At 61.4% G+C, this 54,870-nt stretch carries 57 protein-coding genes and 6 pseudogenes (2 of these 63 cut by a window edge); 31 read left to right on the forward strand and 32 right to left on the reverse strand.

Going from position 1 to position 54,870, the window contains the following annotated elements; genetic code table 11:
* The 3 genes from WDX12_RS28225 to WDX12_RS28235 all read right to left on the reverse strand — a co-directional run.
* A protein-coding gene (locus WDX12_RS28225) for a hydantoinase/oxoprolinase N-terminal domain-containing protein (RefSeq protein WP_434722786.1) crosses the window boundary here: on the reverse strand, positions 1-1,075 show its 5' portion. It extends 944 nt beyond the left edge of the window; only the first 1,075 of its 2,019 coding nucleotides appear in the window; its start codon is at positions 1,073-1,075; its stop codon lies beyond the left edge, outside the window.
* Entirely contained in the window at positions 1,072-1,413 is a 342-nt protein-coding gene (gene fdxA, locus WDX12_RS28230; protein WP_434725720.1) for a ferredoxin FdxA, read from the reverse strand. The genes WDX12_RS28225 and fdxA overlap by 4 nt, the downstream gene beginning before the upstream one ends.
* Positions 1,414-1,842: 429 nt before the next feature.
* Complete coding sequence (locus WDX12_RS28235) at positions 1,843-2,532, reverse strand: CBS domain-containing protein (RefSeq protein WP_434722787.1); 690 nt, start codon at positions 2,530-2,532, stop codon at positions 1,843-1,845.
* Between the two features lie 378 nt (positions 2,533-2,910).
* Between WDX12_RS28235 and WDX12_RS28240 the strand changes: the two genes are divergently transcribed.
* From WDX12_RS28240 to WDX12_RS28255, 4 genes are all read left to right on the forward strand, one after another.
* Positions 2,911-3,210 carry an XRE family transcriptional regulator gene (locus tag WDX12_RS28240; protein ID WP_434722788.1) on the forward strand — a complete coding sequence of 100 codons (300 nt, stop codon included), beginning with the start codon at positions 2,911-2,913 and terminating at the stop codon, positions 3,208-3,210.
* 100 nt (positions 3,211-3,310) lie between these two features.
* A complete protein-coding gene (locus WDX12_RS28245; RefSeq protein WP_434722789.1) occupies positions 3,311-3,517 on the forward strand; it encodes a hypothetical protein in 207 nt (68 codons plus the stop codon).
* Between the two features lie 179 nt (positions 3,518-3,696).
* Positions 3,697-4,293, forward strand: a complete 597-nt coding sequence (rnk, locus tag WDX12_RS28250) for a nucleoside diphosphate kinase regulator (protein ID WP_434722790.1) — start codon at positions 3,697-3,699, stop codon at positions 4,291-4,293.
* 161 nt (positions 4,294-4,454) lie between these two features.
* Positions 4,455-5,018: a nucleoside-diphosphate kinase gene (locus WDX12_RS28255; protein ID WP_434722791.1), complete on the forward strand. Its 564-nt coding sequence runs from the start codon at positions 4,455-4,457 to the stop codon at positions 5,016-5,018.
* Here WDX12_RS28255 and WDX12_RS28260 read toward each other — a convergent pair.
* Positions 5,015-5,572, reverse strand: coding sequence for a DUF488 domain-containing protein (locus tag WDX12_RS28260; protein ID WP_434722792.1), 558 nt, complete (start codon positions 5,570-5,572; stop codon positions 5,015-5,017). The two genes, WDX12_RS28255 and WDX12_RS28260, sit on opposite strands and share 4 nt — an antisense overlap.
* 60 nt (positions 5,573-5,632) lie before the next feature.
* Positions 5,633-6,472 carry a LysR family transcriptional regulator gene (locus WDX12_RS28265; protein ID WP_434722793.1) on the reverse strand — a complete coding sequence of 280 codons (840 nt, stop codon included), beginning with the start codon at positions 6,470-6,472 and terminating at the stop codon, positions 5,633-5,635.
* Between the two features lie 119 nt (positions 6,473-6,591).
* Here WDX12_RS28265 and WDX12_RS28270 point away from each other — a divergent pair, with 119 nt between their 5' ends.
* The 3 genes from WDX12_RS28270 to WDX12_RS28280 all read left to right on the forward strand — a co-directional run bounded on the left by WDX12_RS28270 (position 6,592) and on the right by WDX12_RS28280 (position 9,612).
* Positions 6,592-7,251 carry a 5-formyltetrahydrofolate cyclo-ligase gene (locus tag WDX12_RS28270; protein ID WP_434725721.1) on the forward strand — a complete coding sequence of 220 codons (660 nt, stop codon included), beginning with the start codon at positions 6,592-6,594 and terminating at the stop codon, positions 7,249-7,251.
* Positions 7,252-7,351: 100 nt separating this feature from the next.
* Positions 7,352-8,947, forward strand: coding sequence for a cytochrome c oxidase subunit I (gene ctaD / locus WDX12_RS28275; protein WP_434722794.1), 1,596 nt, complete (start codon positions 7,352-7,354; stop codon positions 8,945-8,947).
* A gap of 35 nt (positions 8,948-8,982) precedes the next feature.
* The gene (locus WDX12_RS28280) at positions 8,983-9,612 is read left to right on the forward strand and encodes a Tim44/TimA family putative adaptor protein (protein WP_434722795.1); all 630 of its coding nucleotides are present in this window, start codon (positions 8,983-8,985) and stop codon (positions 9,610-9,612) included.
* 118 nt (positions 9,613-9,730) lie between these two features.
* Here the strand turns inward: WDX12_RS28280 and WDX12_RS28285 are convergent, their stop codons facing one another.
* The 9 genes from WDX12_RS28285 to WDX12_RS28325 all read right to left on the reverse strand — a co-directional run bounded on the left by WDX12_RS28285 (position 9,731) and on the right by WDX12_RS28325 (position 17,627).
* On the reverse strand, positions 9,731-10,552 hold the full coding sequence (locus WDX12_RS28285) for a universal stress protein (protein ID WP_434722796.1): 822 nt from the start codon (positions 10,550-10,552) through the stop codon (positions 9,731-9,733).
* A gap of 190 nt (positions 10,553-10,742) precedes the next feature.
* Positions 10,743-11,039: a hypothetical protein gene (locus WDX12_RS28290; RefSeq protein ID WP_434722797.1), complete on the reverse strand. Its 297-nt coding sequence runs from the start codon at positions 11,037-11,039 to the stop codon at positions 10,743-10,745.
* 81 nt (positions 11,040-11,120) lie between these two features.
* On the reverse strand, positions 11,121-12,650 hold the full coding sequence (locus WDX12_RS28295) for an FAD-dependent oxidoreductase (protein ID WP_434722798.1): 1,530 nt from the start codon (positions 12,648-12,650) through the stop codon (positions 11,121-11,123).
* A gap of 405 nt (positions 12,651-13,055) precedes the next feature.
* Complete coding sequence (gene fsa / locus WDX12_RS28300) at positions 13,056-13,712, reverse strand: fructose-6-phosphate aldolase (protein ID WP_434722799.1); 657 nt, start codon at positions 13,710-13,712, stop codon at positions 13,056-13,058.
* 144 nt (positions 13,713-13,856) lie between these two features.
* On the reverse strand, positions 13,857-14,228 hold the full coding sequence (locus WDX12_RS28305; protein ID WP_140680944.1) for a DUF488 domain-containing protein: 372 nt from the start codon (positions 14,226-14,228) through the stop codon (positions 13,857-13,859).
* Positions 14,225-14,434, reverse strand: coding sequence for a hypothetical protein (locus tag WDX12_RS28310; protein ID WP_434722800.1), 210 nt, complete (start codon positions 14,432-14,434; stop codon positions 14,225-14,227). Before WDX12_RS28310 ends, WDX12_RS28305 begins: the two co-directional genes overlap by 4 nt.
* Positions 14,435-14,471: 37 nt before the next feature.
* Positions 14,472-14,930 carry a c-type cytochrome gene (locus WDX12_RS28315; RefSeq protein WP_434722801.1) on the reverse strand — a complete coding sequence of 153 codons (459 nt, stop codon included), beginning with the start codon at positions 14,928-14,930 and terminating at the stop codon, positions 14,472-14,474.
* A gap of 54 nt (positions 14,931-14,984) precedes the next feature.
* The gene (locus WDX12_RS28320) at positions 14,985-16,754 is read right to left on the reverse strand and encodes a GMC family oxidoreductase (protein ID WP_434722802.1); all 1,770 of its coding nucleotides are present in this window, start codon (positions 16,752-16,754) and stop codon (positions 14,985-14,987) included.
* A gap of 27 nt (positions 16,755-16,781) precedes the next feature.
* Positions 16,782-17,627 (reverse strand): gluconate 2-dehydrogenase subunit 3 family protein, encoded by an 846-nt coding sequence (locus WDX12_RS28325; protein ID WP_434722803.1) that lies wholly within the window; start codon positions 17,625-17,627, stop codon positions 16,782-16,784.
* A 104-nt stretch (positions 17,628-17,731) separates the two neighbouring features.
* Here WDX12_RS28325 and WDX12_RS28330 point away from each other — a divergent pair, with 104 nt between their 5' ends.
* On the forward strand, positions 17,732-18,577 hold the full coding sequence (locus WDX12_RS28330; RefSeq protein WP_434722804.1) for a LysR family transcriptional regulator: 846 nt from the start codon (positions 17,732-17,734) through the stop codon (positions 18,575-18,577).
* 11 nt (positions 18,578-18,588) lie between these two features.
* On the opposite strand, the gene WDX12_RS28335 is transcribed toward WDX12_RS28330, so the two are convergent.
* The 3 genes from WDX12_RS28335 to WDX12_RS28345 form a co-directional block, all read right to left on the reverse strand.
* Complete coding sequence (locus tag WDX12_RS28335) at positions 18,589-19,410, reverse strand: sensor histidine kinase (RefSeq protein ID WP_434722805.1); 822 nt, start codon at positions 19,408-19,410, stop codon at positions 18,589-18,591.
* 113 nt (positions 19,411-19,523) lie between these two features.
* Entirely contained in the window at positions 19,524-20,045 is a 522-nt protein-coding gene (locus WDX12_RS28340; protein WP_434722806.1) for a plastocyanin/azurin family copper-binding protein, read from the reverse strand.
* Positions 20,042-20,455, reverse strand: coding sequence for a DUF5602 domain-containing protein (locus tag WDX12_RS28345; protein WP_434722807.1), 414 nt, complete (start codon positions 20,453-20,455; stop codon positions 20,042-20,044). Before WDX12_RS28345 ends, WDX12_RS28340 begins: the two co-directional genes overlap by 4 nt.
* A gap of 598 nt (positions 20,456-21,053) precedes the next feature.
* On the opposite strand from WDX12_RS28345, the gene WDX12_RS28350 reads away from it, so the two are divergent.
* The 4 genes and pseudogenes from WDX12_RS28350 to WDX12_RS28365 all read left to right on the forward strand — a co-directional run bounded on the left by WDX12_RS28350 (position 21,054) and on the right by WDX12_RS28365 (position 23,238).
* Positions 21,054-21,560: a PTS sugar transporter subunit IIA gene (locus tag WDX12_RS28350; RefSeq protein WP_434722808.1), complete on the forward strand. Its 507-nt coding sequence runs from the start codon at positions 21,054-21,056 to the stop codon at positions 21,558-21,560.
* 384 nt (positions 21,561-21,944) lie between these two features.
* Positions 21,945-22,409 carry a group III truncated hemoglobin gene (locus WDX12_RS28355; protein ID WP_434722809.1) on the forward strand — a complete coding sequence of 155 codons (465 nt, stop codon included), beginning with the start codon at positions 21,945-21,947 and terminating at the stop codon, positions 22,407-22,409.
* 60 nt (positions 22,410-22,469) lie between these two features.
* Positions 22,470-22,931, forward strand: a pseudogene (locus WDX12_RS28360) (RrF2 family transcriptional regulator).
* A 163-nt stretch (positions 22,932-23,094) separates the two neighbouring features.
* Positions 23,095-23,238 (forward strand): hypothetical protein, encoded by a 144-nt coding sequence (locus WDX12_RS28365; protein WP_434722810.1) that lies wholly within the window; start codon positions 23,095-23,097, stop codon positions 23,236-23,238.
* 312 nt (positions 23,239-23,550) lie between these two features.
* Here the strand turns inward: WDX12_RS28365 and WDX12_RS28370 are convergent, their stop codons facing one another.
* Both WDX12_RS28370 and WDX12_RS28375 read right to left on the reverse strand, forming a co-directional pair.
* On the reverse strand, positions 23,551-24,240 hold the full coding sequence (locus tag WDX12_RS28370; RefSeq protein WP_434722811.1) for a trimeric intracellular cation channel family protein: 690 nt from the start codon (positions 24,238-24,240) through the stop codon (positions 23,551-23,553).
* 135 nt (positions 24,241-24,375) lie between these two features.
* Positions 24,376-25,653, reverse strand: coding sequence for a M20 family metallopeptidase (locus WDX12_RS28375; protein ID WP_434722812.1), 1,278 nt, complete (start codon positions 25,651-25,653; stop codon positions 24,376-24,378).
* A 317-nt stretch (positions 25,654-25,970) separates the two neighbouring features.
* Here WDX12_RS28375 and WDX12_RS28380 point away from each other — a divergent pair, with 317 nt between their 5' ends.
* The 7 genes and pseudogenes from WDX12_RS28380 (at position 25,971) to mnhG (ending at position 33,053) form a co-directional block, all read left to right on the forward strand.
* Positions 25,971-26,891 carry a universal stress protein gene (locus WDX12_RS28380; protein WP_434722813.1) on the forward strand — a complete coding sequence of 307 codons (921 nt, stop codon included), beginning with the start codon at positions 25,971-25,973 and terminating at the stop codon, positions 26,889-26,891.
* Between the two features lie 117 nt (positions 26,892-27,008).
* Positions 27,009-29,932: pseudogene (locus WDX12_RS28385) on the forward strand (monovalent cation/H+ antiporter subunit A).
* Positions 29,923-30,264 (forward strand): Na+/H+ antiporter subunit C, encoded by a 342-nt coding sequence (locus tag WDX12_RS28390; RefSeq protein WP_434722814.1) that lies wholly within the window; start codon positions 29,923-29,925, stop codon positions 30,262-30,264. Before WDX12_RS28385 ends, WDX12_RS28390 begins: the two are co-directional and overlap by 10 nt.
* Complete coding sequence (locus tag WDX12_RS28395) at positions 30,264-31,898, forward strand: monovalent cation/H+ antiporter subunit D (RefSeq protein ID WP_434722815.1); 1,635 nt, start codon at positions 30,264-30,266, stop codon at positions 31,896-31,898. Before WDX12_RS28390 ends, WDX12_RS28395 begins: the two co-directional genes overlap by 1 nt.
* Positions 31,895-32,380 carry a Na+/H+ antiporter subunit E gene (locus WDX12_RS28400; protein ID WP_434722816.1) on the forward strand — a complete coding sequence of 162 codons (486 nt, stop codon included), beginning with the start codon at positions 31,895-31,897 and terminating at the stop codon, positions 32,378-32,380. Before WDX12_RS28395 ends, WDX12_RS28400 begins: the two co-directional genes overlap by 4 nt.
* Positions 32,377-32,658: a K+/H+ antiporter subunit F gene (locus WDX12_RS28405; RefSeq protein ID WP_434722817.1), complete on the forward strand. Its 282-nt coding sequence runs from the start codon at positions 32,377-32,379 to the stop codon at positions 32,656-32,658. Before WDX12_RS28400 ends, WDX12_RS28405 begins: the two co-directional genes overlap by 4 nt.
* Positions 32,655-33,053, forward strand: a complete 399-nt coding sequence (mnhG, locus tag WDX12_RS28410) for a monovalent cation/H(+) antiporter subunit G (protein ID WP_434722818.1) — start codon at positions 32,655-32,657, stop codon at positions 33,051-33,053. Before WDX12_RS28405 ends, mnhG begins: the two co-directional genes overlap by 4 nt.
* A 25-nt stretch (positions 33,054-33,078) precedes the next feature.
* On the opposite strand, the gene WDX12_RS28415 is transcribed toward mnhG, so the two are convergent.
* A complete protein-coding gene (locus tag WDX12_RS28415) occupies positions 33,079-33,204 on the reverse strand; it encodes a hypothetical protein (RefSeq protein WP_280177797.1) in 126 nt (41 codons plus the stop codon).
* A 736-nt stretch (positions 33,205-33,940) separates the two neighbouring features.
* Here WDX12_RS28415 and WDX12_RS28420 point away from each other — a divergent pair.
* The 4 genes and pseudogenes from WDX12_RS28420 to WDX12_RS28435 form a co-directional block, all read left to right on the forward strand.
* Positions 33,941-34,108, forward strand: coding sequence for a DUF1127 domain-containing protein (locus WDX12_RS28420; RefSeq protein ID WP_434725722.1), 168 nt, complete (start codon positions 33,941-33,943; stop codon positions 34,106-34,108).
* A 787-nt stretch (positions 34,109-34,895) separates the two neighbouring features.
* A pseudogene (locus tag WDX12_RS28425) lies at positions 34,896-35,725 on the forward strand (RNA ligase family protein).
* Positions 35,726-35,727: 2 nt separating this feature from the next.
* Positions 35,728-35,952: a hypothetical protein gene (locus WDX12_RS28430; RefSeq protein ID WP_434722819.1), complete on the forward strand. Its 225-nt coding sequence runs from the start codon at positions 35,728-35,730 to the stop codon at positions 35,950-35,952.
* 433 nt (positions 35,953-36,385) lie between these two features.
* Positions 36,386-38,049: pseudogene (locus tag WDX12_RS28435) on the forward strand (hydantoinase/oxoprolinase family protein); the annotation flags it as partial.
* Between the two features lie 156 nt (positions 38,050-38,205).
* Here WDX12_RS28435 and WDX12_RS28440 read toward each other — a convergent pair.
* Positions 38,206-38,778, reverse strand: a complete 573-nt coding sequence (locus WDX12_RS28440; RefSeq protein WP_434722820.1) for an NADPH-dependent FMN reductase — start codon at positions 38,776-38,778, stop codon at positions 38,206-38,208.
* A gap of 639 nt (positions 38,779-39,417) precedes the next feature.
* On the opposite strand from WDX12_RS28440, the gene WDX12_RS28445 reads away from it, so the two are divergent.
* Together WDX12_RS28445 and WDX12_RS28450 are read left to right on the forward strand one after the other, a co-directional pair.
* The gene (locus tag WDX12_RS28445) at positions 39,418-40,632 is read left to right on the forward strand and encodes a M24 family metallopeptidase (protein ID WP_434725723.1); all 1,215 of its coding nucleotides are present in this window, start codon (positions 39,418-39,420) and stop codon (positions 40,630-40,632) included.
* Between the two features lie 116 nt (positions 40,633-40,748).
* Positions 40,749-41,642, forward strand: coding sequence for a LysR family transcriptional regulator (locus WDX12_RS28450; protein ID WP_434722821.1), 894 nt, complete (start codon positions 40,749-40,751; stop codon positions 41,640-41,642).
* 2 nt (positions 41,643-41,644) lie between these two features.
* On the opposite strand, the gene WDX12_RS28455 is transcribed toward WDX12_RS28450, so the two are convergent.
* The 6 genes and pseudogenes from WDX12_RS28455 to WDX12_RS28480 form a co-directional block, all read right to left on the reverse strand.
* Positions 41,645-42,408, reverse strand: a protein-coding gene (locus WDX12_RS28455) for an IS5 family transposase (protein ID WP_434722822.1) whose coding sequence is annotated in 2 segments (ribosomal slippage) — positions 41,645-42,075 and positions 42,075-42,408 — 765 coding nt in all. Because the reading frame shifts where the segments join, the coding sequence is not laid out codon by codon here.
* A 68-nt stretch (positions 42,409-42,476) separates the two neighbouring features.
* Positions 42,477-43,286: an ABC transporter permease gene (locus WDX12_RS28460; RefSeq protein WP_434722823.1), complete on the reverse strand. Its 810-nt coding sequence runs from the start codon at positions 43,284-43,286 to the stop codon at positions 42,477-42,479.
* Between the two features lie 4 nt (positions 43,287-43,290).
* Positions 43,291-44,523 (reverse strand): ABC transporter permease, encoded by a 1,233-nt coding sequence (locus WDX12_RS28465; RefSeq protein ID WP_434722824.1) that lies wholly within the window; start codon positions 44,521-44,523, stop codon positions 43,291-43,293.
* A 3-nt stretch (positions 44,524-44,526) separates the two neighbouring features.
* Complete coding sequence (locus WDX12_RS28470; RefSeq protein WP_434722825.1) at positions 44,527-45,648, reverse strand: ABC transporter ATP-binding protein; 1,122 nt, start codon at positions 45,646-45,648, stop codon at positions 44,527-44,529.
* 25 nt (positions 45,649-45,673) lie between these two features.
* Positions 45,674-46,717 carry an ABC transporter substrate-binding protein gene (locus WDX12_RS28475; protein WP_434722826.1) on the reverse strand — a complete coding sequence of 348 codons (1,044 nt, stop codon included), beginning with the start codon at positions 46,715-46,717 and terminating at the stop codon, positions 45,674-45,676.
* A 448-nt stretch (positions 46,718-47,165) separates the two neighbouring features.
* A pseudogene (locus WDX12_RS28480) lies at positions 47,166-47,778 on the reverse strand (YitT family protein).
* A gap of 294 nt (positions 47,779-48,072) precedes the next feature.
* Here WDX12_RS28480 and WDX12_RS28485 point away from each other — a divergent pair.
* From WDX12_RS28485 to WDX12_RS28495, 3 genes and pseudogenes are all read left to right on the forward strand, one after another.
* A pseudogene (locus WDX12_RS28485) lies at positions 48,073-49,235 on the forward strand (cytochrome P450).
* 261 nt (positions 49,236-49,496) lie between these two features.
* Positions 49,497-50,192: an iron-sulfur cluster repair di-iron protein gene (gene ric / locus WDX12_RS28490; RefSeq protein WP_434722827.1), complete on the forward strand. Its 696-nt coding sequence runs from the start codon at positions 49,497-49,499 to the stop codon at positions 50,190-50,192.
* A gap of 449 nt (positions 50,193-50,641) precedes the next feature.
* Positions 50,642-51,118: an LEM-3-like GIY-YIG domain-containing protein gene (locus tag WDX12_RS28495; RefSeq protein WP_434722828.1), complete on the forward strand. Its 477-nt coding sequence runs from the start codon at positions 50,642-50,644 to the stop codon at positions 51,116-51,118.
* A gap of 495 nt (positions 51,119-51,613) precedes the next feature.
* Here the strand turns inward: WDX12_RS28495 and WDX12_RS28500 are convergent, their stop codons facing one another.
* The 5 genes from WDX12_RS28500 to WDX12_RS28520 form a co-directional block, all read right to left on the reverse strand.
* Positions 51,614-51,793 (reverse strand): hypothetical protein, encoded by a 180-nt coding sequence (locus WDX12_RS28500; RefSeq protein ID WP_434722829.1) that lies wholly within the window; start codon positions 51,791-51,793, stop codon positions 51,614-51,616.
* A gap of 373 nt (positions 51,794-52,166) precedes the next feature.
* Entirely contained in the window at positions 52,167-52,454 is a 288-nt protein-coding gene (locus WDX12_RS28505) for a DUF6522 family protein (protein WP_434722830.1), read from the reverse strand.
* A 289-nt stretch (positions 52,455-52,743) separates the two neighbouring features.
* Positions 52,744-52,998 (reverse strand): hypothetical protein, encoded by a 255-nt coding sequence (locus tag WDX12_RS28510; protein WP_434722831.1) that lies wholly within the window; start codon positions 52,996-52,998, stop codon positions 52,744-52,746.
* A 1-nt stretch (position 52,999) separates the two neighbouring features.
* On the reverse strand, positions 53,000-53,338 hold the full coding sequence (locus WDX12_RS28515) for a metal-sulfur cluster assembly factor (protein WP_434722832.1): 339 nt from the start codon (positions 53,336-53,338) through the stop codon (positions 53,000-53,002).
* A 63-nt stretch (positions 53,339-53,401) separates the two neighbouring features.
* Positions 53,402-53,659 (reverse strand): DUF2249 domain-containing protein, encoded by a 258-nt coding sequence (locus tag WDX12_RS28520; RefSeq protein ID WP_434722833.1) that lies wholly within the window; start codon positions 53,657-53,659, stop codon positions 53,402-53,404.
* Positions 53,660-53,900: 241 nt separating this feature from the next.
* On the opposite strand from WDX12_RS28520, the gene WDX12_RS28525 reads away from it, so the two are divergent.
* The 3 genes from WDX12_RS28525 to WDX12_RS28535 form a co-directional block, all read left to right on the forward strand.
* Complete coding sequence (locus WDX12_RS28525; protein ID WP_434722834.1) at positions 53,901-54,329, forward strand: RrF2 family transcriptional regulator; 429 nt, start codon at positions 53,901-53,903, stop codon at positions 54,327-54,329.
* 101 nt (positions 54,330-54,430) lie between these two features.
* The gene (locus WDX12_RS28530; protein ID WP_434722835.1) at positions 54,431-54,661 is read left to right on the forward strand and encodes a hypothetical protein; all 231 of its coding nucleotides are present in this window, start codon (positions 54,431-54,433) and stop codon (positions 54,659-54,661) included.
* Positions 54,655-54,870 carry the 5' portion of a hypothetical protein gene (locus tag WDX12_RS28535; RefSeq protein WP_434722836.1) on the forward strand. 21 nt of this gene lie beyond the right edge of the window, so the window shows 216 of its 237 coding nt (coding positions 1-216); the start codon lies at positions 54,655-54,657; its stop codon lies off the right edge, out of view. Before WDX12_RS28530 ends, WDX12_RS28535 begins: the two co-directional genes overlap by 7 nt.

Here is a 54,870-nt window from a genome sequence, read left to right on the forward strand (position 1 = left end):
GCTTGGCCACCGCATCGCCATGCTCCACGGCAGCCAGCGCCAGCGGCACGAGCCTGCGCGGCCCAAGCACGACCGCCGAAGTCAGCGACCGCTCGTGAAGCGAAACTTCCGAGTCTCCCCCGAGGCCGAAGGTACGCATCGCGACCGCCTCGACCATTGTGCGCTGGCCGCCAACCGTGGCGCCTTCGGGATCGAGCCGCAGGCGGCCACCTTCCAGAACGGCGATATCCGTGGTCGTGCCGCCGATGTCGGAAATCACCGCATCGTCGAGGTCCGTCAGATACCGGGCTCCTCCCAGGCTGGCAGCGGGTCCGGAGAGAATGGTTTCGATCGGCCGGGCAAGGGCAAATTTCGTGGTGACCAACGTGCCGTCGCCGCGCACCATCATCAGCGGCGCAGCGATGCCGCGCTTTTCGAGGAAGCCTTCGGTGGCATCGATAAGCCGGGCGATCATGGAGATGAGGCGCGCGTTGAGAAGCGTCGTCAGCGCGCGTCGCGGCCCGCCGAGCTTGGACGACAGCTCATGCGAGCAGGTTACCGGAAGTCCGCTACGCTCCTGGATGAGCTCGCGGGCCGCGATCTCGTGTTCGGGATTGCGAACCGCGAAATAGGACGCCACGGCGACGCCTGAAACGGTATCGGCAAGTACAGGCAGTTCCTGCGCCAGGGCGTCCAGCGCAACGGGGCGCGGATCGCCGTGGACGTCATGCCCGCCTGGGCAAAAGATAACCGGATCGGAACCCAATGCCTTCGCCAATCCGCTCCGCGCAAGATCGTCTTCGGCGAAACCGATCATCACCAGCGCGACCCGGCCGCCCTGTCCTTCGATCAGTGCGTTGGTGGCAAGCGTCGTCGACATCGACACCAGCTTGATCGCCGCGGGGGAAATGGCAGCTTCGCCAAGGACCGCATCGACGGCGCCGGCGATACCTTCGGCGAGGTCGTGCCGGGTCGTCAGCGACTTGGCCTTGGCGACGATGCCCGAGGCTTCGGACCACAGGACGGCATCGGTGTAGGTGCCACCCGTATCGATGCCAAGATATAACGGGAAGGCCTGTCCGATGGCTGCGTTCATCCCTCCCCCCGCCCCGGATTTGAGGAGAAGTATCGAGGAAACTTGTCCGTTTCGCCGTCGAAATCTTTTGCATCCGCAGGCGGATCGCGCTTGACCGTGACGTTCGGCCACACCGACGCGTACTCCTCGTTCAACAACAGCCAATCCTGAAGATCGGGCGCGGTGTCGGGAAAGATTGCGTTGGCGGGACACTCAGGCTCGTAGACGCCGCAATCGATGCATTCGTCGGGATGTATGACGAGCATGTTCTCGCCCTCGTAGAAACAGTCGACGGGGCAGACCTCTACGCAGTCCATGTATTTGCATTTGATGCAGTTGTCGGTGACTACGAACGTCATGCGGTGCCTGTCGGCCATCGCTGGTCTGGACGGTAAAACAAAGCAAGCTTGAGGCTTTCGGCGATACGAACGGCCTTGCGCCAGAACAGGCCGGCTGTCTCGGCATCCAGCACCTCGGCGCAACTTTCGCCGAACAAAACGAGCCCAGCGATCGAAAAGCTCGACCTCCAAGCCTTCGATGCGTTGGTGGATCACGACAGGTTGGCCCTTGTAGCGCCCCGTGGTCAGCATCACCGAAGACCAGAAGTCGTACATCTTCTGCAAATGCGGCCCCCATTCGTCCCGGATAACGCGCTCGAAAATCGGACCGAGATCAGGATCGGCGCGGACCTTGTCGTAGAATAGGTCCACGAGTTGATGTATCTGCTGCTCGGAAACCGAGGTGATGTCCTTGACACCGATGCTCACTGGTTCGATCCTCGCCCTGCCTCAAACCATCGCGTAGGCAATGTCGAGGGGAACGCGGTGATCATCCACAGCCCGAACTCCGGCCGTATTCTCGGCTAGAACCAGCGATGCCTTCCGTTCCTGTTCCGACAGATAGCCACCCCATAAGGTGACCACCCCATTTGTCACGCTCACGTCGGCTGCTCCGATCGACGGCCACGCTTCGGACCGCAGGGCGCCGACGATTTCGCGCCTGATGCTGGCATCGTCGTGGAACGAGACCGGGCGAGGCCGGCTTTGCCTGGCGGATGCCAACGCACGCACCAGGTCTGCCCGGGCGACAACCCCCACGGCGCGTTCGCCGCTGACGACGAAGACGCGCCGAGTGCGATTGCCTTCAAGCAGCGCCGCGATTTCGTCGATCGGGGTGCACGGTGAAACGGTGATCACCTGCCTGGTCATGACATCGGTCACATGGGCGGAGTGCGACTTCAAGTAGTCCGCCGCGAGCGCCGTGTTACGGCCGAAGAGATGGAACCACCAGGAACGCCGCGGCGCGGCCGTCCCTATTTCCGCCCTGTGGACCAAGTCCTCCTCGCCTACGGTGCCAAGCATTACGCCCCGGTCGATCACCGCGACCGCGCTCAAACCGCGCGTGACAAGAAGGTCGCACGCTTCGTCCAGTGTGCTGTCCGGCCCGACCGCCACGACCGGTGACCTCATGATATCCATTGCAACCAGCATCCGTGCTCTGTCGGGAGGCCGAACGCCAGGCCACGAAAGTACCTGGTGGCTGTTGCTTTTGGACCTATCCATGGTCTGCGCGCCTCATCGCGTCTTTGCCAAGACTTCGCACTTTCCCGATTTGAACCGTCGGCGCTGACCGCCAGGCCGTGGCGAAAGCTTCCTCTCTTAGTTTATGCAACTCAAACGAAATTTATTGCGGCTTTAACGCAACTTTCTTGCATCAAAATTTTGTTTCCCGAGGACTGGCATCGACCCTTCCCTTTTGCGGACTCGATATCCATTCTGAGGAGTTGAGCCGCAGCGTGAGAGCATGATGGTTTTCAGCGACGGTTCCCGAAAGCGTGTGGAACGGGGGATCTTACGATGATCACTGGTGCCCAATGCCGCGCCGCTCGCGCACTGGTCGAATGGACCCGTGAAAAGCTCGCCAGCAATTCGAGTGTGGATGCGTTGGTCATCGAAGAGTTCGAGCGGCGTATCACCCTTCCGGACCAGGAAATCTGCGACACGCTCCAGACCACGCTCGAACAGGCAGGCGCTGTTTTCATTGCCGAGAACGGCGGCGGTATCGGCGTTCGCCTGAAGCTCAACCGCTCGGAGGTCAAAAGGATCGGCATCCTGGAGAATGAGGGCGGTATCGTTGGAACGGATGCCGTTCCATAAAGCTCAGGCCTCGGAGGTCGATCAATTCACGATCCCAGCCGCTCGACGGACAATTTCAGAATCCCGCGGTTGCTGACCAGGTGCAAGCTAGGAGAGGGTCATGAAGGTTGCGTGGGGTGATCTCACTGAGGAAGAGCAGACAGCGCTTAAGCGCATGAATCGCGGACCCTACCCGGCTCTATCGAAAGCATTGGCCGAACGCCTCATCTTCCTCGGGCTGGCGGAAGAGAGACCTCACGGGACCGGAATAAACAGAACTGGAAGAGAACTGGTGATAGACACCTTGCTCGGCGCTCGCTTCGAATAGCTCAATGCTCGCTCTGCCGAGGTGGTTGCCTTGACTTCCGGGATTACTTCCCCAACTATGTGCTTATGGACGCCGCTGCTAAAATTCTTTGCGATTTTCTTTTCCGGGTTTGCCCCATCGCGGGATCTTAACCCCCGGCTCGGCCGCCATGTGCCCCGAGCCGAGGGGCATGACTTCCATTGACATGGGGTGATCGGCAGGGCCAGCGCGCCCTCGCGCATCGCCGCTTCAAGCAAAATAACTTCCCCGAATTGGCCAGCTTCGCCGGCTTGATGGCGGTTGGCCACCTAAAAATTATGAGAATTCAAATGCTGCACAACACAAAAACCCGGCGTAAGCCGGCCATCCGGATCTCGCAGTCCGACCATGCGCGTTTATCAGCGCTTGCGAGCACGTTTGCCGCACGAAGCCCGGAAGCGTCTGACGAACTCCTTGTCGAACTCGAGCGTGCGCGCGTCGTCGGCGATGGCTGGGTCTCATCTGGCACTGTCCGGATGGGCTCGACAGTGACGTTCAAGCCCGACTCCGGCGATCGAAAAACGGTCACGCTGGTTTATCCGGGCGAAGCGGACATTTCTGCCGGCAAGGTTTCAATCCTGACGCCGATCGGCACGGCCCTGATCGGCCTATCGGCCGGACAGTCTATCATGTGGACGGCACGGGACGGACGCAGGCATGAACTGCTGGTGCTTGGTGTAAGCAAACCCAGCGCGGAGGAAGTCGATGGCGCCCGAAGCCTCGCCCCTCCGCCTCCAGCGGTCGCGGCGAGCCTCTAGACATGGGCATCTCCTTCCGTCTCCTCAATCACGCAGGCAATCTGATCGCGGGAGTCTGACCCCTGGGCCGGCCCCGTCCGGCGCAGGGGTATCTTTCCACATCACCCGATCAATTTGCTTGTTGCCGGATCGTCTCTGACCGCTCCGGCTGGAGACATTTCATGTCCACTACCGAGAGCTGCCAACTGACCACCAAAGACTACACCATTCTTGAGGTGGTAAGGGACCGTCATCCAATGCTCGATGAAACATTCTGGGTCATTCTCCGACGAAAGATTTCGAGCGCTGTTGTAATGTTTAGGGATGACATCCCGGCAAACGTCGTGACACTCAACAGCCGCGTGGCCTATCGGGTGAACGACGGCCCTGCCGAAACCCGCATCATCGCACATGACCAGATGCGCGGCCTGGTTGGCATGCTGTTGCCCATAACCAATCTGCGCGGCCTAGCGTTGCTCGGTCTGGCCGAGGGGCAGTCTATCTCCATTCCGACTGCGGACGGTCGCCTGGAGACACTGACCGTGCATGAAGTGGTCTATCAACCGGAAGCCGCAAGGCTCGAGAGGCTGAAGCTCGCGGGAGTTGTTGCGTCGGAACCGCGGCGGCCGAGCGAGCCGGGCCTGCGAGTCGTCCATCGTTCCGATGAACCGCGCGACAAACCTCGCAGCGAGGTTGCGGCGGCCTTCGACGCGGGATTCGACGACCCGGGTCCGCCGGCCGCCTAAGGAATCGGCCAGCTTAAGGGGCGTGAAGGCGGGTAGACAAGCGTTCCGTCGACCCTCGCCCTCGCGCCGTCGGTCAGTTTCGCGGGCTCGGCCTTGTTATGGCCCATCAGATGAAAAACGATTTGGCCGTGGCTGATCAGATAGTCGGCCACGATTCTGCGGTGACAGCGCCACCAGAGCGTTTCCGCGCACATGATGGCGCACCGCCGCCGCCTGCCGAGGGACACAAGCCTGCTCAAGCCGCTGGCAAATTCCGCGGACAAAGCATAGTCGGCGTAGTTGTGGAAGCTCTGGTTGATCCAGAATGCGTTTAGCGTTGGCGGAACGTCATGTGCCTTGCCGCGCAGGCCGCCAAGCTCGGCGAGGTACTCATATCCGATGCCGAATGCTGCCAGGCTTTCCGGAAGCGTCGCGCTGTTGAACTGCGGGTTCGCGCGCGATCGCCGGACGGTCCTTATGTCGACAACCAGCGCGACTTCTCCAACTCGCAGCAGGGCGACGAATTCGGCGATCGACCAGTTCGAGTGACCGACGGTGTAGAATGGATGAGGCATTTTCGGTCAATCCGTGACTATCATCCTAGCCCAAACTTGGTTCGCTTCTCGAAGGAACACTCATTTCACGACATGCTTGAGGCCGCGTAGCGCCTCCTGAATGTCGGTGCGCGTCTCGCTTGCTTCCGGATAGACAGCATAGGCCGGATAGGTGAATTCCGGCGCGCCCTCAACGACCTCCAACTGCCCCGCCTCGATATGAGGAGCTGCGGCGCCCCGGCGGAAATAGCCCATGCCGCCGGCGCGCAAGATATAGCTGAGCCCCAGCGGCCCCAGGCCAACCAGCAATCCAGGTTCTCCAAACGCGGTCGAACTTGCGTCGTGCTGTGCCGCGAACAGCGGTCCCCAATCCACGTAGACATAGTCTTTCGCACCAGTCGGTTCCTCGTTCCTGGTCCTCACGAGAACAAGCTGCTCTTCGACGAGCAACTCCACCTTGAACCCCGGCAAGAGCTTCGGCGCGTAAAGCACGGCGATGTCTAGAACACCCGTTCTGAGCTGGTCGAGAAGTTGGTCGGGCACCCCCACCTGGGCATGGATGGCGATCTCGGGCTTGGCCTTCTTCATCCAGACCAGCCAGTCGAGCAGCAGCGGGTTCCACAGACTGAGTTCGCCGCCGAGGGCAACGACGCTTGTCCGTCCCGACGGGATGGCAAGCTGATGGCGGGCACGCTCCCAGATTTGAACGAAAGACTGGGCAAAGCGCTCGAACTCGCGCCCGGACGGCGTCAACTGCGCGCCATTGCGGTTTCGGATGAAGAGCTGACGACCGAGCTCCTCCTCCAGGGTGCGTATACGCGCGCTCACAGTGGTCTGCGTGACATGAAGGCGATCCGCAGCCTTCAGGAAACTGCCCGAATGGACAATTTCAAGAAACGTGCGCGCGCGATCTATGTCCATTGGACACCTTCGATGAGTGCAATAATTTTGCATCCATACAGCATTTAATTCCGTTTGCCTTCCTGTTTCCTGCGGAGCACGTTTTAGCAAACGTGTGGGGCACGGATACGGAGCTGGCGATGGCCGAAGAGAGAGACCCCGACCTTGAAATCAATGAATACGCATCCCCGCCCTGCTACGCGCACGAGCTTTCATCCGAATATGGCGGACAAGCAGAGCCGGGAGATTCCTGGAGCTGCGTCCTGCGCTGGCGCAAGGCGGAACGGCAGAGGCTGATCGAGGAGCGCCTCGCCATCGACGCCGAAGAGAGGGGCGCCAAGTCAAACCGCATAGCTTCGCGTCTCGATCTTGCCATCGGCAAGGTCAGCGGACGCATCGTCAGCGGCTATTGGCCGTTCCGCGGGGAACCCGACCTTCGCAACTGGGCGATCACGGTCATCGAGCGCGGCGGCAGGATCGCACTTCCTGTCGTCATCAGGAAGGGCTGGCCCCTGGAATTCCGCATCTGGAGTCCGGGCGACCCGCTCGAGCGTGGCGTGTGGAACATCCTGGTCCCCTCACGCGGACCATCGGTCGTGCCGGATGTCGTGATCGCACCGGTGGTCGGTTTCGACAGTGCGAATTACCGCTTGGGATATGGCGGCGGCTTCTTTGACAGAACGCTCGCGGCGATGCCCAGGCGGCCGCTGTCCATCGGAGTGGGTTACGCCGGAAGCCGGCTCGAAACGATCCGTCCGCAGCCCCACGACATTGCGATGGACGCAATCGTCACGGACTGAAAACACGAAGCAGACAGCGCCTGGTTTCCCGGTCGCGGCGGCTACGGCCTCCATCGCGAACTATCAGGCTTGCCTGCGAATGAAAGGCAGGTAGAACACCATGTCGACCTCAGCGGTATCCACCGAAGACCACAAGCCCCGGTTTTTCGTCAGATGGCTGTACTCGACCAATCACAAGGATATCGGGACGCTCTATCTGATCTTCTCCATCTTGGCGGGGATTCTCGGCACCGCGCTTTCGGTCTTGGTCCGGATGGAGCTTCAGGAGCCCGGGCTGCAGATATTCAGCGACCCGATGACCTACAATGTCGTCGTCAGCTCCCACGGCCTCGTCATGATCTTCTTCGTGCTGATGCCGGCCCTGATCGGCGGCTTCGGCAACTGGATGGTGCCGATCATGATCGGCGCGCCGGACATGGCGTTCCCGCGCATGAACAACATCTCGTTCTGGCTGCTGGTGATGGCGTTCATCCTTTTCATAACCTCGATGTTCGTGCCGGGAGCGCCCGGCACCCTTGGCCATGGCGGCGGCTGGACGCTTTATCCGCCGCTTTCGACCTCCGGCCAGCCAGGTCCCGCGGTCGATCTCGTCATTCTTTCGATCCACCTTGCGGGAGCGTCATCAATCCTCGGCGCGATCAACTTCATCACGACCATCTTCAACATGCGCGCGCCGGGAATGACGATGCACAAGATGCCGCTGTTCGCCTGGTCGATGCTTGTGACGGCCTTCATGTTGCTGATGTCGCTGCCGGTGCTTGCCGGCGCGATCACGATGCTGCTCACGGACCGCAACTTCGGCACGACCTTCTTCGTGCCTGAAGGAGGAGGCGACCCGATCCTCTACCAGCACCTGTTCTGGTTCTTCGGTCATCCGGAGGTCTACATCATGATCCTGCCTGGTTTCGGCATCATCAGCCATGTCATCTCGACCTTCGCCAAAAAACCGATCTTCGGCTACATCGGCATGGCCTATGCGATGGTGGCGATCGGGATGATCGGCTTCGTCGTTTGGGCGCACCATATGTATACGACCGGCATCTCCGTCGACGCCCAGCGTTACTTCGCCTTCGCCTCGATGGTGATCGCCGTTCCGACAGGCGTGAAGGTGTTTTCGTGGCTGGCTACGATGTGGGGCGGGTCGATGGAATTCAAGACGCCTATGCTGTGGGCTCTTGGCTTCGTCCTGCTCTTCACCATTGGCGGCGTCACCGGGATCATGGTCGCCAGCCCCGGCATAGACCGCTCATTGCACGACACCTACTTCGTGATTGCTCACTTCCACTATGTGCTGTCTTTGGGAGCCGTCTTCGCCATCTTCGCGGGCTTCTATTACTGGTTCCCCAAGATGACCGGCTACATGTACAGCGAGACCTTGGGAAAGCTGCATTTCTGGGCGATGTTCATAGGCGTCAATCTCGTATTCTTCCCTCAGCATTTCCTCGGCATGGCCGGTATGCCGCGCCGCACCGCTGACTACCCTGAGGCCTTCGCGGACTGGAACTTCATCGCGTCGATCGGCTCCTATATCTCGACCGCCGGATTGATCGTCTTCTTCATTGCCGTCGCTGAAGCTTTCAGCCGCAAGCGCCCGGCCAGCGCCAATCCATGGGGCGCAGGGGCGACCACGCTTGAATGGCAGCTGCCCTCGCCGCCGCCATTCCATCAGTGGGAAAGGCTGCCCCGCATCCGCTGATATGTGCATCTTCGACAAGTCGATGGGTGAATGTCATGAGCGAGACCACAGACCCGAACAGCCAGATCCTTCTCGTTGCGATCCTTGCGCTTTATTGGGCAATGCTTGGGAGTTGGAGCCAGCTCCTCTCGCGCTGGAACGACGAGAGGGCCAAGCGAAACGCTGCGCCGCCGCAGCAAGACGTCAGTACCGAACATGCGTCCGGCGCGGACACGCCCCAGGATGCGCTTCGCAAGATCGACCCGGATTTCGACCTCGCAGCATTCCTGTCAGGCGCCAGGAGGGCCTATGAAGCCATCCTGCGGGCGTTTGCGGATAGTGACATCCAGACATTGCAGCGCCTTGTCGGACCGGAGGTGCTTGCCGCCTTCGAGCGAGAAATCATCGGGCGGCGGGATCGACGAGAAGTGCTGGAACTCACCTTCATAGGTACGGACGAAGCCAAGGTTGTCGACGCGTTCGTGGCGGATGGTACCGCGGAGATCGTCGTTCGGTACGTTTCCGAGGTGGTCAGCGCTACACGCTCTGCCGACAAAGCAATCGTCGCCGGCGATCCGCGGGAGATCGTCGAGATGATCGATACATGGACGTTCGCCTGTCAAACCCAGTCAAGGAAGCGGAACTGGATGTTGATCGCCACCGAGGGCGAACAACAACAAGCCTGAGTTCTTGCGATAGGTCTGGCCGGCAGGCTTGTCACGGCTAACGAGCAGCCAGCCCAGCGGGGCTGGGATGCGTTCGCGAAATCTGGGTGGGGATGCACTTCGCCATCAATGCCGGCGATCAGTTCGACATGAGCCGGTTCAGCCGATCAGCTTCAAGTAGCGAGCGGGTAGCGCCGCCGAAGATCCACTCCCTGAACCTGCTGTGGCCGTAGGCGCCGGATATGACGAGATCCGCGTTCATTGCGCCGACGACGTCGGCGATCGTTCCGCCATTGGATTTTTCCGGAAACACTTCCGCCTTGGCCTCTACGCCGTGCAGGTCCAGGAAGGCGACAACATCGTCGAGCCCGTTCCAGGTTTCATCGGTTGGACCGTCGTCGATCGTAATGATCCGAACCTCCTGAGCCAGCTGCAAAAAGGGCATGGCATCTAGAACCGCGCGCCTGGCTTCACGCGTGTCCTTCCATCCAACCAGAACCTTGTTGATGCGGAAATTCTCCTGGTTGGTCGACGCCACGAATACGGGCCGGCCGGCCTGAAGGATCAGATTGCCGAGGTCGGTGGAACGATAGGCGTTGCCGAAACTGGCGCCCTCCGGCGAGGCTGTGATGATGAGGTCGGCCAGCCGCGCCGATTCGATCAGCAAGCGGGTCGGATTGCCCACGGCCCCACGCCATTGCGTATGAACCGTTGCGCCAGCAATGCTTTCGAACTTCGCGTGGAGGTCCTCGAGCCGTCGCTTGATGTTCTTGCGCTGGCGCATCATGCTCTCCCCTTCAAAGGCCATTCCACCTTCCATTGCAACGGGCGGCGCGACGTCGGCAGCCGACAGACCTATCAGGCGCGCGTCGAAGCGCTGGGCGAGATCGACACCGAGCTTGACGACAGGTTCAACCATCCCGTCGATGTCGAGGTTGAGAACAATCGACCTGTATTCCATATCGGCTTTCCTTCCGTTGGCTGAGACAATGCCGGCTCGGCAAGCGGGAACGTCGACAGGTCACGTCGCGAGACCTGGTTCTCACAACGCGGCTATGGCCGGAGGCCTGCCTCGTACGTTCCTGTAAACTCGATAAAGACGATCGTTGCGGTGAAGCGTATGCCGGCCGGCGCGATCGTTACGTCCCCGCCTACTCGAACATAATCCGAGCGGTGCCTCTTTTTGCGATCAAGGCTCTGCGAACTTCCTGAACCCGTTCAGCCTGTTGTTTGGTATAGGGGCCCATCGGCCGCGTCTTTTCATTGCCGCGACGAACCTGGCAGTACCAGCGACCGCTGTCGGAGAAGATTTCGACCGACGTCGGCATCTGATGGGCCTCTTGTCCGGCAACCTCCTTGGCGAACTCGACGATCTTTGAATGATGCTGAGTGGGCGCAATGATTTGCAAATCCCTGGCAACGTTGAATTCCTGTTGCAATGCGGACATAGATCGGTCTCCTTTGTGTCACGGCGACATACTCGGCTGCGTCATTCTCGAGGCGCTCCCGTCCGTGCTCGAGAGCGCGTTCTAGCTTGCCGTTTGGTGCTCCATTTCCAACTCGGCCTCCAGACTTTCCAGGTCGCGGAAGATCGAGGCGACAGCGAGCGTGCGCCCCTCCCGTTTGAATCGGAGCAGGCAATCCCTGGCCGCGACGTCTCCATCGACCGAGATCTCGTCCCATCGCTCGGCATGGCCGACATAGTTGATGGGCACGTCGTAATGCTGGCTCCAGAAGAACGGCACCGCGGTGAATCTCTCGCGGTGGCCGAGCATGTTGAGCGCCGCAGTTCGCCCCTGTCTCTCCGCAACCACCCAATGCTCGACCCGAATGTTCTCGCCACTGTGGGGATCGGGCCACCGGGCGATGTCGCCGGCCGCGAATATCCCGGGCGCGCTCGTTTCCAGAAATGGGTTCACCGCCACACCGCGATCGAGGCTGAGCCCGGCCTTTTCGGCGAGCCCGATCCGCGGTCGCACGCCGACCCCGGCCACGACGAAATCCGCCGCCAATGTCCCGCCACTGTTGAGCTTCAGCTTGCTGCCGTCGATGCTGGCAGCGGTATCCTGGAGATGGAATACGACACCATTCTCCTCATGGAGGGTGCGGATGAAATCGCCCATCTGCGGACCCAGGACACGCTCCATTGGCCGTCTGTCCGGAGCCACGACATGGACGTCGAGGCCGCGCGAACGCAGGGCCGCCGCAACCTCCAAGCCGATGAAACTGGCGCCGAGCACGACGCAGCGCCGCGCGTTCGCGGCCCGCTCGATGATCGCCTTGCAGTCCGCGAACGAGCGCAGCGTGTGAACACGAGATTGGTCGGTGCCAGGGACGGCAAGGCGAACCGGTTCAGCCCCCGTGGCAAGCAGCAGGCTGTCGTAAGGAATCCTGCCGCCATCCGAGAGGAGGACCTCGCGGGAATGCAGGTCGATGCGGTCGACCTTCGTATCGAGACGCAGGTCGATGCCGTTTTTTGAATAGAACTTCTCGCCGCGCAGCGGAATCCAATCCTCCGGCGCCTTGCCGGCGAGATAGTCCTTCGAGAGATTCGGTCTGTCGACGGGCGGCGTCTGGTCATCGCTGATCATGACGATGCTGCCCTGGTATTGCTCGCGGCGCAGTGTCTCGGCGGCAGCGAAACCGGCCGCGCCACCGCCGACAACGACAATTCTTTCGGGAGCCGTACCGCCACCTCGCGCCATGGGTGCCGTTCGCGGGCGCTTTCCCATTACGAATATCTTGTCTTCTCGCTGTTCCACCGACCAGCAGGCGAGCGGGTTGAAAGCGGGCGCGCGCAGGGCCTCGCCCGTGCGCAGGTCGAAGCACGCGTGATGCCACGGACACCGAACCGTGTCTTCTGCTACCAGACCGTCGACGAGTGGCCCGCCGTAATGCGTGCATGTCGCGCTGACCGCGAATACCTCGGTCCCGCGGCGCACCAGCAGCACCTGCTCGTCGCCGCAATGGCCGACGAGCTTGCCGCCATCCTCAAGATCGGCGATCGCGATGCCCTGAACCAGATCCGGACCGTTTGCTTTCGAATGGCTCTCAGCCATTTTCGCCTCCATTGGCGATCCTCAGCCTAAAATCGTTAGCTGGGGCCGCAATAGACTTCGCAAGCCCGGAACATGTTCCGTCCAGGCGCGCGCCTTCAGATTCTCGATTTCTTTTTCACCAGAGCTCCCGACCAAAGCGAAACCGCTACGTCCCCAGTCTCCCGCCATCTAGGACCTCATGCAAACGAATTTAATGAGCAATTGGATGCATTTTTTGTGTTAGATTCCAAGACCATGCGCTCGACGGGCTGATGGGCATCTCGGCGGGTTCGGAGCCGGCGCGGGAAGATGAACTGCCAACCAGTTTGACGCGACGGTGTCATCCCAGAGCATCTGCTCCTCGACCAATTCGTCCATTTGGCTGCTAACGGCTTCGGCCATTTCCGACAGCCGGCCTGGGCAACCTTAAAGGATCGCTTGCCCCGTCTTGCCCCAGTCCGCGAGAAAGGACGCCAGACCCTTGTCGGTGAGCGGGTGTTTGGCAAGGCCTCGAAGTACTGCCGGGGGGATGGTGGCAATATCGGCGCCTGCGATTGCCGCCTCTTTGACGTGGAGTGGGGTGCGAATTGAAGACGCCAGGATTTCCGTCGTGAAGGATTCGTCATTGTCGTAGATCGCGCGGATTTCCCGGACCACTTCCATGCCGTCCAATCCGATATCGTCGAGCCTGCCGACGAACGGCGAAATAAACGTCGCGCCAGCCTTGGCCGCAAGCAATGCCTGGTTTGCTGAAAAGCACAGCGTGACATTGACCTTGTGGCCGAGGTGAGCGAGCACCCTGCAAGCTCTGAACCCATCCCAGGTGGATGGCACCTTGACGGCCACGTTCGTGGCGATGCCCGCCAAACGCTCTCCTTCGGCGATCATGCCGTCGAAGTCGGTCGCGGTGACTTCCGCTGAAACCGGGCCTTCGATCGTCCCGCAAATCTCCTTGATCACATCCCTGATCGGTCGACCGGTCTTTGAGATGAGCGATGGGTTCGTGGTCACCCCGTCGACAAATCCAGCCGCAGCAAGGTCGCGAATTTCAGATACATCTGCTGTATCGACAAAGAATTTCATTGTGCTTCTCCTCGACGTGAACGTGCCCTCGATGCTTGGATGAGGTTTCCTTCAGTTTGGTTCCAGAAAAGTGTTGTTGGGGCCCGCTGTCGTGGTCACACGCCCAATGTCATCGATGGCAAAGGCAACGCGGCGCGACGTTTCTTATCGATGTCCCAGCAAAATCTCTCGCAGGACGACGGCGTCGTTGTGGGCCTCGTCGTGAGCCGAGTAGACGAGCGTGACGGCGCCCTGCAGTATCAGGTCACGCAGCCGGTCGAGCTCGTCGCGGTGCGCGTGGATTTCCGCCGCATATCGCCGACGGAATTCCTCCCAGCGGGCAGGATCGTGTCCGAACCATTTCCGAAGCTCGGTGCTTGGCGCGAGTTCTTTGATCCAGCAGTCGATGGCGGCGTCGGTCTTCTTGACCCCGCGCGGCCAAAGCCGGTCAATCAGCACCCGCGTGCCATCGTCGGCGGCAGGACTCTCATATGCCCGCTTCAGTTTCACTCTCTCGTCGAAGACTTTTCCGCTCATCCGTCCGCCTCCTTTTCGCTGACGGCATCGAGAAGCCCGGAGAACTCCTTTCGAAGGATCATCTCGTCGGCCTGATCGGATACGATCACGAAGATGCTGCCGCGATATCGCTCGATCCAGTGATGGCCGGTTCCATGGCTTCGCAGGTAGTCACCGATCTGATGAACCGTGGAATACCCCAGGCCTCGATGCAGCAGGAACTTCATAAGGTTTGCTTGCAAGCTGGGACAGGTCGTCCCTGATTCAGGGGGAGGCCTTCTGTCCTTGAGCGTTGAACTGTTTCAGGTAGGCGATCACATCGGCGATCTCCTGGTCCTTGCTGAGACCGGCGAATGTCATCTTTGTGCCTGGCACCAGCTTGCGCGGCGCGTGCAGATAGGTCGTCAGCGTCGGTTTATCCCAGGTCAGGCCCGAATTCTTGTTCGCCTCGGAATAGTTGTAACCCGGGTAGGTGCCCGCCGCACGGCCGACGACGCCATTCAATACGGGCCCTACTCCGTTCTTGGCATCGGGGCCGACCGCATGGCAGGCCATGCATCTCTTGAAGACGGAGGCGCCGGCTTCAGCGTTACCACCGGATGTATCTTGCGCCTGGGCAGTGCTGACTGCTGTGATAACCGCGGTCGTCAATGCAAGAATGGTCGATTTCATGTTGGCTGCTTTCAGTGCGGTCTGGTTTCCCGCCAGGTCCCTGTCGGGCATATGGGGGGTCGAAGGGCCTGCCGAACCCGAACCGAGGATCCGGCAGGCGCTGCGTCAAGCATCCACCAGGGGACCCGGATCCTTTAGGTACTGGTTCTTGATCGCGTCCACCGCCCAGTAGGCAAGAGCACCTACCGGTCCGGTGGGGTTCTTCCCAGCGTTCTGGGGAAACACGCAAGCGCCGGTGACGAACACGTTCGGCACATCCCACACCTGAAGATACTTGTTCAGGACGCTGGTGCTCGGATCGGCTCCGAACACCGCGCCGCCTGTGTTGTGCGTGCTCTGATAAGGCACGATCGAATAGGGCACTGGCGGAATGCTCCGGTCGACCCTGCTCGCGCCCATCTCCTTGGCGATCTTCACGCAGATATCGGCCTGACCGTTCATCTGCTTTACCTCGTTGTCCTGGAAATCGAACGTCATTCTCATTAGCGGACGTCCAAAGACGTCCGTATAGGTCGGATCGAGGCTCAGATAGTTCTGCCGGTAGGCCATCACCGCGCCCTGATTGCCAACGTTGGCCGCGTGGTCATAGTTGTCGACCACCGCCTTCTTCCAGTCCGAGCCCCAGCGCGGCGTGCCGTGGGGAGTCGGATGCGACTGGATAGGCCGGGCGCCCGAGTTGCTGCAGCTGATGCCGCCGCCGCCGATGTAGCCGGCCTTCACGAAGTCGTAGTTGTCGCCGTTGAAATCATCCATGCAGGTGCCGAGCGCGCCGGCGCCCATGAAGCGGTTCAGGATGGTCTTGTTGTCGAAGAAAGCGGTGGCCCCGCCGCCGCACTGGTAGGCATAGTTGCGGCCGACCGCGCCCTTCCCCGTTGCGGGGTCGTAGGGCACGCCAATCCCCGACTGCAGCAGCAGGTTGACGTTGCCGAGCGCATAGGCCGACAAAATGATCAGGTCGGCAGGCTGCTCGAATTCGCGACCGCGAGCGTCGAGATAGGTGACGCTGACCGCCTTCTTGCGGGTCGAGTCGAGATTGACCTTCAGCACGATCGAATTCGTGCGCAGTTCGAAATTCGGATTCTTCAGCGCCAGCGGAATGACGGTGAAATGCGGGCTTGCCTTGGCATTCGCCTCGCAACCGAAACGTTCGCAAAAGCCGCAATAGTGGCACTGGCCGAAGGCCACGCCATCGGGATTGACATAGTCCCGTGACGCGTTCGACGACGGGTTGGGGAACGGGTGGTAGCCGAGGTTGCGGGCCGCCTTCTCGAACATCACCATGCTCTGCGCCGCAGTCATCGGGGGGTTCGGGTACTCGCTCTTGCGCGATCCTTCGAAAATGTTGCCGCCGTCGATCTTCCTGCCGTTGAGATTGCCGGCCTTGCCGGAGGTGCCGCAGGTCTTTTCGAACTTCTCGTAGTAGGGTTCGAGATCGTCGTAGGTGATCGGCCAGTCCTGAAGGTGCATGTCCGAAGGGATGATCTTTTCGCCGTACTTGTCGACCGTCCGGGTGCGCGCTTGGTGATCCCATTCGAGCCAGCGCCAAGTCACTCCGTTCCAGTGCACGCCGGCGCCGCCGACGCCCTGGCCGGGCAGGAAGGAGCCGAGTTGACGCATGGGTAGCGCCGTTTGCGATTCACCATTGCGGAATGTGATGGTTTCCCTCCGCACGTTCTGCATGAGGTCGTAGCGGGCCGCGTAGCGCAATTCGTCATGGATTTCAGGATCGATGAAGTCCGGATTGGTGTCGCGCGGCCCTCCCCGCTCGAGGGCGACGATCTTCAGCTTGGTGGCCGCAAGCTCCTTGGCAATGATGCCGCCTGTCCACCCAAGGCCGACAATCAGGACGTCGACCGCGTTCAATTTGGTGGCCATGTCAAAGTCTCCTTCTTCTTGCGCCGGTCAAATGAGGTCCTGGATGCCCTTCGGTTCAGCCTTGTAGGGCTTGTTCCGGAACGGCTCGATCTTGTCCGCGTACATGGCGTCCGCGCCGGGGAAGCCGATCATCTTCCAGGCAGCCGCCTCCTTGTTCCCGCCGTACATTGGGTCCGCGAAATAGCCCTCGATCGTGAGCTGCAGGAGGAGCCCAAAGAAGGTTGCGGTCGGCACCGTTGGAAGCTCGGTCTTCTTGGCGTCAAGGTCGGCCATAACCGCGGCGCGGTCCTTTGCCGAAAGGGCCGCAAAGTTGCTCTTGTGGCTTTTCTGCACAACGGCATTGACGTCGGCGATGCCCGCCCGGATCAGTTCCGAGGGGGTCATCGGCAATTGATATCCCTGCTCGGGCGTACCCTCGCCGAACGGCCCTTCCAGATAAAGCCGGTCGCCCTTGCCATATCCGCTGGCCATCTGCCGGTCGATGTAGGTCGCTACGCCAAGCTCCTTGGCTCCGGGACCGGTTGCATCATTTGGAATGAGCGTATCGACCGCGGCTTCGACGAAGGCGGATTCGTCGACATTGAAGAATTCGTAGCCACGGCCTCCGGCATGAGGTTCGGCGGCGGCGTGATGATGTTTCGTGTCTGTTGCGGCCGCTGCCATGATCTCGTCCGCCGATGCGGATCCGCCAAACGACAGGGTGCCTGCTGCCGCGCCGGCCGCGCCGAACAGTTTCAGAAAGTCACGACGTCCTACATCGGCTTGGTCGTTCTTCTCTTTCGTCGACATGATTTCTCCTGTGACACTGCAGGCAAAACGATAGGTGAGGATGGAGAGGGCTCGTGCCCGCTCCAACCCGGCGCTGCGCAGCATTCAGCGCGTTGCTTGATGGATTACCGAAGCCTAATGTTCTCGCTTGTTGTGTGGCAAACGAAATTCATTGACATTTAAGCGCAATTTTTATGCTATTAGCGCTCATGGATATTGAACTGGCCCGCACGTTTATTGAGATCGTTTCTACAGGGAGTTTCATCCGAGCTTCGGAACGCCTGAACGTCGCTCAGACGACCGTGAGCGCGCGAATCCGCAACCTTGAACAGCAACTAGGTCGACCGCTCTTCGTTCGGCATAAAGGCGGAGCTTCGCTCACTCCGGCAGGCGAGCAATTCCTGCGCCACGCCCCGATGTTCGTCCAACTATGGCAACGCACCCTTCACCAGGTTGCCGTGCCTCCAGGGCGCCGGGCCGTCCTGACGGTCGGCAGCGAAGTCAGCCTTGCGCAACCTCTTCTGCTCGACTGGGTCCGCTGGATGCGCCAATCGCTTCAGGATATCGCGCTGCGAGTGCACGTCGACGTGCCACAGGATCTGATCAACCAGGTTGCCTCGGGACTGGTCGACTTGGCTATCATGTACGCGCCCCCGCACAGACCGGGTTTGAAAATCGATCTGCTTTTGGAAGAAAAACTCGTCCTGGTGACTACCAATCCCGATGCCCGTGTCGTGGATGAATCATATGTTTATATGGATTGGGGGCCGGATTTTGGACTTCACCACGGGATGAATTTCCCGAGTGCTGCGCCGGATCTTTCCTTCGATCTCGGTCCGCTCGCCCTGAACTATGTTCTTGCGACAGGCGGCTCTGGATATTTCAGAATGAGCTCAGTGCAATCTCACATAGAAGCAGGCCGGCTTCATCTTGTGCCTGAAATGCCGCAATTCTCGTATCCGGTTTACGCGGTGCAATCGGCAAGTGCGGATGAGAGCGTGGTGGGTCCTGCGCTGGCAGGATTGCATTCCGTCGCACGCGACGAGAGCAGATAGCAGGAGCCTTGTTAGGGTTCCGCCTGGATTGACGGGAACAGCAGGTCGACCGTCGTTCCGATACCTTGCTCGCTTGCAATTCGGATCCGGCCACCCACCATATCCAGCCATGCCTGCACCTGCGACAGTCCTATCCCTGTGCCTTTTTCGCCCTTCGTCGTGAAGAAGGGATCGAAAACCTTCTGCAACACCTCCGGAGTCATGCCGCAACCGTGGTCCTCGACCCGAACGTAGGCGTAGCTTCCCGGCCCGGGCGGATCAGGTGAGGCGGTCGTCTGCACCAGTCGTCCGGTGGTGACCCGGACTTCGGAGTCATTTGAGACGGCATCGCGCGCGTTGATGACGAGGTTAAGCACGGCTGCATCGAAGAACGCGGGGTCGACCATGCAGAGCGGGACATCGGAACCGAGTTCGAGCTTGACCCTGACATCTGGTCCCGCGCCATACCTGAGGAAGGGCTCGAAAGATCTGAGGAACTCGTTCAGGTCGCCCGCATGGGCATCGAGTTCCTGATGTTTTGCGAAGGCGAGCAGTTGAGACGTTAGCTCGATCCCTCGATCGATTCCTTGCCGCGCCGCCTCGATGTAGGCCCGTACGCATTCGGGTTCGTCGGCTCGCCTTTCGGCAAGCCGCAGGCCGGATTCGATGACTGCTAGGAGGTTTCTGAAGTCATGGGCAATGCCGCCCGTCATCTCGCCCAGAGCTGCAAGCCGGTTCGTCGCACGCTCACGCTGTTGGGCTGCGGTCGGGGGCACGTCCATCGCATGAGCGCTGTCGTCCCGTGTCGCGTGGAACCGTGATTGAGGTTCGCCCGGGAAAATATTGGCTGTCATAACGATCGCCCCCAAATTGATCGACGCTGACGATGGCGAGGAATCTGGCGCTCCCGTTCCCATCGTCGTATTCAATTCTCCTTGTTGCTGGCGGTCGTGTGTCTCATGACAGCCTAAGCGGCCCGGACGATCCCTTTCGCCATGATTTCGTCGACTGTCGGAAACGCCTTGAGGGCCTCCTCCGGGAGGTCGCCATTGGCTCCGTCAAGTTGGGTCCAGCCGTTTGTCACGGGTTCGCCGACGATGATGCGGCCGACCATTCCGGCATGCTCGTGCGGAATGCAGAAATAGTCATAGACCCCCGGTTCGGTGAAGGCCACCGAAAAGGTCTCGTTGGGCAGGAGGTAGTCCGAGGCCCATGGTCTTGCGGCCTTGGGCATGCGCAGCGGCCGCCCGAAATTCTTCGGGCCGTACGCCGTGGTCGTGTGCGAGTTGCCAAGATTGAGGTTTGTCCAACGGACCGTCTGACCTGGCTTGATCAGAACGCCGATAGGATCGAACCAGACGTGCGAGCCATCGTCGCGACCCTTCATCGCGATGTCGACGATGTCGCCGGCCCACACGGCTAAAGACGAAAGCGCCAGGGCGGCGAAACCGCCGCCCGCGCCAAGGAACTCACGGCGCGTGAGTGTCATTTGGCGACCCGCGCCTCGTCGGTGGCAGAGACATGCCACAGCACGACGTGGACATGCGGTTCGGGAACGCCCGGGTGCCCGGCATTGTAGTAAACGTCGACATGGTCGACGTTGCCGCCCGGCGCCGCGAGGTTGTCAAAACGCTTGTCCGGATTGAGCTCCTTGATTGGAAGCATGTAGATGGTGCTGACAAGCTTGCCGTCGTGGTCATAGGCAAGGAACGGACCGGCCGGCAACGTCGCCGGATTGACGAAGAGCTGGCCCATGCCCGGGAGGAAGTCGGGCAATTTCACGAGTTTGCTGACCTGTTCGTAAGGAGCAGGCGGCGGCGATTTGGCGACGTCACTAGCCGCCATGGCGCAAAACGAACTGGCCATTGTCACGGCGACAGCGAGGGCAAGCTTTTTCATCACGGTACTCCTTGCTTGGGTGGAAGCCGTGCGACAGCAGACAATCTGGAAGGCCTAAAATCCGATCCCTATCGCGCTGGCACGGTCCGTTTGCCTCGTCCAAGCAAGGAGGAGGCGACCAGGTTCGTCAAACGAAATTAAATGGCGTTTCAGTGCATTATTTTTGCGTTTATCTGGTTCCTCTTGTTCGCACCCATGAATTCTCTCCAGTCACCCGACGGCGAAGATCGCAGACGCCCACTGGCAAAGGCTCGGGATTATTCGCGACAACTCGCGAACCGAGGCGGCACATGTCAAATGGTCGAAGGAATTATACCGGCGGCACCGAATAACTCTGAAGCGACCCGTCACTACTGGCGTCGCTTGATTCCAAAAAGATCTTCACTACATTTTTGTCGTTATGCATATTTTCACGCAAAATCTCCGACGATATCCACGGCGCCTCAAAGCAGGCCTTTAGCCCGGACACGAAAGACGTTGGCTTCGCGTCCGGGCTAGCCAGGATTCCAATTCAGTTCAAAGTGAACGTTGCCCTGCGTTGGCGGTGTGACTGAACCGTCGTTCGTGACTGCGTTTGGATCAATTAGAGGCGACTGTGATGATCCCCTATTTGTCGGAACAAGACATCTCGCTAGAGCTCGCGACAAAGGGAAAGCATTCCGCATTGACGAAAATAGCCGTCAGGATGGCGCGGAGAGCCGGACTTGACGAACAGATGGTTCTCGACAGCCTTTGGCGCAGCGAGGGCCTCGGCTCGACAGGTATCGGCTGCGGCGTTGCGATCCCACACTCCTTGTTCGACGCGATCTCTTCTCCCATGGCATCTTTCACTCGGCTGCATCCGCCTGTCGATTTCGGCGGGCCGGACGACGATCCCGTTGATATCGTCTATACGATGCTGTGGCCTCGCTCCGCCGTTTCCGCCTTCCTTCCCGCTCTTTCACAGGTTTGCCGGGTGCTTCGGACACCTCGCATCAGAGAGCGGTTGCGACTGGCGCATTCTGGTGCTGAGGTGATGGCGATACTTAATGCCGATCCAAGTCTGGGCATTTGGATTGGTCCGCGCCCTTGCCAAGCCGAGCCTGGCACTGTCGTGCCGGCGTAACTAAACGATGCTTAAACGCCATGATTGCCGATGAACGGCATTTTGCGGACTTGGCATTGGTTCGAGCTGATCTGTCCAACGCTCTTCCTTCACGGCAATGCGCCGTGAGCATAGCAAGCCAGCCACACGCCTACTGATTGAGATCCGGCAGTGCATTGCATTCTCGACAGCCTTTCTAAAACAAACATTGACAATATGTGTTTTAGTTGGAATGTTGAGCCGACCCGTCAGGATTGTCGTTAGAACGCAAACGCATCGACCTTGGTCGCAGGACGGGGCCGCAGGCCCGGTTCAGTATCTCCAGATCGGCGACGCTCCCCAGGAACCCTCGCACGCGGCAACTTGGCGACGGCGTCAAGAACTTGAGGAGACGGTTGAGCGCAAATGAGCCGAAACAGTCGAAGCAACAGCACGATCATCGTCGATGGCGCGCCGCTGGCACAAGTACTCGACGAAACCATGATCCGTAGCGTAGTTCACGGCTTTTATGATGAAATTCGCCGCGACGAGCTCCTAGGCCCCATCTTCCATGGCAGGATACAGCCTGACGAGTGGCCGGGTCATCTGGCAAAAATGTGTGACTTCTGGTCCGCGACATTGCTGCGAACTGCCCGCTACGACGGACGGCCCCTGCCGCCGCATCTAGCGATCGTGGGCCTCGGCGAGGCGCATTTCCGGCGTTGGCTGAAGCTGTTCCGCGCCACGGTGCGCCGCATCTGTCCGCCTGACGTTACGGCGCTGTTCATGAATCGAGCCCTGCGTATTGCTCACAGTTTTCGCCTGGCCGTCGCCTTCAGCCGTGGCGAGCCAACGATTGGCGTCGAACCGATCGCTGAGAACGACCTGTGATGCAGAATTGGCATATGGGTGGTTCCCATAAAGGCAAGCCAATCCAAGGAGCAACCGCCCATGAGGCTGACCAACTTCTCGGACTTCGCCTTGAGGATGCTGATGTACGCGGCCTCGGCCGGCGATCGCCTGATCACAATCGAGGAAACCGCCCGTACCTTCAAGGTGTCGAAGACGCATCTCAACAAAGTCGCCAATACCCTGACGCGCAGCGGCTACCTGAAGGCGGTACGTGGCCGCTCCGGCGGCCTCGCTCTGGGACTCCGGCCCGAGATGATCCGGATCGGCGACGTCATGCGGCTGACCGAGCCGGATTTCGCCGTTGTGGAGTGCTTTGCCACCGAAAACCAATGCGTGCTCACCGGCTCCTGAAAGCTTTCAGGCATGTTCGGCGAGGCGATAGCCTCATTCCAGAGCGTGCTCGACCGTTACACATTGGCCGACGTCGCACTGATGCCCCAAGATTTCCTTGGAGGGACATCGCACCCCCGAGCTTCTGGCGTGGCACCAGGCGGTAGATGAGGTCGATATCGCGCGTCGGGACACAGCGTTGGCCGTAAAAAATCGAGAGACGCAACATCTCGTCATTGGATCAATTGGGCCGGGTACACAGCGTTGCAGCCACCTACACAGGCCCGTCGCTCTTTCATCGGACGCGTGCCGATTTTTCGCAGGAGACGAGCCCATGGCTGAGCCAAAGAAGAACGTTACGCCGATAGAAAAGCAGTTTGAGTCTGGGATCGATCCAGACAACAGTTTGTTGCCGATGCTGATCGGCGGCCTCGTCCTGATCGTCATCGGTGCGATCATCGTCATGATGCTTGTCTAGTTCCTGAATGACGTAGCCGCCATCGGATGACGACATGCGTTGTCGGCGCAAGACCACCAAGAAGGCGAGAACCGCGTCAGCGCCATCTTCGTCGCACCCCGGCTCGCAATCGCCGTAATATCAGGTGATCGCTTGGTGACCCGTTCAGAACGCGCTGGGCCGTGAAAGCATCGAAGCTTGCCGCCCAGCGGCAATTTGACGTGAGCAAAGACTGACAGGGAAACATAGGCGCTCGACCCTGTCAGCAGTGGCCAGCGAATGGGATCGGCCGCGCCATAAGCTTGTACTTCCGAACACGGCCAAGCCCATCGATCATTCGCCCGGTTTCTCGTCATCAGAAGGGTCCGAGCCCGCCCGGCCGCGAGCGGAGAGATGCGCGACGGGCAGATGCCAGCCGTGCCTGATCGCCATGAAGCGAAGGCCGAAGCACAAAACCCCTCCGGCCATAGCAGAGATGCCATAGGAGAGACCGATCATGTCGCCGCCGACGACGATCGCCGCCCCGGCGAGTGCCGCGACCGCATAAAGATCCGAACGCAGCACCTGCGGGATCTCCGCGAGAAGAACATCGCGCGTCATGCCGCCCCCGATGCCGGTCAACATACCCAGAAGCGCGGCCATCATCGGGCTCAGCTCGAACTCGATCGCCTTTTGCGCACCGGCGACCGCGAAGAACGAAAGGCCTACCGCATCGAACAGCAGCACGGGACTGCGCAGCTTGTCCACGCCAGCATACCAGAAGAAAGTGACGAGGCCGGCTAGGACCGAAACCAGCAGATACCGGCCGTCGGTCAAGGCGGCCGGCGGGACCGCGCCGATCAGCACGTCGCGGGTGATCCCGCCGAGATTTCCCGTCACGAAGGACAGAACGAGGATGCCGAAAATGTCGAGGCGGCGATTGACCGCCGCAACCGCCCCGCTGATCGCGAAAACGAAGGTCCCGCCCAGGTCGAGAAAATACACTAGGGTTTCAATTGTGATCATGACGGCTCCGCCGCGCAAACTTAACGCATCGAGCCGAAGGCACGAAACGGCATTCGAAAGAGCCTGAGGCGCCAATAGACGGCCGGGCGCGCCGGACGATCACAAATAAGGCTGCCCGTTCCGGACAAAGCCGACCCATCCGATCCAAAGGATTCAGTTCGCCTTCTCGCCGAGCCAGGCCAGCGCGCCGACGACCAGCGCCTCGATGCCTGTTTCCAGCGTGGGATGCAGGACGGGCGCGAATTTCGGGCTGTGGTTGACGGGCAATTCGTTAAGCCTGCCCTGCGCCTTGGCCTTGGCATAGACCTTGGGGTCGTTTCCGCCCACGAACCAGAACACCGACGGCACCTGCCATGCGGTGCCGAAGCAGCCGAAATCCTCGCTCGCCGGAGCTGGTCCAGTGTGCTTTACCCGCTCGGGCGAAAAATAGTCGCGAAACGCCTCAGCGATGCGGTTGCTGGCGGTTTCGTCGTTCACGTTGAGCGGGTAGCGGTCGAGCGGCGTGATCTCCGGCTTGCGCGGGGCGCCGGAGGCTTCGGCCTCAGCGCTGACGATCCGCTCGATCGCGGCAAGCACGTGCTTGCGCACGCTCGCGTCGAAGGTCCGAACGTTTAGCTTAATGACGGCGTCGTCAGGGATGACGTTCTCCTTCGTGCCGGCCTGCAGCACGCCGACCGTGATCACCGCGGCGTCGGTTGCGGCTACCTCACGGGACACGATCGTCTGAAGCCGCAGTACGACGGATGCCGCCATGACCACGGGATCGACGCTGGCCTGGGGCATCGAGCCATGCGCGCCTCGTCCGAACAGCCGGATTTGCAGGCTGTCCGCCGCGGAAGTGATCGGCCCCGCGCTACCGGCTACGGTGCCTGCAGGGCCGACCATGACATGCTGGCCGAGCACGACGTCAGGCATCGGGAACCGCTTCAGGAGGCCGTCGTCGATCATGGCCTGGGCTCCCTGGGCGGTTTCCTCCCCCGGCTGGAAGACGACCATCAGCGTGCCATTCCAGGCATCGCGCGCCTGCGACAGAAGCGTCGCGGCAGCCACCAGCCAGGCGACATGCATGTCGTGGCCGCACATATGCCCGACCGGAACGGTGTTGCCTTCAGCATCCGTTGCCGTGATCTTGCTGGCGTACGGCAGCCCTGTGCTCTCGGCGATCGGCAGCGCATCCATGTCAGCGCGCAGCATGACCGTAGGCCCCTCGCCATTGCGAAGCAGTCCCACCACACCCGTCGTGCCCACCCCGGTGGTAACCTCGTAGCCGGCTTTCTTCAGCCTATCGGCTGCGACGCCCGCGGTGCGTGTCTCCTGCATCGACAGTTCGGGATGGGCGTGGATGTCTTTGTAGAGCGCCTCAATCTCGGGCAGCAGCCCGGTCAGGCCCCGCAGCAGTGCGGACGCACCTTTTGCATCGGTTTGCGCCATGACCAACTCCCCTGTCCCCGCGTCGAAGGCAGCTTGCCTATGGTTGGGTCCACTGACGGCTGTGCCGTCAGCATCGGCCCCTTGGTGGGATGACAGGCAGCCGTCAGAATAATTGTTTGTTGGCAACCGCAGCAAGGCACATTCAAGCGATCAACCGATCGTGACCCCCGGAACAGGGTCTTCCCGATCAGCCATCGGCGCGCCAGCGGGTGCTGTACGCAGTCCCAGGGACGAGGCGGACTCCGTCCGATGCGGGTGGACGACTGTTCTTCCAGAGGGCCGATGCTATATCGTTGTGCAAATGTCCGAGGCACCTCATGTCAAACACCTCACGGGAAAAGGGTGAAGACGGCGCGCTGGCTGAGACGACGCGGCGCGCACCGAGCCATATCATCCTTGCGACGGACTTTAGCGCGCGGTGCGATCGAGCGCAGGACCGGGCGGTGCGGCTTGCAATCCAGTGGAATGCGAGCCTTACCGCGGTGCACGCTCTCACCGACATGGCGCTGACCGAGGACACTTCCGTGCGCGACGCGTACAGGCGGGCGGCAATGCGCAATGCCGCCTCTCTCCGCGAGGAGCTTGCCTGCGTTGATGGCCTTCGTTCATCCGTGATCGTGGAGGAAGGGCCAGTCGACTGGCTGGTGCTCGAGATAGCGGCAAGGGAACGGGCGGAGTTGATCGTTACCGGGATAGCGCGGTCAGGGCCGCTCGCGCAGGTGCTGGTGGGAAGCAATGTCACAGCGCTTGCCCGAAAGTCCCCCATCCCGTTGTTGGTCGTGAAAAAGAGAGTGCTAGACACCGACGAGCGCGCTTTCGTCGCTACCGATCTGTCAGAGTCTTCCAAGCTTGCCCTGATGGTTGCCCTGCGATGGTTTGGACTGAGGCGGCTGTGCCTCTTCCATGCGTTCGAGCCGCCTTACCGCGGCTTCGCTCATGATAGCGCGGACTATGATCGACAGTTCGAAACGAAATCGCTTGACCAATGCCGCGACTTCCTCCGGGAGGTCGCCGGCGAGGAAGCCGTCGCGAAGTTCGACATCGTTGCCCGCCGCGGCGATCCGGTGATGGGCCTGCAGGTATTGACCAACGACGCCGACACCGACCTCGTGATCGTCGGAACCCATGGCAGGACGGGACTGCTTCACGCGGTCGTCGGCAGCGTGGCATCGCGCGTCCTCGAGGCGGTTCCCTGCGATGTCCTGGTGGTACCCAGCAGGCAGCGGAAAGCCCACTAAACAGCTTGGGAAGACCGCGACGCGAGCATCTGGCCTGTCATTGGCGGACAATCATCGATGGCGTAGAAGCGCAGGATAACGCACAGTCAGACCGCCCGCTCAGCTTCAAGGAGAGTGATGGAGCTTTATTCGCTGCCTCTGATCATCGCTCTTCCGTTCGTGGCAGGCCTCGCGGCCACCTTGCTTCCGTCGGACTCGCGCGCACCCGCGACCTGGTTGGCAGGCGCAACGACGTTGGCCTGTCTGGCGTTGACGCTCGCGCTCTACCCTTCCGTCCAGGGCGGGGGGATTGTCCGGCAAAAGTTCGAATGGATTCCCTCACTGGGCCTCGACTTTGCCTTGCGCATGGACGGGTTCGCGTGGATCTTCGCGACGCTTGTCAGCGGGATCGGGCTTCTCGTCGTCGTCTATACGCGCTACTACATCTCGCCGGAGGATGCCGTCCGCCGCTTCCATCTTTTCTTCCTTGCGTTCATGGGGTCGATGCTGGGCGTTGTGCTCGCCGGCAACCTGATCCTCCTGGTCGTGTTCTGGGAACTCACCAGCATCTTCTCCTTCCTGCTGATCGGCTACTGGCATCATAACCAGGCCGCGCGCGACGGCGCCCGGATGGCGCTGACGATCACGGCGATCGGCGGCCTTGCGCTGCTGGGCGGAGTTCTCGTAGTTGGCCATATCGTCGGCAGCTACGACCTCGACACGGTGCTGGCGTCGGGTGACGCTATTCGGAACCACAATCTGTATGTTCCGGCGCTTTCGCTGATCCTGCTAGGCACGCTCACCAAAAGCGCGCAGTTCCCCTTCCAGTTCTGGCTGCCCAACGCCATGGCCGCACCCACGCCCGTCTCGGCGTTCCTTCATTCGGCAACCATGGTCAAGGCGGGCGTCTTCCTCATGGCCCGGTTGTGGCCGGTGCTTTCAGGTACGCCTGAATGGTTCCTCATCGTTGGTCTGGCGGGAATGATCTCGCTGGTGCTCGGTGCCTATCTCGCGATGTTCCAGCAGGACCTCAAGGGACTGCTGGCCTATTCCACGATCAGCCATCTGGGGCTGATCACGCTGTTGCTCAGCCTCGGCAGCCCGCTCGCCGCGGTCGCCGCCATCTTCCACATGCTCAATCACGCCACTTTCAAGGCGTCGCTGTTCATGGCCGCCGGCATCATCGACCATGAGACCGGCACGCGCGACCTGCGGCGACTCTCAGGCCTGTTCCGCTACATGCCGATTACGGGCACCCTGGCCATGGTCGCTAGCGCTGCCATGGCCGGCGTGCCGCTGCTGAACGGCTTTCTGTCAAAGGAGATGTTCTTCGCGGAAGCGGTCGAGACCCATGCCGACTCCTGGCTGGACACAGCGGCGCCTTACGCGGCCGTTCTCGGCAGCGCGCTCGCCGTCACCTATTCCATACGGCTCATCCACTCGATCTTCCTCGGCCCGCCCCCAGAAAGCTTTCCGCGCGAGCCGCACGAACCACCCTTCTGGATGCGCTTCCCCGTCACGTTCCTGGTGGTGGCCTGCCTCGTCGTCGGCATCATCCCGGGGCTGACGATCGGACCGTTCCTGCAGGTCGCGGTGTCCTCGGTACTTGGCGCCGCGACGCCCAATACAGTCTTGCGGTATGGCACGGCTTCACCCTGCCGCTGGCGATGAGCGCGATCGCGCTGACAGCCGGCGCGCTGCTCTACCTATTCGCCGGCGACTACCTCGAACGGGCCGAAAGCCCCCTCCTTTTCGGCCGGATACAGGGGCAACGCATCTTCGAGCGGGCCATGGTCGCGATCTCATGGCGAGGCGCGCGCCTTGTCGAGCAGGTCTTCGGCACGAGGCGTTTGCAGCCGCAGATGCGTCTGCTCGTCGCCGCCGCGGCCGCCGCCGCCGCAACCCCTCTTTTCGCCTCGGGGCTTGGCTTCGGAAGCTATAGCGGCGGACGGGATGATGTCGCGTTTGCCGGCCTGTGGGGCATTGGCATGGTCTGCGCGGTCGCGGCCGCGCAGCGGGCCAAGTTCCATCGTCTCGCGGCTCTGGTGCTGCTCGGGGGAACTGGGCTTGTCACCTGCTTGTCTTTCGTCTGGCTGTCGGCGCCGGACCTGGCGGCCACACAACTCCTCGTCGAGATCGTGACAACTGTGCTCATACTGCTCGGCCTGCGCTGGCTGCCGAAACGCTCCGAAGCGCTGCGCGAGCCAAGCGGCCCGCTCGCCCGCGCGCGACATTTACGCGATCTCACGATCGCCGTCGTCGCGGGCGCCGGGATGGCGGCGATGTCCTACGCCGTCATGACGCGCAAGCCGCCCGACACCATCGCGCACTTCTTCATTGAAAAGGCCTACAGCGAAGGCGGGGGACGCAACGTCGTGAACGTGATCCTCGTCGACTTCCGGGGCTTCGACACGCTGGGTGAGATCACCGTGCTTGGCATCGTCGCGCTGACGGTGTTTGCCCTGCTGCGGCGCTTCCGCCCTGCGGCGGACAGCATCGAGCGACCGGAGCAGCAGCGTGTCCAATTGTCCTACGACGAGGCCGAGCCGGACCGGGTGGCCGGCGCGACGCCCGCGGAATACCTCTATGTGCCCTCGGTGATCATGCAATGGATGTTCCCGGTGGTGATTGTGCTGGCGGCCTATCTCTTCCTGCGCGGCCACGACGCACCGGGCGGAGGCTTCGCCGCGGGCGTGGCGATGGCGGCGGGCTTCGTCCTGCAGTACATGGCAGGGGGAACGGTCTGGGTGGAAGACCGGCTGCGCATTCTGCCGGTCAGATGGATCGGCGGCGGCCTTCTGCTGGCGGCCTTGACGGGCGCCGCCTCCATGCTGCACGGCGACGCTTTCCTCACTTCATATTTTCGGTACGTGAGCCTGCCGCTCGTCGGGAAACTCCCGATGGCGAGCGCGACCCTATTCGATCTCGGCGTGTTCAGTCTCGTCGTCGGCGCCACGGTGCTGATGCTGATCGCGATCGCCCACCAGTCAATCCGTCGCCTGCGGGCGGCTCGCCTCGAGGAGGAACGTCAGGTCGTGGAGGAACGCCGGCAATGGAACTGACGCTTGCAGTCGCCATCGGCGTTCTTACCGGATCGGGCGTCTGGTTGATTTTGCGACCGCGCACCTACCAACTCGTCATCGGCCTTTCGTTGCTTTCCTACGCAGTGAACCTCTTCATCTTCAGCATGGGTCGCCTGCGCGTAGGGGCAGCTCCCGTACTGGGTGCGGACGGCTCCGGAAATCCCGCCGACTTCGCGGACCCGGTGCCGCAGGCGCTGGTGCTTACTGCAATCGTGATCGGCTTCGCAACGACCGCTCTCTTGCTGGTGGTCCTGATCGCCGCCCGCGGCCTCACCGGCAGCGACCACGTCGACGGGCGGAAGTCGCGCTGATGGAGTGGACGCGACACCTTCTGGTCGTTCCGATCCTGCTCCCGCTGGTGACCGGGGCGTTGCTGCTTCTGATTGACGAGTCGCACCACACATTGAAGGCGCTGGTCAGCCTCGCTTCAGCGGCGCTGTTCCTAGTCGCGAGCGTGATGCTGATGTGCATGGCGAATAGCGTTCCGGCCGCAAGCGATATCGTTTCATTGTCCTACGCGGTCGCGAGTTGGCCCGCGCCGTTCGCCATAGTGCTCGTGCTAGACCGACTGGCCGCCCTCATGCTCGTCCTCGCCGCCGTCATTGGTTTCGCCTCGCTGGTGTACTCGCTCGCTCGCTGGCACAGGGCCGGACCGCACTTTCACAGCCTCTTCCAATTCCTGCTGATGGGACTTGCAGGCGCGTTCCTGACGGGAGACCTCTTTAATCTGTTCGTCTTCTTCGAGGTAACGCTGGCGACGTCCTACGGCCTGCTGCTGCACGGCTCCGGAGCATTCCGCGTCCGATCGGGACTGCACTATATTGCGATCAACCTAGCGGCGTCGCTTCTTTTCCTCATCGGCGTCAGCCTGATCTACGGCGTCACCGGCACGCTCAATATGGCTGACCTGGCGGTTCGCCTGCACGCCGTCCCGGCGGGGGACCGGATGCTGCTGCAGGCGGGTGCGGCGATCCTGGGCACCGCCTTCCTGGTCAAGGCTGGCGTATGGCCGCTCTGCTTCTGGCTTCCTTCCGCTTACATGGCTGCTGCTGCCCCAGTCTCCGCCATCTTCGTCGTTCTCACCAAAGTCGGTGTGTACGTGCTCCTGCGCCTGAGCCTGCTGCTCTTCGGCAGCCAGGCAGGCGAACTGACAGGCTTCGGCGGGACAGTCATGCTTTGGGGCGGCATGGCGACGGTCGCCTTCGCGACATCCGGCGTGCTCGCCTCGCAGGCGATGGGCAGGCTTGCTGGCTACAGCGTGCTGGTTTCTTCGGGGACCTTGCTGGCCGCTGTCGGCATGGGCGACGCGGCGGTCGTGTCAGGAGCGCTGTTCTACCTCATAAGCTCGACCCTGACGACAGCTGCCTTCTTCATGCTGATTGAACTGGTGGAGCGAGCGCGTGAACCTGGCGCCGACCTGCTCGCCGTCACCAGGGAAGCCTATGGCGAAGACGGCGGCGTGGACGAGGAACGTGACGACGAGGAAGTCGGCGTCGTCATGCCGGGCGCGCTCGCAATCCTCGGCGTGTGCTTCGGATGCGTCGCTCTTTTGCTCGCGGGTCTGCCGCCGCTTTCGGGCTTCGTCGCCAAGTTCGCTATGCTGACGGGCATGTTGAACCTGGACGGGCTCGGAACTCCCGCCGGCATCCCGCCGAGAACCTGGCTGCTGGTCGCACTGGTCATTCTGTCCGGCCTAGCGGCGCTGCTCGCCATGATGCGCAGCGGCATCGGCACTTTTTGGGCGCCGCTCGAAACCGTCGTTCCGCGCGTACTGGTGGTGGAGATAGCGCCGGTCGTCGGGCTGCTGGCTCTCTGCCTGTTCCTGACGGTCAAGGGAGGCGTGATGATCGAGTACACCGAAGCGGCGGCGCTCTCGCTGCACGATCCTTCGAGCTACATCCAAGGCGTCTTAGGCCCAGAGCAAGCGAAGGCCGTCGCCAGATGACCCGTGCGCTGCCCTACCCCATTCTGACTGCGGCGTCGCTGCTGACGTGGATGATGCTGACGTCATTTTCGCCAGGGCAGTTCATCCTCGGAGGCCTGATCGCTGTCGCGGCCTCCCGTGCGATGGCGGCGCTGCAGCCGTCAAAGCCAAGGCTGAGACGGTGGCAGCTGATCCCCCGCCTTGCCGGGATCGTGGCGCTGGACATCCTGTGCTCGAACATCGCCGTTGCGCGCATTGTGCTCCAACGCGGCGGCCGCAAACGCAAATCCGGCTTCGTGGCCATACCGCTTGACCTTCGCGATCGGACGGGGCTCGCCGTGCTCGCCTGCATCGTCACCAGCACCCCTGGCACTGCCTGGATCGAGCACGCCCAGGATTCGAACATCCTTCTGATCCATGTTCTCGACCTCGTCGACGAACAGGGATGGATCACCCTGATCAAGAGCCGCTACGAAAGTCTTCTCATGGAGATATTCGAATGACCGCCATCATACTCCTTTGGTCCGTGACGGCCGCACAGGCCATGCTGGTGGTCGCCATGGGCTGCTACACCTTCCGCTTGATCCGCGGCCCTCGCGCGCAGGACCGGATTCTCTGCCTCGATGCCATCTATGTGAGCGCCATGCTTCTGGTGCTGACGATCGGCATCCGCGCAGGAAGCCCGATCTATTTCGAGGCGGCCCTGATCATCGCAGTGCTGGGCTTCGCCTCGAGCGTGGCTTTGGCGAATTTTCTCATGCGCGGTGAGGTGATAGAATGACACACGCTGGAGCACTACCCGCCTGGGCGGCGCTGCTGACAGCTTTCCTCGTTCTCGTGGGCGCCGGACTGACCCTCCTCGGCGCAATCGGAACCCTGAGGTTCGGCAGCTTCTTCGAGCGCGTGCACGCTCCGACGTTGGGTACAAGCTGGGGAACAGGCGCCATCGTGCTCGCCTCGATCGTCTGCTTGTCGGCGCTGGGTTCGCGCCCTGTCGCGAATGAACTCCTGATCGGCGTCTTCATCACCGTCACAACCCCGGTCACGCTGATGCTGCTCGCACGCGCAGCCCTTTATCGCGACCGGGCGGAGGGAAACCCAGGCGTGCCTGCCCGATCGATCTTGCGACCACCGCGCGGCCGAGACCAGCAGGAGGAAAGTGGCGGCAGTCAATGAAGCCGCCGCCACGATTGTGGACGGCCTAGCGCCGTCGTCCGGCTCCGGCCGCCTTGGCGCCAAGTTCCGATACTGTGGCCGCCTCCTGAATTTTCCTGTCCTTGTCCTGCTTCGGCTTGCGGGCTTCTCGATTGCCGTTTCTCTTGGCCATTTCCGGTTTCCTTCGTGCATGCTGGAGCGGTCCCCCGAAGCGGACGCGCAACGCTCAGAATTTGATTCGATAGGAAGCTCCCTGGCCTGACGGAATTGATCCGTTAGGCCAGGGCTAGCGGCCTGTCTTGGGCCGCTTCCGGAAGGGAAGTCCGTGTGTTGGAATCCTGTTCACAGACACATCATGGCCAGGCTGCGCTCGAAGTCAAATGGATGGAATGCCGCACGGAGCCGCGCGGATTGCTTGCGGCGTTGCGCCCGAGTATCGCCAGCGCATGGCACTGCCAGCGTCCGAAGGCCGCACCCGGTCCCAACCCGTTGAATGGACTGCGTTCAATGGCCATATCTGGAGCATGATTATTCCGGGCAGTCGCAAGAAATACCTGGTCGTCTCGGCGTCCCTCCTGACGCGTTCGTAGCCCGAGCGGCTCGAACGCTTCCGTTCGCCGTCTCGGGAACCTTCATCCACAATTAGACAGTGTGGCACGGCGCTGCTTCCCGGCGATGCGGTGAGCGTCGAAGAACTGCGCCCGGTGCCTTCCGTCGAGCCCATGCACCGATGCCCATTCGAGGGCCGCGTGGAACGCTGCCGAGCGAACTTGAAGGAGAACGACATGTCCATATCCAACTATTCATCGAGCACGGTTCGCCGGCAGGCTCCTGCGCTTCGGCAACCGCGAGCCACCGTCGCGCAACTGTTCCTACGGGCGGTTCAACGCTGGCAACGGAACCGTGCCATGGCCGCGCTTGAGGGCCTGGACGACAGGACCCTTGAAGACATCGGAATAGCGCGAAACGAAATCCCGCAGTTGGCGGAAAGCTTCTTTAGGCCGTCGGAACATGGAAGATGGAGCTCCGTTGCAAGCCATCCGCCAATCGACCGTCAATTTCAGCGACATGTCTAGCAAGGGCAGCCGCAATGGACACGACAACAAGAACAATTGTCGCCGTGGGCCTTTTCGCCCTGATGCTCGTCGCTTTCCTGGCGATCTGAACCTCGCGTTCGGCTTGGTGGGGACCGGCGTGACTTTCAGAGACGAGGCTTGATCGGCTAGGGTGCGCATCATGTGCATGGAGACTTTCGTCAGAATTTCGAGGCTTGCGCGGCAAGGACGTATCCTTTCCCGGAGCAGACCCTCCATCCCTCGATCCCGCACGTAATCCTGCTCCGGGACCTTCCATAAGACCTGCGGTTCATTCCTGCGGCCCCTTGCGGTGCCGCGTCGATGGAGCGTTACATGAAAATTTCCCGTTCGAGGCGCATTTGCCTTTCCTGCGGCCGGTCATTGCCAAGAGCGGCCTCCCGGTGCCCTTGGTGCATAGCCTCGGTAGTCGTGCCGGCCGCGTTGGTGGATCACCCGCCGCCGCACCGTCCGCCGGCTGTCCGCTTCGCGTCGTGGCAGGTGATGCTATGAACTCCGTGCTGAGCCTGGCGCTTCAACGCGCCGACGCGGCGAGCATCGCCTTCGACCGTACTGCCGCTCGTCGGTCCGGACGCGATTCCCACGCTGGCTTTGCGTCCGGGAGGGCCGTCCATCTTGGCGACTCCGTTGCCCTCGATGAATCGCACGGCTTACCCCGAGCTAGCGGAACTGAAACGACCCTGCGCTATTGAATCGAACTGTCTGCATTGTTGGGGTTCGAATGCGTAAGCCTGCCGGCAAGGACCGGTTGTCCTTCGTTCCTCCGCTGATGCCAACCTCGGTCGATAGGCGGCCGGAGGGTGACGGCTGGATTCACGAAGTCAAATTCGACGGCTACCGATCGCAGATCGTCATTGACGAGGAAGGTGTGCGGATATTCACCCGGCGCGGTCTCGACTGGACAGCCAAGTACCGCGACCTCGTGCAAGCAGCAGGCAATCTTGGCGTTGAAACGCCATCATCGACGGCGAGATCATCGTCCTGAACGACAAGGGCCTTTCCGATTTTGGCGAGCTGCGCCGTGCGATCACCAGCCGGCAGCACGACCTCTATTTCGTCGCCTTCGATCTCCTGCATCTCAACGGGCACGATCTGCGCGACATGGCGCTGATCGACCGGCGCGAGATACTACAGGCGATGATCCCGGCCGGCGGTCGTATTCAATTCAGCGAGGCGCTGCCGGGCGCCGGTGCGGCCGTCTTTCACCTGGTCGACCAGGCGGGGCTTGAGGGCGTCGTGTCAAAGCGCAAGGACAGCGTCTATCGCAGCGGCAATTCTACAGCATGGCTCAAAGCCAAAGCCTACTCGATCGATGAATACGATTTGCTTGGCGTCGAGCGCGAGCTCGGCAAGCCTGCGTTTGCCCTGATGGCCGAGCGGGGAACAGGGCGCTATGCCGGAACGGCCTTCATCACCCTGAATCGAGAGATGCGCGAGCGACTTTGGCAAAGGGTGCAGGAGCATTCCGGCCCGCCGCCGAAGGGAATGAAGCGGCCGGCAACACAATGGGTCAAGCCGGGCTTGATCGGCCGCGTGAAACACCTACGTGGCGAAGACGACTTGCGGCACGCTTCGTTGCAGGATTTCAGGGAGGATTAGAGATGGCGGTCGCTAAGAGGGACCAGGAGCGCGTCGGCTACGCGTGGATGTATGGCCAGCAGGCGCGTAAAGACGGCAAGGAACGCGCCGTGCCCGAATATTGGGCCGAACATGCGGAAGTTTGGCTGCAAGGCTTCGACGGCGTGCCACTCGGCAACGAGCCTAAGCCGGTGAGCGAGGCGCTGGAAGCCGAGTTTGACGAAGGCGCCGTTTCGAAGTCGGGCTGAGCCACGGCGCTGCGGGTATCAGTGGCCGGTGTGGTCCCGACTACGCAGTTGCTCACGCACTTTCTGTAGTTCCAACATCGCTACCTTTAGCTCCGCGCCAATACGATTGGCGACCGCATTGATTGCAAACGTTAGGAACCCAAAGAGTCCAGCGTGCCGATACGATCCGAATGCCATGTACCCCAGGAACGCGCCCACAGCGCCCATTGCCAAGGTATTGCCTAGATCCTGGAAATCCTGTCGCCTCATCTCATGACCCCCCGTTCGATTTCCTGGCGCGATTACCTTCAAAGCCGGGCTGATCTCACCGAGGCCGGCCGGCTCGGATCATCGCGCGCGCAATCGCCAACTCTGTTTTGACCTTGGCGTTTTCCTTCTGCGCCATGTTGTCGGCAGCGACCAGTCGGCGGAGCGACCGCTTGGCCTCCTCACGTGTCCAGCCAGGCATGACGTTCACGCGATCCGCGTCCCCTTGTGCTGGATGCTCTGGCAGAGGCTTTACCCGCCTTTGCCGATACCGTTTCGGGCATCACCGTGGCTTCTTATTCCGCGGTTCGCAACCCCGAGCACGAGGTAGCTGCGCGCAAACTCATCCGCCAGCGCACCGGGCTTCCGGTAACATGTTCGCATGAACTGTCGTCGAAGCTCGGCGGGCCGCGACGCGCGCTCACGACGCTTCTCAATGCGCGCCTGATCTCGATGATCGCCCGCCTTGTCGATGCCACGGAAGGCTTCCTCGAAAGGCGCGGCATAGCGGGACCGCTGATGATGGTGCGCGGCGACGGAACGCTGGTCACCACGAAATTCGCCCGCGCCCGCCCGATCGAGACCATTCTCTCCGGCCCGGCGGCCAGCCTGGTCTCTGCGCGTTATCTGACGGACCTCGACGATGCGGTGATTTCCGACATTGGCGGCACGACCACCGATGTCGCCGTTCTGGAAGGCGGTCGCCTGCGGCTCGATCCCGCAGGCGCGACCGTCGGCGGCCAGCGCACCATGGTCGAGGCCGTCGCCATGCGCACCTTCGGTCTCGGGGGAGATTCGGAAGTTTCGCTTCAGGAACGGTCGCTGACTTCGGCGATCGTGCTCGGACCTCGTCGGCTCGTGCCGTTGGCACTGGCCGCCGTGGAACACGGCGACGCCGTCGCCAAGGAACTGCGCCGCCAATTGCTCAAGCCCAGCACCGGCAGGCTGGACGGCCGCTTTGCCTTGCGCACCGGGGTTCCGGATCGCCTCGCCACCGGCCTGACGACTACGGAGGCGCGACTGTATGCCGACATCACGGCAACTCCCGCCGCGCTCGATGACCTGCTCGTGTCGACGTCGCAGGTGGCGACACTCAATCGCCTGGTCGCACGAGGTCTTGTGCACATCGCAGGCTTTACACCGTCCGACGCGGCTCACGTGCTCGGCCGACAGTCCAACTGGGATCCTGTCGCGGCCCGGTTCGGCGCGGAATTGTTCGCGCGCAAGCGCGATAGCCAGGGGCATCAAATAGCGAAAGACGCGGACACATTTTCCGAGATGGTTCTCGCCTGCGTCACCCGGCGTTCGGCCGAAGCCGTGCTGGAAACGGTCTTTGCCGAGGACGGGCTGGATGGCGGCGTGTCCGTTTCCAATCCGCTGGTCCAGAGGGCGGTTCGCCAACGCGGCGGGATGGCGCGGCTGTCGATCGAGCTCGACCGGCCGGTAATCGGCCTCGGCGCCTCAGCATCGCTCCACTACGCCGGCCTGCCGCCCTTGATCGGCAACGACTGCCATATCGCCAAGCATGCCGACGTGGCAAATGCGCTGGGTGCGGTCGTTGGGCAGATGCGCATGTCGGCGGAAGCGCGGGTCAGCCAGCCGGAGATCGGCCTCTTCCGCCTGAATTCCGGCGAGCGGCTGGACGACTTCGATACCGAGGACGAAGCGATGGCCACGGCCGAGGCCCATGTCCGCGTCCTGGCGGCAAGTCTCGCCGAGCGTGCCGGGACCGATCAGGCCCGCGTCGAGACCGAGCGCCAGGTCAAGGTGGCAATGATCGAGGGCGAGCGTAGTTTCGTTGAAGCCATCGTCGTGGCGACAGCCACAGGCCGGCCACGCATCGCTTCGTGACCCAGCCTTATCTAGTGCACGTCGCTTCGACAGACGAGCCGACCTGCAACCGTCATGGATGCCGCGCAACAAGACACCTCGCAGCCAATACCAGGGGTCCGGGAAGGGCCGACCGAAGATGATCCGCCTGCTCAATCTATCAGCTTGGGGACAGCGTCAGGCATCCTTGGGCAACACCTGGAGGACTCGCGCGATGAACAAATGGAACTCCTGCATATAGTTGCGCAGGAACTCCTCGGTGGATTCGACTGTTACCTCGCCATTGTCGGTGATCAGGCCCGGCGTGAACTGGATATAGGCTTCCGGGGCATTCATCTGTGGCGAGTTGCAGAAGCTTAGCACACTGCGCAGGCTCTGTTGGGCGACAGCCGTTCCGATCGCGCCTGGCGACGTTCCGATGACGGCGGAAGGCTTGCGGGCAAAGGAATTCTTGCCATAGGGACGGCTGGCCCAGTCGATTGCGTTTTTCAACCCCCCTGGGATCGAGCGATTGTACTCTGGCGTGACGAAAAGCACGGCTTCGACAGCGGCGATTGCATCCTTGAAGGCGCGCGCCGACGGCGGAAAGTCGGCATCGTAGTCGTAGCTATAGAGCGGCAGATCCCTGAAGGCGATTTCCGACATTTCAAGCTCCGGCGGCGCGAGCTGTACCAGCGCTTTTGCCAGCTTGCGATTGATCGATCCTTTGGCAAGGCTGCCGATTAGGTAACCGACCTTGTGCGTGGTCATGAGACACTCCCGCGTTCGCCGCCCATACCCGCTGATCCGCTGAGAATATCCGCCGATTGAACCGCGAATGCCAGCCCATTCGGCAAGGCCTTGGAACGATTTGGCGCTGCCAACTTCCCTGCCAAATTCGAGCTCGAGGCTTTGGTTTTTGCTTGGCGGTCCTCAGCGTGTTGCCGCCCACGACGTTTGCCGATGCGGGCACCGGGCCCGACAAGCGTTCCAACAATCGTCGGCGGGATGCTGGCAACACCACGGTCGGACTGTCGACCGGTGACGGCGTTCGGCCTCTCCAACGAGAGCTCCAAAATCGTCTTCCGCGCGTCAAGTGGCCTAACCGGAGAAACGGTTATATCCGAAGTTCCCAAATGGCTCCTTCCTGCACTCCTGAAGCGAAGCCGTCTCTTCGATCGGCGAACCTCGCTCGGGGGCCCATGCATGCCATACAAACAGGATGCTCAGGCCGATCGCTGTCGCAAACCGCTCCGCCGCGTTGCGAATGGGGAAGCGATTAGCATCTGTAATTGACCGATATCGACTTCTAATTTTTCCCGTCAGAACCGCGTTCGTATAGTCCGGGGAGATCCTTGATGATCTTTCTTTGCATTTATGGAGGACATGATGAACGTCTATGCCAAGGGCATGCCAAACGAGTTACTGCGGCTGCAGAGCATGCACAATGGCGATAAGGTCGTGCCGACCTTCAGCGCCGACGAGATGGGTCGCCGGCAGGACGGCTTACGCAGAATCCTGGCCGAGCTGAAGCTCGACGGCGCCATCCTCACCTCGTACCACAACATCTGCTATTTTTCGGATTTCCTGTATTGCTACTTCGGCCGCCGCTATGCCTTCGTCGTGACGGACACGAAAGCGGTTTCGGTGTCCGCAGGCATCGATGCCGGCCAACCCTGGAGGCGCACCTTCGGCGACAACGTCACCTATACCGACTGGCAGCGCGACAACTATTTCTATGCGCTCCAGCAGCAGCTGCCCGGCGTAGGGCGCCTCGGCATCGAGTTCGATCACGTCAATCTCGACCTGCGCAAACTGCTGCAGGATGCCTTCCCGAATGTCGAATTCGTGGACATCGGGGCATCGACGATGTGGCTGCGCACCATCAAGTCGGAGGAGGAAATCGCACTCATCAAGGAGGGAGCGCGCACCGCGGATCTCGGCGGCGAAGCCATCCACGCCGCTATTCGTGAAGGAATTCCCGAATACGAGGTGGCATTGGCAGGCACGCAGACCATGGTGCGCCACATCGCGAAGACCTTCCCGCATGCAGAGTTGATGGACACTTGGGTATGGTTCCAGTCCGGTGTCAACACGGACGGCGCCCACAACCCGGTGACATCCCGCAAGCTGCGGAAAGGCGACATCCTTTCGCTGAACTGCTTCCCAATGATCGCCGGCTACTACACGGCGCTTGAACGCACGCTCTTTCTGGACCATGCGAGCGACGAACATCTGCGGATATGGGAGATCAACTGCGAGGTGCATCGGCGTGGCTTGGAGCTGCTGCGCCCAGGGGCACGATGCGGCGACGTGGCCACGGAACTGAACGACATCTACCGCAGCCATAACCTGCTCGGCTACCGTTCGTTCGGCTACGGGCACTCGTTCGGCGTACTGTCGCATTACTACGGCCGCGAGGCCGGCGTGGAGTTGCGCGAGGACATCAACACCGTGCTTCAGCCGGGCATGGTGGTTTCGATGGAACCAATGGTGACCCTGCCGGAAGGCATGCCTGGAGCGGGCGGCTACCGCGAGCACGACATCCTTGTCATCAAGGAGGACGGGGCCGAAAACATCACGCAGTTCCCCTTCGGTCCAGAGCACAACATCGTCAAGGCCTAACGGCAATTTCAAACTCCCCAAGGGCCTCGGCTTCCGCCGGGGCCCGCTTGCATTTGTCCGGAAACAGGTGATCTTATGAGCGCTACATGCGCTCATTGTCGTGTCAGGGGCCATCGATGCGCAGCATTCCCACCGATCTGCTTCGAGCCTTCGTCACCATCATCGACCTGCGCGGCTATACGCGGGCCGGGGAGCGGCTTGGCCGCACCCAGCCAGCGATCAGCTTGCAAATGAAGAAACTGCAGGATCTTCTCGGCGTCTCGCTGTTTGCGAAGGAAGGCGGCACTCAACTGACCGAGCAAGGCGAGCTGGTGGCCGGCTATGCCCGCCAGATCCTGACGCTCAACGACGAGATGATGCTTAAACTCTCCAATCGGGAGAGCACCGGAAAGCTGAGGCTCGGCATTCCCAACGACTATGCCGACCACTTCCTGCCCAAGCTGATGGCTAGCTTCGCTCGAGACGGCTCGGATATCACTTTCGATGTGGTCTGCGACATCTCGCACAACCTTTTGGAGAGCATGCGCAGGGGCCAGTACGACATTGTCGTGGCGATGACGCCTGATGGCCCCGCCGAGGGCGCCTTAATGACGTGGAAGGAGCAGCTTGCCTGGATAGGTGCCGCCGGGCACGGCGACGGCCTCGCAGAGAACCACGAAAAAGGTCCGCTACGCATCGTCTGCTATCCGGAAGGCTGCCTCTACCGCCGCAACATGCTGACGGCCCTGCAAAGAGACGGGCGCAGTTTCGAGATCGTCTACACGAGCCCCAGCCTGTCGGGTCTGGAGGCGGCTGTGGGGGCGGGCTTCGGCATGACCGTCCTTGCGCGTCGCATCGTTCCGTCCGCGCTGCGGATTGTCGAGCCGGCGGCGCACTTGCCACGGCTGGCGGATGTCGTCGTGGGCATATATGTCAGCGCCGACCGCAAGCGATCGGCCGTCGCGCGGAGCTTCGCGGCTCGCTTCGCCGACATGTTCGTGGCAAGCGACGCCGGCGCGCTTGCCAGCTAGGGTCAGGACTCATTGATCCAGAAGATGAAGACGGCCGCGAATGCGATGGCTGACAGGAAGGTGTGAGCGCATCGGTCGTAGCGTGTGTGGATTCGTCGCCAGTCCTTGAGGCGGGCGAACATATTCTCGATCTTGTGGCGCTGCCGGCAGAGGATTGGATCGTAGCTGTGCTTGATGCGGTGTTTGGCGTGGGGCGGAATGCAGGGCGTGATGCCTCTTTCAACCAGCGCCTGTCGGAAGGCCGCGGAACTGTAGGCCCGGTCGGCGAGCAGGACGCGGGCGGGCGGGAATTGATTGAGAACGGCGGCAGCGGTCTTGTGATCGTTGGCTTGCCCTTCGCTCAGATGCAGCAGTAGCGGTCGTCCCTTGTCATCGCAGACCACCTGCAGCTTGCTGGTCAGGCCCCCGCGGCTGCGCCCGATACATCGGGGTAGAGCCCCTTTTTGAGCAGGCTGGCCGCCGTGCGATGCGCCTTGAGATGAGTGGCATCGATCATCAACTTGTCGGCACCTCCACCCTGCGCAGCCAATTCGGCCAGGATGCGGTTGAACACGCCCAGCCGGCTCCAGCGAATGAAGCGGTTGTAGATGGTCTTGTGCGGGCCATAGCCGGCGGGGGCATCGCGCCAGCGCAAGCCATTGCGGATCACGAACAGGATGCCGCTCAACACCCGCCGGTCATCCACTCGGGGGATGCCATGCGACAAAGGAAAGTAGGGTTCAATCCGCCGCATCTGCGACGGGGTCAACAGCAGCAAATCATCCAAGGCAGCACCTCCTGCCACCTTGAATCACCTCTCAAGCAAAGCCTCAAGCAAATTAATAGGTCCTGACCCTAGCTGGCGCGGCGGCGCGTCAGGAATGACAGCGCGAGAAACAGCACGATCGACAGTGATAGCAGCAGCGTGGCGGCCGCCATTATGGTTGGGTTGATCTGATCGCGTATCCCGGAGAACATCTGCACTGGCAGCGTGCGTTGCTCGGCCGCGGTCATGAACAGCGCCACAACCACTTCGTCGAAAGACGTCGCGAAGGCGAAGATCGCCCCAGAAACCACTCCCGGCATGATGTTCGGCAACGTCACTCGGAAGAAGGCAGAAGCCGGCGGCGCGCCGAGGCTCAATGCTGCCCGCGTCAGGTTGGTGTCGTAGGTTGACAACGTAGCGGTCACGGTGATGACCACGAACGGCGTAGCCAGCGCCGTGTGGGCCAGCACCAGGCCCGTGCGCGTGTTGGTCAGGCCGAACTGGCCGAAGAACAAGTAGCTGCCGACGGCAACGATCACGATCGGCACGATCATCGGCGAGATCAGCAGCGCCATGACGAGCCGCCGCGCCGGAAAATCGGGGCGCGAGATGCCGAGCGCCGCCAGGGTGCCGAGCGTCGTTGCCAGTATCGTCGTCGCAACGGCCGCTACCGCGCTGTTGAAGATGGCCGTCATCCAGCGGGCATTGCCGAAGAAGTCCTCGTACCAGCGCAGCGAATATTCCCGCACCGGCAGGGTGAAGAACGGGTCCTTGGAAAATGACAGCGGCACGATGATGAACAGCGGAGCAATCAAGAACAGCAGGACCGCGACCGCCAGCATGACGACAAGAGTTCGCAACAGGCGTTCGGAAGGGGTTGCGTAGGAAGGCAGCCACATGGCGTCACCCAAGCTTGATCTTGTCCGCGCCGACAAGGCGCAGGAACAACAGGTAGATGGCAAGCGTCACGACCAGCAGGACGACACCGAGGCTGGCGGCCAGGCCCCAGTTGAGGTCGCGGTTGATGTAGACGGAGATGAAGTTGGACACCATCTGGTCGCGCGGGCCGCCGACGAGCGCCGGGGTGATGTAGTAGCCGAGCGACAGGATGAAGGTCATCAGGCAGCCCGCCACGACGCCGGGCAGCGTCTGCGGAGCATAGACCCGCCAGAAGGCCGAGGAGGGCCCGGCGCCGAGCGAGCGAGCGGCGCGAAGCTGCGTGGCGGGGATCGAGCGCATGACGCTGTAGATCGGCAGGATGGTGAAGGGCAGCTGTATGTGCGTCATCGCCGTCACCGTGCCGAACCGGGTGAAGATGAGCTGGAGCTTTTCGCTGGTCAGGTGCAGGCCCAGCAGCATGTCGTTTATGACGCCGTCCGACTGCAGCAGCACCACCCATGCGGTGGTACGCACAAGCAGCGACGTCCATAGCGGCAGCAGCACCATCAGCATCATGACGCTCGCTATTGTCCTGGGCGCGATGGTCAGCACATAAGCGACGGGATAGCCCAGAAGCAGCGTGAACAGCGTCACCAGCCCCGCCACCAAAAGCGTGCGTCCCAATACGTCGAGGAAAATCGCCTGGTCGCCATGGACGCGCTCGATGGAGCCATCCGACGCCTGTTTCAGATCGAGCGCGGTCAGAAGGTAATATGGAGTGACGGCAGCGCCATTGCGCTTGATGACGGCCCAGGTTTCCGGCGAGGCCCATTCCTTTCCAAGTTGGACGAACCGTTCCTTGTAGGGACCGTCGCCGGGCTTCTCCACCATTCTGGCGGCCGCGAGGACGCGGCTGCGCATGCCGGAAATCTCGTAGTTCAACCTCTTGCCGAGCAGCGCCGCGGTGCTGTTGCCCTTGGCGACCTTCAGATCCTCGGCCAGCGCGGCATAGACGGGTTCGTCCGGCACGGACTTGCCGTCCCAGTCCTGCAGCGCCGTCAGAGTGCGCGGCAGCACGTCGCGCGTTTCCGGATTTCCGACAGCGGTGACCAGCAGGTAGAGGATGGGAGCGACGAAGGCCACCGCGAGGAAGACGAGCAGCGGCAGCGCGAGCGAGAATGCCGATCGCCGTGCTGGCCTGGCCGCCCGACGCACGGCCATGAAGATGTTGATGCGGTCGATATCCACGGCGCTCATGGGTCAGGCTTCCAGCAGGCGGCAATCCGAAACGCTGCATTCGAGCGTCACGCCGTCGCCCGGCGCGAAAGGTCCGGCACGACGTGCCTGGATGCGCGCGGTAACGAGTTGTCCGCCGAACGCCTCCAGCGACAACCGCATGTGATCGCCAAGGAAGAAGACATCGCGGACTGTGCCCGTCATGCGGTTGATGCCGGCCTCGGCGCCATTCCCGGCGAGAGCGATGTTTTCCGGGCGAACGGACACGTTGTGTTCTGCGCCCGCTCCAGAGGCCACTAAGCCGACGGCCTTCAGCGTGGAGCCATCGGCCATGCGCACGACTGCAAATTCACCTTCCCGCCCCAGCAGGGTGCAGGGCAAAGTGTTGTTCTCGCCGATGAAGGATGCGACGAAACGGTTGGCCGGCTCGTCGTACAGCGTTTTGGGATCGGCCAGCTGCTGAATACGCCCGTCGTGAAACACCGCGATGCGGTCCGACATCGTCAGCGCTTCGGACTGGTCATGCGTGACATAGACCATGGTGATGCCGAGCGAGGTCTGCAACTGCTTGATCTCGATCTGCATGCGTTCGCGCAACTGCTTGTCGAGCGCGCCGAGCGGCTCGTCCATCAGCACCAGCGAGGGCTCGAAGACCAGCGCCCGCGCCAGGGCGACGCGCTGCTGCTGGCCGCCCGAAAGCTGCGAAGGGCGGCGATCGCCGAGCGCTTCGAGGCTCACGCGGCCGAGCGCCTCGCGCACTTTCTCCGTCGCCGCGGCTCCGGTAATGCCGCGATAGCGCAACGGGAAGGCGACATTCTCCGCCACGGTCATGTGCGGAAAGAGCGCGTAGTTCTGGAACACGAAGCCAATGTTGCGCTTTTCCGGCGGCAACCGCTCTACCGACCTGCCGCCGAGCAGGATGCGGCCGAGCGTCGGCCGTTCGAAGCCACCGAGCATCATCAGCGTGGTGGTTTTGCCGGAGCCGGAAGGCCCCAGCATGGTGAGAAACTCGCCGCGAGCGACGCTCAGATTGAGGTCTTTTACGACGAAGTTGATGCCGTCGTAGGATTTCTTCACGTCCTCGAACCGAACGAGGGCATCGACGGACCTGTCCGTGGCCAGGGACATCGGCTGGGAAAAGTTCATCGATGCTCTCCTGCTCATGTCCGCGTCATCGGGCGAGCCAGGTTGTGAACCGCTTCCGGATCTCGTCGCCATTGTCGGCCCAGAAGGCATTGTCCAGCGTCAGCGACACCGTCAGGTTCTGCGGGCTGGTGGGCAGGTTCTTGGCATCCTCGGGAGCCACGAACTCGGCCGACGATTTCCGCACCGGACCGTAGGGGATGTATTTGGTGATGCCGGCGAGCACCTTCGGCTCGACCGCATATTTGATGAAGGCCAGCGAGGCGTCCGGGTTCTTGGCGCCCTTTGGGATCACCCAATAGTTGGAATCGAGGATCTGGTTGTCCCACACGATGCGGAAGTCCTTGCCTTCCTTGTTGGCATTGTAGATACGGCCGTTCCAGGCGGTGGTCATGACGACCTCGCCGGACGCGAGCAGTTGGGGCGCCTGGGCGCCAGCTTCCCACCAGACGATGCTGTCCTTGATCGTGTCGAGCTTGGCGAAGGCGCGGTCGACGCCTTCGGGCGTGGACAGCGTCTCGTAGACCTTGTCGGCAGGCACGCCGTCGGCCAGGAGGGCGAACTCCAGGTTCGTCGCGGGATTCTTCCACAGACCACGCTTGCCGGGGAATTTCTTGGTGTCGAAGAGGTCCTTGATTGTCGAGGGACCGTTCGGCAGCGTGGCGCCGTCATAGGCTAGTGTCGTAGCATAGACGATGGTGCCGACGCCGCATTCGGACGTGGTGCCGCTGATCCAGTCCTCCTTCGGCCCTACGGCCGACCAGTCGACCTTTTCGAAAATGCCCTCGTCGCAACCTTGCAGCAGCGTCGGCGCGTCGACATCAACGACATCCACCGTGGTGTTGCCGGATTCGATCATCGCCTTGATCTTGGCGATCTCACCGCCGTACTCTTGCTCGTCGATCTTGGTGCCTGTGCTGGTCGCGTAGGTCTCGAATACAGCCTTGCGCTGCGCTTCCTGGTAAGCGCCGCCGAAGCTCATGACCGAGAGGGTGTCCTTCGCCAGCGCGGTTGTCGAAAAGAATACCCCTAGCGAAAAGGCCAACGTCAGTCCGATTGATTTGGTCCCCATGTCTTCTCTCCCTGATAGGGTTGAACCAGACCTCGGCTGATTGCTGATAGAGCCTTGGTCAGCCGCAGAAACGCTAGTTTCACGAAGGGGCGGCGGCAAATAAGTACATGACATGATGCCATCAGAGCCTGTTATAAGGCCGTCACAAGAGCCGAAAGGGCGAAGGAATCTTAGCGAGCTCCGAAAACCAGGGAGAAGGCGCAAGTTCCATCTTGCGTTCGGTTCTTATCGGCTCTTAGTGCTTTGCACGTGCGTTGCCTTGGCCTCTGTCAAACGAACGGCGAACCATCCTTGAGCAGCCGCCTTTGGCAACGCCACAGTACCGTACAACTCAAATTCTCTAATTCTCTTGTCCGGCGCAGGCCCAAATGTAGAGTTGCCGGACCTTAGATAGCCGCGCAATTTTGGCGGCTCAAAATGATCGCCGAGCTCCAGGGAGTCCGTACCGCTAGCTTATGCCCAGGTAGCGGCCGGGCCGATGATTGATCGCGAGAATCATGTTGAGGATGATCGCGCTAAGGATCGACAGCATCAGCCTATCTGGCGACAGGATGAAGAAGGCGACGCTTAGGATCGCAAGGTCGACCGCGAGCTGGAAATAGCCGGCACGCACGCCAAACCTTTCCTGGAGAAGGATGGCCAGGATATTGAGGCCGCCGAGACCCGTACGATGGCGGAACAGCATCAACAATCCGGTGCCGCAGAGCGTGCCGGCCATAACCGCGGCATAGGTCGCGTTAAGGTGCGAGAAGTCGATCCATTCCCCTGTGAGGCGGGAGAAGAGGGAAACCAGGCTGACGGCAACAAACGTAGCGCAGCACGAATAGCCAGCCCAGGTACTTCAACCCGAGCAAATAGAAAGGCAAATTTATCAGCGAGAAGCCGATCCAGAAATTCACGCCGGACGTGTATTGAACAAGCAGCGCCATACCAGCCATGCCGCCAACCAGAAGCGTCGCCTTCGAATAGATCGCCACTCCCAAGGCGACCATCAGCGTGCCGAGCGCCAATGCGATCATATCCTCATAGATGCCATGTTTCTGGCTTGCGACGATATCCATGCTGCATCCTCAGGCTGCGTCTGGCTTTAAAATATGAAGCCCAAGCGAGCCACCGTCTTTGCGCACGCGCAAACGCCTTGGCGAAGATACGCCGGCTGAGCGTCTGTCTCCTCTTCGACACCTGACGCAGTTGTCCGGACGGATGGCCAGCCTTGGCCCCCTGCCCCGGATAAATCAGAACCGTGGCGATGCGATTGTTTGCGCGGGCTCAAAGACCCTCCGTGCCTGCTGAGCTAGCAGGAGAAGGTTTTCACAGCTGTGGCCTCGCAAGCGGGGCAATACCGGGAGATTTTGATGGATCCCATGCCAAGCAAGCCGCAACCTGATTGGGACCCCAGATCCGATGTGGTCCTTTCAAATCAAATCAAGGCGTATGATCAGATGCGCCGCAGCTGTCCGGTGGCATATAGCGAGTACCTCGGCTGGTCGCTGTTCCGCCACGAGGATGTCCTGGACGCGCTGGGCGATCATCGGACGTTCAGCAATGCGGTCTCCACGCATCTGTCAGTGCCGAACGGCATGGACCCGCCCCTGCACACGGCCTACCGGAAGTTGATCGAGCGGCATTTCGAGCCAGCGCGTGTCGAGGCTTCGAGCCGACTTGCCGGACGATCTCGGCCGAGCTCTTATCCGGCCTCGACCGGGGCGTGGAAATCGAACTTATAACGTTACTTGCCCAGCGCTTCGCCGTGCGAATCCAGTGCGCCTTTCTCGGATGGCCGGACAGCCTGCACGAGCCGCTGCTGTCGTGGGTTCGCAGGAATCATGAGGCCACCTTGGCTAGAGATGCCGCGGCGATGGCGGCGATCGCCCTCGAATTCGATGGCTACATAACGGATTTGCTGGACGCGCGGCAGAACGCCGGCGGAGCCGCGCCGGAAGACATCACCACGGATCTGCTGCGGGAAAGGATCGGCGACAGACCGCTGAACTGCGAGGAGATCGTGAGCATCCTACGCAACTGGACCGTTGGCGAACTGGGCACCATCACCGCTTGCGTCGGCATTCTCGGCCAGTACCTGGCAGAAAACGCGCATCTCCAGCGGCAGCTTCGGGACGATCCAAGCAGACTGCCCGAGGCGATCGACGAAATACTGCGTATGCATGCTCCGCTCATCTCCAACCGTCGGATGACCACTAGGCCGGTCGAAATCGGCGGACGCAAGATCGCATCCGGCGAGAGGATCACGCTGATGTGGGCATCGGCGAACCGCGATGAAGCGGTTTTCGGCGATCCCGACGAATTCCGCCTCGATCGCGACCCGGCCCAAAATTTTCTCTATGGTCACGGCATCCATATCTGCCCGGGCGCGCAACTGGCGCGGCTGGAGCTGCTTGTCATCATGGAGGAGTTGCTGAAGCGGACCGAGAGCATCGCGCTGGCGCCCGGCCAGCGGCCGACGATCGCCATCTATCCGGCAAGCGGGTTTTCTGCACTTCCCGTGCGAATCCTATAGCAGCCGGTCTCCGTAGCCGGCGCATTGCCGATCTCGCCGATCGCCCTCAAAACCGTCGGCGCATCAGCTTCCTGGTGGGCGCAGCGTCCCGAGGAGATTAATCGCCCACGCCGTCTCGGCGGCGGAGCTTGCGCTGCGACAAAGACCGACGCTCAATAATCGCTATTTTCCGCTGGGGTCGTGCAGTGCGCCGTCGCCCTTCGGTTTGACCTCCACAGGTGCACCGGCTTTCTTCCTGGCCACAAACATGGAGTTTCGACAATGACAGTTCAGACCTCGGAGGCCGCGTTTTGGGAGCGCACCGTCGGCGACATAGCCGCCACGCTGCCCGGCGCTACGGCAGTTTTCCGGAAGTTCAAGATCGATTTCTGCTGCAATGGCGATCTCACCCTCGACAGCGCCGCTCACCGGCGAGGGGTCGATCCTAGGGACCTTGAGCAGGCGTTGACTGCGCTGGGCACAGCCGATGGCGCCGGCGCGGCGCCTGCCGCAATGAGCAACGAGGTTCTGATCGACCATATTCAGGCCTGCTACCACGAAGCTCACCGACGTGCCTTGCCGGAGCTTATAGCTCTGTCGCGAAAGGTTGAGGCCGTGCATCGCGAGCATCCGAAGGTGCCGGCCGGGCTTTCCGACGCGTTGCGGCTGCTGGGGGGCGAGTTGGAGCAACACATGGCCAAGGAGGAGGCCATCTTGTTTCCGGCGATGCTGCAGTGGACCGAGGGCAAGTACGATATCCCTATTTCGGAACTGCGGCACGAGCACGACGGCCAGGGAATTTCGCTTCGGCTGCTTGAAAGCCTCACCGACAACTTCACCACGCCAGAGGGCGCTTGCCGCTCATGGCAAGCGCTCTACGTGGGCGTTGCCCAGCTCGCCGAGGATATGATCGAACATATCCACTTGGAGAACAATGTGCTTTTCCCGCGCTTCGATGCGGCGGAAAGCCGGGCCTAGCCTCCAACGTAGACGGCGGCTGCAGTTCTGAAGGCGGACCCGTCTGGCGAATCCTCGACTGATTGACTTACCGCTGGGTTGGGCGTCAACGATGGATTGTTTCAAGGACGCTGGAATCGGGCCTGCTCTGGGGCTCGCCAGGGATCAGCTAGCCTGAACCATCGGAGCGGCCGACGCTTCGCTGTCCTTCGCGGAGCCGTGCTCGCCCTCTCGGCTCAAGCCCTTGCAGACTACGGGTGCCAACGTCGGTCGGCATCAATCGCTCCAGAATTTCACCGTGATAGCCCAGTATTCTGAACGCAGAATCCGGATCCTTGGTTGACTGATATTCGATATGCAGGAAGCGTCGCCAACTACCGACGCTAGCTGTCACCAGAAGATCCCCCAATGGCCATGCCCCTCTTGCGCGAGCGCTGATGTCTTGCCACACAACGGGCCGGCGAGGGATCATGACACAGCTTAAGCGTTTTCCGGAAGAAGTCTGCCAGAAGATTGGCAACTACGTTTACAGGCTTATCGACCCCCGCAACGGCGAGACCTTCTATGTCGGGAAGGGCAAGAACAATCGGGTGTTCGATCATGCAGCGGGCATCCCCGAGGTTGCCGAGGACAGCGATCAGACGCTTGGCGGAAAACTGGATCGCATTCGGGCGATCAAGAATGCCGGCCTCTCGGTGCTTCACGTCATCCATAGGCATGAGATTCCGGACGTTGCCGTATTCGAAGTCGAGGCAGCCATCATAGATGCCTATCCGGGCCTGACCAACATCCAGGGCGGCCACGCGAGCAGTGATCGCGGTCCGATGAACCATATGGAACTCGTTGACAAATACGCGCTACCCGACTTTCCTGCCGACCCTCGGCACGCGCTCGTTCTGATCAACATCAATAAGCTCGATGACCGATCCGACCGAAAAGCCATCTAGAATCTTGTCCGTTACTGCTGGCGGATATCGAAAGCCCGGGCCGAGAAGGCTGACTACGTCCTTGCCGTGGTCCGAGGGGTCGTCGTCGGGGCGTTCCGTCCGCATAAATGGTTGCCAGCAACCGCCGAAAACTTTCCCGATATCCCATATGCCGATGACTCGGAGAGCTACCGCATCGGCTTCGTTGGGGAGCAAGCGCCCGGCGCTATCTGGGCACTCTATGTCGGCGACCGGGGCAAGCGGGTCACGAATCCTGGCCTCAGGCACAGCCAGAACCCTGTCCGTTTCTGGAAGTGCTGACGGGCGCGATCGACTTCGTACCCCTGCACACCCGCGGCACTGTCGGAGTAACCGCGCCCTATCGACTGCCTCGCTTAGGCAACTTCGCCAACGCACCCAGTCGATAGCCAATGTAGGTCATCAGGGCCACCACCCCTACTGCCCAGTACAAGGGTTGCCCCGGAAGGCCGACCCCGTAGAATTCGAGGTGGCTGCCTATGCGTTTCCTTCGGCGATTATTGCGCTGGCCTGTTCGGCCAGAATGCCTCCCGGCACAGGCCTTCCATCCAGGGTTTGAATCAAGCTGATGCCCGGAAGCCCAAGTATCGCAAGCCCGAGCAGGGCGAACATTACTGTTGATGCAGCGGGCAGAACCCAGTTTCTGATGAGGAGCATAGCTTTCCCCCCGGAACGATTGAGTGACCATAGCCGGAATCGCACACATCGAAAACTATTTCACAAATCCGCCGACCAGACCCACCCCGTTCTTCTCGAATGCCCGGTGGCGGTGGCCGACGAGACTTGGCTTGGCGCTCATGATATCGGTCCTGCAAGACGCGCCCCTGGCGACAAGGAGGAAACCTCCCGCATCTGGATGCATGCCGAGCGGCGCCGGGTCTCGGCAAAGCCTGGCTGCGAAGGCCAAGTCTGGTTGAATTGCTCGACGATGTTGAGGGAGCGGTCTTCGACTGAATGGCAACCGATCGCTTCGAACTTCATTCGCTGCAACCTATCGAGCGGATCTCCGGGTTGTCCCGCAATCTTGCGGCTATTCGCCCGCGCGGTGCAATTGACGCGGCAGAGCAGCTTGCCCAAAGTCGATGCTGGAGCGCCGCGTCACCCGTCCCGCGGAGTCGATATTCAGGCGCGCGCGACGATTCCCATAGAAGAAGGTCAGTCGATACTGCCCCACGTGCTCGCCGATTCCCCGTTCGCAGAAGGACGTAATCTGCTTTGTCCTCAGCAGCGAATGCACCGCAGTTGGCTCGAGACGCAGCAGATCCGCAAGCAGTCTTGCGTCTACGAGGATGTCGTCCGTGCCGATCTCGACTTGCATCCGTCCGCTCGCGAACCAGAACGCCTTTGATGAAGCGTGGCCGACGCCACAATGAATCCTTGCCAGATGACTGACCGTAATCAATCCCACGACATCGTCGCAAGGATCGGCGTGTCAGACTAGCCAGGCAACGACAAGCATGCCGACCACGATCAGTACGAGGCCGCCGACAAGCATGGGCAGCAGCGAGCTTTCGTGTTGCATATCCGGTCCTTGGTCAGGTCCGTCCATATGAATCGCTCCTCGGTTTGACGGTTGTCCACTTCCGGCGAAGGCGCGATGGTCGCCTCTACCGCTCCTCCCACCGCACCTGGCTGCTCAAACGGTGCAGAAGCGCGTTGAATTTCCGCCATTGGACGGGGTTGGCTCGGCGCAGCACGGCGCAGGCCGTCCCGGCCGCCCGGCAGGCGGCATCGGCTTGTCCGGCCTTCGCCAGAATCTCGAGGCTGCCGACCAGAAGGTCCGCCAGCGCGGCCACCTGATTGTCGCCGCCGCTAGGCTGAGCAGCGCCCGACTCGGTCGTCCTGATCCGGCCTGCGCCCATGTCACCACTCCTCGCTGTCTGCGATGCCGAGGTGCTCCTTCGCGGGCGCGCTCATCTTCTGTGGCGACCAGGGCGGTTCATAGGTCAGGGTGACATCGACGAATTCGACCCCCGGAACGCTCCACGCGGCATCGCGGGCACCCTCTTTCAGGTAATTGGTGGCAGGGCAGCCGCGGGTCGTGGTGGTCATCACGATGTTGACGACACCGCCGGCATTGACCAGGACGGCGTAGACGAGCCCAAGGTCAACGATGTTGTAGCCGAGTTCCGGATCGATCACGAGGCGAAGCGCTACCTTGACCTTCTCGTCGTCCAGCTGCGATTCCGCTCCAACGGTCACGTCACTTCCCCTGCCAGATCGCCGCCCGCGCGACAGTTCGCGGGCGGCTTGTCCCGCCGCGCCTCACGCAGCTTTCAAAAGACGGCCGATCTCGACGCGCCAGATCGTCGGTCCCCGCTCCAAATAGGTCCATGAGAACTGCTGCGGATGTTCGGCCTCAAGCTGGTAGTAGAGAGGCTTTGGATCGTGATCGTTGACGAGAACGAACTTCCCGCCGGGCGCAAGCTGGTCGACAAGCTCGAAGATCTTCTGGTGCCTCTGCATCGGCACCAGGGTGCGGACATCTACTACGTTGATTTCTGCGTCTGTCGCGTGCGCCATTGAACTATTCCTTTGATAACGGTGATGCGCGGAAGCGGTCCGGCCGCGGGCCGCCGCCGTGCGCGGGAGACAATTTGCGTTGCGTCTCTGAGCGCGGATACTTGACGCAAAAAGATACATTGTCAATATATGTTTTAGCCCCCTCCCCGATCGTTCGAAAAGCGCAGCCTTGCAAAAGATGCCTCCCCGGCGCATGTTTCTGACATTGACGACGAGACGGGATCGGAGTGAGAGGTTTTGAATGCGCCTGACGGACTTCTCTGATTATTCGCTTCGCCTGCTCATGTTTGCGGCGGCCAAGGGCGACCGGCTGATCACGATCGAGGAAACCGCTCATGTTTACGGAATTTCGCGCTCTCACCTGATGAAGGTGGCCAACCTGCTGACACGCGCCGGCTTCCTGAAGGCGGTGCGCGGCCGCTCCGGCGGTCTGGCGCTGGCCAGGGCACCGGAGCGGATCAAGCTTGGCGATGTGCTGCGGGCAACAGAGCCCGACTTCGCGTTGGTCGAGTGTTTCAGGAGCGGGAACAGCTGCATTATCACACCCCGTTGCCGCCTGCGCGGCATGCTGAGGGAGGCGCTCGCCGCTTTCTCAGGCACGCTTGACCGATACACCTTGGCTGACCTTCTGCTTAGTCCCGAGGATTTCGGAATTCAGCCAGCGGCATAGCGACCGTCGGCAAACCGCTTCACCGCGTCGCACCCAGAGCCACTTGCCGATCCGTTCCCTAAAACATACATCTACAGTGCATCTTTTAGGGATCGACCCCAGTGATCCACCTGTCATTTGCCGCCCGGGCCCTGCATGTCCTGCGAAGCCGGTTGCGTGCCCGAGCCCTGCCGACGATCGCCCTGTCGCGCCAAGAACGGCTTGGCCTGATCTTCTCGGCCATCGAGCGATGCGGGACCGATTGCCCGGCTTACGCAATCTGGGCGCTGGAACTGTACACGTATCAGGCCGCGTCGGTCCCGGAAATGTCCGAAAGGAGACTGTCATGCTGAGCAATTCCCACGATTTCATCCGGCCGGCCGATGAAGCCGAGCGCGCCCGCCTCGAATCCCTGGTTCGCGGGGACTACGATCGGTGCCACCCCGGTGAAACCTTCGACGACATGAAGCGTCGGCTCTCATTTTCCGAAGAGGATCAAGGCCTCTATCGCGACTGGATGGCCCTTGCCGCGGCGCGGGCCGAAACTATCCGGACATCGGGG

It is taken from the genome of Mesorhizobium sp. RIZ17, assembly GCF_051127865.1.
Classification (GTDB): domain Bacteria; phylum Pseudomonadota; class Alphaproteobacteria; order Rhizobiales; family Rhizobiaceae; genus Mesorhizobium; species Mesorhizobium humile.

Excerpts from the sequence above, each read along its gene's own strand:
- fdxA (WP_434725720.1), bottom strand. The coding sequence starts at position 1,413 with ATGACGTTCGTAGTCACCGACAACTGCATCAAATGCAAATACATGGAC.
- WDX12_RS28235 (WP_434722787.1), bottom strand. The coding sequence starts at position 2,532 with ATGGATATCATGAGGTCACCGGTCGTGGCGGTCGGGCCGGACAGCACA.
- WDX12_RS28240 (WP_434722788.1), top strand. The coding sequence starts at position 2,911 with ATGATCACTGGTGCCCAATGCCGCGCCGCTCGCGCACTGGTCGAATGG.
- WDX12_RS28245 (WP_434722789.1), top strand. The coding sequence starts at position 3,311 with ATGAAGGTTGCGTGGGGTGATCTCACTGAGGAAGAGCAGACAGCGCTT.
- WDX12_RS28255 (WP_434722791.1), top strand. The coding sequence starts at position 4,455 with ATGTCCACTACCGAGAGCTGCCAACTGACCACCAAAGACTACACCATT.
- WDX12_RS28260 (WP_434722792.1), bottom strand. The coding sequence starts at position 5,572 with ATGCCTCATCCATTCTACACCGTCGGTCACTCGAACTGGTCGATCGCC.
- WDX12_RS28265 (WP_434722793.1), bottom strand. The coding sequence starts at position 6,472 with ATGGACATAGATCGCGCGCGCACGTTTCTTGAAATTGTCCATTCGGGC.
- WDX12_RS28270 (WP_434725721.1), top strand. The coding sequence starts at position 6,592 with ATGGCCGAAGAGAGAGACCCCGACCTTGAAATCAATGAATACGCATCC.
- ctaD (WP_434722794.1), top strand. The coding sequence starts at position 7,352 with ATGTCGACCTCAGCGGTATCCACCGAAGACCACAAGCCCCGGTTTTTC.
- WDX12_RS28280 (WP_434722795.1), top strand. The coding sequence starts at position 8,983 with ATGAGCGAGACCACAGACCCGAACAGCCAGATCCTTCTCGTTGCGATC.
- WDX12_RS28285 (WP_434722796.1), bottom strand. The coding sequence starts at position 10,552 with ATGGAATACAGGTCGATTGTTCTCAACCTCGACATCGACGGGATGGTT.
- WDX12_RS28290 (WP_434722797.1), bottom strand. The coding sequence starts at position 11,039 with ATGTCCGCATTGCAACAGGAATTCAACGTTGCCAGGGATTTGCAAATC.
- WDX12_RS28295 (WP_434722798.1), bottom strand. The coding sequence starts at position 12,650 with ATGGCTGAGAGCCATTCGAAAGCAAACGGTCCGGATCTGGTTCAGGGC.
- fsa (WP_434722799.1), bottom strand. The coding sequence starts at position 13,712 with ATGAAATTCTTTGTCGATACAGCAGATGTATCTGAAATTCGCGACCTT.
- WDX12_RS28305 (WP_140680944.1), bottom strand. The coding sequence starts at position 14,228 with ATGAGCGGAAAAGTCTTCGACGAGAGAGTGAAACTGAAGCGGGCATAT.
- WDX12_RS28310 (WP_434722800.1), bottom strand. The coding sequence starts at position 14,434 with ATGAAGTTCCTGCTGCATCGAGGCCTGGGGTATTCCACGGTTCATCAG.
- WDX12_RS28315 (WP_434722801.1), bottom strand. The coding sequence starts at position 14,930 with ATGCCCGACAGGGACCTGGCGGGAAACCAGACCGCACTGAAAGCAGCC.
- WDX12_RS28320 (WP_434722802.1), bottom strand. The coding sequence starts at position 16,754 with ATGGCCACCAAATTGAACGCGGTCGACGTCCTGATTGTCGGCCTTGGG.
- WDX12_RS28325 (WP_434722803.1), bottom strand. The coding sequence starts at position 17,627 with ATGCTGCGCAGCGCCGGGTTGGAGCGGGCACGAGCCCTCTCCATCCTC.
- WDX12_RS28330 (WP_434722804.1), top strand. The coding sequence starts at position 17,732 with ATGGATATTGAACTGGCCCGCACGTTTATTGAGATCGTTTCTACAGGG.
- WDX12_RS28335 (WP_434722805.1), bottom strand. The coding sequence starts at position 19,410 with ATGACAGCCAATATTTTCCCGGGCGAACCTCAATCACGGTTCCACGCG.
- WDX12_RS28340 (WP_434722806.1), bottom strand. The coding sequence starts at position 20,045 with ATGACACTCACGCGCCGTGAGTTCCTTGGCGCGGGCGGCGGTTTCGCC.
- WDX12_RS28345 (WP_434722807.1), bottom strand. The coding sequence starts at position 20,455 with ATGAAAAAGCTTGCCCTCGCTGTCGCCGTGACAATGGCCAGTTCGTTT.
- WDX12_RS28350 (WP_434722808.1), top strand. The coding sequence starts at position 21,054 with ATGATCCCCTATTTGTCGGAACAAGACATCTCGCTAGAGCTCGCGACA.
- WDX12_RS28355 (WP_434722809.1), top strand. The coding sequence starts at position 21,945 with ATGAGCCGAAACAGTCGAAGCAACAGCACGATCATCGTCGATGGCGCG.
- WDX12_RS28365 (WP_434722810.1), top strand. The coding sequence starts at position 23,095 with ATGGCTGAGCCAAAGAAGAACGTTACGCCGATAGAAAAGCAGTTTGAG.
- WDX12_RS28375 (WP_434722812.1), bottom strand. The coding sequence starts at position 25,653 with ATGGCGCAAACCGATGCAAAAGGTGCGTCCGCACTGCTGCGGGGCCTG.
- WDX12_RS28380 (WP_434722813.1), top strand. The coding sequence starts at position 25,971 with ATGTCAAACACCTCACGGGAAAAGGGTGAAGACGGCGCGCTGGCTGAG.
- WDX12_RS28390 (WP_434722814.1), top strand. The coding sequence starts at position 29,923 with ATGGAACTGACGCTTGCAGTCGCCATCGGCGTTCTTACCGGATCGGGC.
- WDX12_RS28395 (WP_434722815.1), top strand. The coding sequence starts at position 30,264 with ATGGAGTGGACGCGACACCTTCTGGTCGTTCCGATCCTGCTCCCGCTG.
- WDX12_RS28400 (WP_434722816.1), top strand. The coding sequence starts at position 31,895 with ATGACCCGTGCGCTGCCCTACCCCATTCTGACTGCGGCGTCGCTGCTG.
- WDX12_RS28405 (WP_434722817.1), top strand. The coding sequence starts at position 32,377 with ATGACCGCCATCATACTCCTTTGGTCCGTGACGGCCGCACAGGCCATG.
- mnhG (WP_434722818.1), top strand. The coding sequence starts at position 32,655 with ATGACACACGCTGGAGCACTACCCGCCTGGGCGGCGCTGCTGACAGCT.
- WDX12_RS28415 (WP_280177797.1), bottom strand. The coding sequence starts at position 33,204 with ATGGCCAAGAGAAACGGCAATCGAGAAGCCCGCAAGCCGAAGCAGGAC.
- WDX12_RS28420 (WP_434725722.1), top strand. The coding sequence starts at position 33,941 with ATGGCCGCGCTTGAGGGCCTGGACGACAGGACCCTTGAAGACATCGGA.
- WDX12_RS28430 (WP_434722819.1), top strand. The coding sequence starts at position 35,728 with ATGGCGGTCGCTAAGAGGGACCAGGAGCGCGTCGGCTACGCGTGGATG.
- WDX12_RS28440 (WP_434722820.1), bottom strand. The coding sequence starts at position 38,778 with ATGACCACGCACAAGGTCGGTTACCTAATCGGCAGCCTTGCCAAAGGA.
- WDX12_RS28445 (WP_434725723.1), top strand. The coding sequence starts at position 39,418 with ATGCCAAACGAGTTACTGCGGCTGCAGAGCATGCACAATGGCGATAAG.
- WDX12_RS28450 (WP_434722821.1), top strand. The coding sequence starts at position 40,749 with ATGCGCAGCATTCCCACCGATCTGCTTCGAGCCTTCGTCACCATCATC.
- WDX12_RS28460 (WP_434722823.1), bottom strand. The coding sequence starts at position 43,286 with ATGTGGCTGCCTTCCTACGCAACCCCTTCCGAACGCCTGTTGCGAACT.
- WDX12_RS28465 (WP_434722824.1), bottom strand. The coding sequence starts at position 44,523 with ATGAGCGCCGTGGATATCGACCGCATCAACATCTTCATGGCCGTGCGT.
- WDX12_RS28470 (WP_434722825.1), bottom strand. The coding sequence starts at position 45,648 with ATGAACTTTTCCCAGCCGATGTCCCTGGCCACGGACAGGTCCGTCGAT.
- WDX12_RS28475 (WP_434722826.1), bottom strand. The coding sequence starts at position 46,717 with ATGGGGACCAAATCAATCGGACTGACGTTGGCCTTTTCGCTAGGGGTA.
- ric (WP_434722827.1), top strand. The coding sequence starts at position 49,497 with ATGACAGTTCAGACCTCGGAGGCCGCGTTTTGGGAGCGCACCGTCGGC.
- WDX12_RS28495 (WP_434722828.1), top strand. The coding sequence starts at position 50,642 with ATGACACAGCTTAAGCGTTTTCCGGAAGAAGTCTGCCAGAAGATTGGC.
- WDX12_RS28500 (WP_434722829.1), bottom strand. The coding sequence starts at position 51,793 with ATGCTCCTCATCAGAAACTGGGTTCTGCCCGCTGCATCAACAGTAATG.
- WDX12_RS28505 (WP_434722830.1), bottom strand. The coding sequence starts at position 52,454 with ATGCAAGTCGAGATCGGCACGGACGACATCCTCGTAGACGCAAGACTG.
- WDX12_RS28510 (WP_434722831.1), bottom strand. The coding sequence starts at position 52,998 with ATGGGCGCAGGCCGGATCAGGACGACCGAGTCGGGCGCTGCTCAGCCT.
- WDX12_RS28520 (WP_434722833.1), bottom strand. The coding sequence starts at position 53,659 with ATGGCGCACGCGACAGACGCAGAAATCAACGTAGTAGATGTCCGCACC.
- WDX12_RS28525 (WP_434722834.1), top strand. The coding sequence starts at position 53,901 with ATGCGCCTGACGGACTTCTCTGATTATTCGCTTCGCCTGCTCATGTTT.